The organism is Streptomyces sp. H27-C3 (genome assembly GCF_030063415.1).
GTDB lineage: Bacteria > Actinomycetota > Actinomycetes > Streptomycetales > Streptomycetaceae > Streptomyces.
The window spans coordinates 171387-227319 of the sequence record NZ_JASITA010000001.1; the positions used below are offsets into that span (position 1 = coordinate 171387).

Genomic DNA, 55933 nt, shown 5'->3' on the forward strand with positions numbered 1-55933 from the left:
CGGCGAAGGTGACCGCCGGGGACCTCTCGGAGGGTGCCCCCGTGTCCGTCGATGTGTCCGCCGACGCGTCCGACGCCATACGGGTGATGGGTGAGGCACGCATCCGCAGGCTGCTGATCCTGGACAACGGCAGGCCTGCCGGTGTGGTCACCGAGGCGGACCTGGCCCGGAGCCTGCCCGCCGAGCAGCTCGCCGACTTCGTCAGCCGTGTCTACGCGACGGGCCGAACCCGTACACGCTAAGGAAGCTGAGCGTCGATGGCCGCGCGGCCCTCCTTCTCCAAGCGGCGCCGCGCCCATTCCAGGGTTTCCGGCGTCACGTCGCGCCCCGAGGCGAGCACCAGGTCCTCGGGGGTGACGTCGTCGCTGGCGCCGGTGTGCAGCAAGCTGTCGGGGGTCACTTCCGACGGGTCTCGCTTCGAAACGGATTCCTCGCTCATACCGCCTCCTTGTTTCGTCGATCAGTCAGTCGGCATTCTGGTTGGCGCCTACCCGGCCCGCATCCGGTGAACATCAGGTGACCGCTCGACTTTCACTTCGCCCACCCCCTTCACATCCGGCACTGTCGTATGTTCCGGATGCGAAGGGCGTCCGCCTGCGGCAGCGTGGGGAGCCCAGCCAGGCCGTAACCGAGTACGGAGTGGGACTGATGAGCGAAGACAACACGGAGCTTCCCGAGGATGACGGCGTTCTGGACGCGCAGGACACGCTGATGAGCGACGACCTGGACTCCGACCCGCTCGACGCGGGCATCACCCCGGCCGAGCACTGGTCGCCCGCCGAGTCCTTCGGTACGACGGCCGAGGAGGCGCGGCGCGGCGAATCGCTCGATCAGCTGCTCGCCGAGGAGGAGCCGGACATCGAACCGGCGACCGGCGACGAGGAGGACGACCCGGACGCGCCGAACGAGGACCGGGACGAGGGCCCCGAGGAAGGGCTGACCGAGGAACTGATCGAGGACCTGAACGAGATCTGACCGCGGCGGACCCGGAGGCGGGACGATCCGCCCGCAGGATGATTCGGCCGCGTCAGGACCCGTCGGCGGTCGGGCTGTCCGGCCGCGGGGGGCTCGCCGCCCTGCCCGTCCTGCCCGTCCTGCCCGTCCTGCCCGTAGCGGCGCTCGAACTGCGCGACCCTGCCCTCCGCATCCAGCGTCCTGGCCTTCCCCGTGTAGAAGGGGTGGCTCTCCGAGGAGATCTCGACGTCGACGACGGGGTACGTATTGCCGTCGTCCCATTCGATGGTGTGCTCGCTGGTGGCCGTCGAGCGGGTGAGGAACGCGAACCCCGCGGTCCGGTCCCGGAAGACCACCTGCTGGTAGGAGATGCTGGCGTCCGGCTTCACGGCTGCTCCTTCTGCTGCTCTGCTCTCTCGACCGGACCGCCCGGGTCGGCATCCGTCACCATGGCGCCCCTGAAGGTCGAGCGGTACGCGCTCGGCGAGACCCCCAGCGCGGTATGCAGATGCTGACGCAGCGACACCGCGGTGGAGAAGCCGACCGCCGCCGCCACCCGGTCGACGGGCAGGTCCGACTCCTCGAGCAGCTCGCGGGCCCGGTCGACCCGCCGGGCGGTCAGCCACTGGACCGGGGTCAGGCCGACCTCCTCGCAGAAGCGGCGGGAGAAGGTGCGGGTGCTCATCGAGGCCCGTGCGGCGAGCTCCGCCAGGGTGACGGGGTGCCCCAAGTGGTCAAGGGCCCAGGCGCGGGCCGGCTCGGTGGAGGAGCGGTGGGGCGTGGGGACGGGGCGCCGGACGTACTGGGCCTGGCCACCGTCGCGGTGCGGCGGGACGACCGTGCCGCGGGCCACCTCGTTGGCCACCTGCGCACCGTGGTCGCGGCGGATCATGTGCAGGCACAGGTCGATGCCGGAGGCGACGCCGGCGGCGGTGAGTACCTCACCATCGTCGGTGTAGAGCACATCGGGGTCCACGCGCACCGCCGGGTGGAGCCTTTGCAGGTCGGCGGTGGATCGCCAGTGCGTGGTGGCCCGCCTGCCGTCGAGCAGCCCCGCCGCCGCGAGCACGAACGCGCCGGTGCAGATGGAGGCCGTGCGGACACCGGGGCGAATGCGGCTGAGCGCGTCGGCGAGTTCGGCCGACAGGTGCGGGGCGACGCCGGGCGTGTAGTCCTCGTCGGAGGCCGGGACGATCACGGTGTCGGCCTCGGCGAGAATCTCCGTGCCGTGCACGACATTGATACTGACGTCGGCGTCCGTACGGATCTCGCCGGGCGTCACCGTGCAGGTCAGCACCTCGTACAGGGGATCGCCCGCCGGTGACACGGCCTGCCGGAACAGGCGGTGCACGATGCCGAGTTCCATGGTGAGCAGACCCCCGCGTACGAGAACGGCGATCCGGTGCGGACCCGCCGGGATTCCCGGGCCTGCCGGTTTTCCCGGCTCTGTTGGACTTCCGCGCTCTGTTGGACTTCCTGGGCTCCGGAATGCGGGCATGGCGAGATTCTTTCACACCATGGCCATCCAGCCACTGGTTCGGTGTGGGTGACCGGACCAGGGTCGAGTGCATGCGGCAGAGTCTCCGAAGTCCTCAGCAGCACTGCCCCGCGCGGCGCCAACCCCTACCCGTACGCAACCGGGTGCACCGGGCCTGGCCGGTGGCAGGGGTCGCGGCGCTCGCGGTGATCACCGCGGGGGCCTTCACCACCTTGGCGGGCCTGCTCGTGGGCCCGCTGCACCGGGAGTTCGGCTGGTCGCGCTCCACGATCGGTCTCGCCTCGTCCGTGAACATGGTGCTGTACGGGCTCACCGCCCCCTTCGCCGCCGCCCTGATGGACCGCTTCGGGATGCGCCGGGTGGTGGGGACCGCGCTGGCCCTGGTCGCCTTCGGGGCGCTGTGGACCACCGTGATGACGGCGCCCTGGCAGTTCGTGCTCGCCTGGGGCGTTCTCGTCGGGGCCGGTTGCGGCTCGATGGCGCTGGCCTTCGCCGCGACCGTCACCCAGCGCTGGTTCGTACGGCGCCGCGGTCTGGTCACCGGCGTGCTCACCGCCGCCGGTGTCTTCGGGCAGTTCGCGTTCCTGCCGCTGCTGTCCCGGGTCGTGGAGCGCTTCGCCTGGCGCACCGCGGCCCTGACGCTCGTGGTGGCGGTGACAGTCGTACTCCCGCTGGTTCTCCTGCTGCTCCGCGACCATCCGGCGGACGTGGGCGTACGGGCCTACGGCGCGGGCGAGTTCACCGCACGCCCCGCGTCGGCGCCGGGGGCGGCCAGGCGCACAGTGCGGGCGCTCCTGCGGTCCGCGCGCACCGGGCCCTTCTGGCTGCTGGCGGCGACCTTCGCGATCTGCGGCGCGTCGACCAACGGCGTGATGTGGACCCACTTCACACCGGCCGCGCACGACCACGGAATGCCCGCCACCGTCGCCTCCTCGCTCCTCGCGATGATCGGTGTCTTCAATGTGGTGGGGGCCGTGGCCTCGGGCCGACTGACCGACCGCTTCGATCCGCGGCGCCTGCTCGCCGCGTACTTCGCCCTGCGCGGCCTCACCCTGCTCGCTCTGCCGCTGCTGATGACCGCGACGGCCGGCCCGCCGATGGTCACCTTCGTGGTGCTCTTCGGGCTGCTCGACGTCGCCACGGTGCCGCCGACACTCGCGCTCTGCCGGGAACTGTACGGCGGTGACAGTGCGATCGTCTTCGGCTGGGTCGGCGCGGCGCACCAACTGGGCGCAGGGATCGCGGCCTTCGCGGGCGGTGCGGCGCGGGACGCGTTCGGCTCGTACGACCCGCTGTGGGTCGGTGTCGGCGCGCTGTGCGGGGCCGGGGCGCTGCTCGCCCTCACCGTCGTAAGGCCGTCCCGCACCTGACCCGGGCGCCCTCTTTACCGCGAGACCGGTACCCATACGTCACACTCGCTGGAATTCAGGCAAACGGGTTGGTACATAGGGGAATTGACCGTTACCGACCTGTACGGTGCCCCGCATGGACGGGGTACGAGGCACATGTTCCTTCGGGGAAGAACTGCGGCGGCTGCGCGGTGAGCGCGGCATCTCACTGACCGCGCTGGCCCGTTCGATCCACTACAGCAAGGGCTACCTCAGCAAGATCGAGAACGGTGGCAAGCCGCCGACGCCCGATGTGGCCAGGCGCTGCGACGAGGTCCTGGACGCGGGCGGGGCCTTGGTGCGGCTGGTGCCCGATGTCCCGGCGGCGCGCCAGGCGGTGCCGTCCGGGCCAGTGGATTCGGTGTGCCCCTACCGTGGTCTCGCGGCCTTCGGCCCGGCCGACGCGCAGTGGTTCTTCGGCCGGGAGCGGGCCACCGCGGAGCTGGTGGCGCGGCTCGCGGAACGAGTGGGCCACGGGCCGCTCGCCGTGGTCGCGTCGTCCGGGGCGGGCAAGTCCTCGCTGCTGCGGGCCGGACTGGTGCCGGCGCTGCGGCGCGGGGCGCTGCCGGGCGCCGGCTCGGGCAACTGGCCGGTGGTGGTGTGCACGCCCACCGCAGATCCGCTCAAGGAGCTGCTGCGGGGTGTGTCCGACGCCCTGGGGCGTGGGCTCGGTGTGAGCCCGGAGGCGCTGTGCGGGCAGCCCGTGCTGCTCGCCGAAACCGTACGGCCCCTCCTGGCGGGGGCCCGGCTGATGCTGCTGGTCGACCAGTTCGAGGAGACCTTCACGCTGTGCGCCGACGAGGCGCAGCGGCGCGCCTTCGTCGCGGCGCTCGATGCCCTGGCCACCGCGGACGCGCAGGCGGACGCGCAGGCGGTGGTGGTCCTGGGGGTACGGGCCGACTTCAGCGGCCGGTGCCTGGACCACCCCGAGCTGGCCACCGTCTTCTCGCACGGCCTGTTCGCCCTGGGCCCGATGACCGGCGCCGAGCTGCGCGAATCCATCACGCTGCCCGCGGAGCGCGCCGGGCTCGTCCTGGAGGCCGGGCTGATTGGGCTGTTGCTGCGGGACGTGGGGGTCGGCGGCGCGGGCCCCGGCCGACCGGACGATCTCGCTCCCGCCTCACTGGGCGCCCTGCCGCTGCTCGCGCACGCGCTGCTGGTCACCTGGCAGCAGCGCACCGGCCGCACGCTGACCGTGGCGGGGTACGAGAGAACGGGCGGCATCCACGGGGCCGTGGCGAGGACGGCCGAGGAAGTGTTCAGCCGCCTCCACCCGCCCGAGCAGGAGATGGCCAGGCGGATCCTCATCAGGCTGGTCCAGGTCGGTGACGGCGAGAGCGGCACGGCGACCCGGCGCAGGGCAAGCCGCGAGCTGCTTCTCGACCAACTGCCCGATCGGCGCGGGGTGGAGGCGGCGCTCGACGCGTTCGTACGGGCGCGGCTCATGACCGTCGACCGCGATGCGGTGGAGATCACCCATGAGGCGCTGCTGCGTGCCTGGCCCCGGCTGCGCGGCTGGATCGAGACCGGCAGGGCCGGGCTGCTGATCCACCAGCAGCTCGCCAAGGCCGCCGCCGAGTGGCTGCGCGAGCGGTGCGACCCGGGGCTCCTCTACCGGGGGACGCGGCTGGCCGCGGCCGGGGAGTGGGCCGAGCAGAGCGACGGCAGGGCCGCACTGGGGCCGGCCGAGGCCCGGTTCCTGGACGCGGGCCGGGCGGAGGAGACAGGCAGGCGGCGGGCCGAGCGCCGGCAGGTCCGCACCCGCCGAAGGCTGTTGGTCACTCTGGCGGCGCTACTGGTCGTCGCGGTCGCCACGGGCGCCCTGGCTTTCCAGCAGCGGTCCCGGGCGTTCGACGAGCGCCGCACCGCGATGTCCCAGGCGATGGCGGTACGGTCCGGCGCGCTGGCGTCGGGGCAGCCGGAGGCATCCATACTGCTGGCGGCCGAGGCCTACCGCACCGCGCCGACCACGGAGGCACGCGGCGCGCTCCTCAGCACGCAGGCCCAGTACTTCGCGGGCCGGCTCGGCGCGCACACGGGGCCGGTCAACGCGGTGGCGTTCAGCCCCGGCGGTGGCCTCCTGGCGTCGGCGAGTTCGGACGGCACGGTCCGTCTGTGGGGCGGGGCCGGCCACCGTCGCCCGGTCGACACCCTGACGGGGCACGGCGGTGCGGTGGTCGCGGTGGCGTTCAGCCCGGACGGGCGGCTCCTGGCGTCAGCGGGCTACGACGGGACGGTACGGCTGTGGCGGGTGGCGGACCGTCAGCCCGCCGGAACGCTGGTCGGCCACGTCGGCGTGGTGCGGTCGGTGTCCTTCGGCCTCGGCGGACGGAGCCTGGTGTCGGGCGGCGTGGATCGCACGGTGCGGATCTGGGACGTGGCGAGCCGCCGGCTCCGGGCAACGCTACGAGGACACGGCGACAGCGTCATGGGCGTGTCGTTCGCCCGCGACGGGCAAAGTGTCGCCTCGGGCGGCGCCGACCGTACGGTGAAGGTCTGGGGCGTGGCACGCCGCGAACTCCAGGTGACGCTCAAGGGACACGGCGACGGCGTGCTGGGCGTGGCGTTCAGCCCCGACGGCCGGAGCGTGGCCTCGGGGAGCGCCGACCGTACGGTGCGGGTGTGGGATCTGCCGCGTCACCGGGTCAGGGCCACGCTGACCGGGCACAGCGACGACGTCAACGCGGTGGCGTACGGCGAGGACGGGGCCACCGTCGTCAGCACCAGCGGCGACGGCACGGCGAAGGTGTGGGACACCGCGAGCCACCGGGTGACCGCCACACTGTCGGGGCACACCGACTATGTGCTCGGGGCCGCGGTCAGCGGAAGTGTGGTGGCCACGGCGAGCTTCGACCGGTCCGTGGTGCTGTGGGACCTGGGCAGGGCGGCGCTCACGGCGCGCCCGTTCGCCGAGGCCTGGCAATCGGCGCTCTCGCCGGACGGGCGGCTGCTGGCCTCGGCGAGTGTGGACCGTACGGTCAAGGTGTGGGACGTACGTCGCCGCACGCTGCTCACCACCCTCACCGGCCACGGCAGTTCGGTCTTCGGCGTGGCCTTCTCCCCCGACGGACGACTCCTCGCCTCCGCGAGCGCCGACCGCACCGTCAAGGTCTGGGACGCCCGCCGCCGCACGCTCCTCGCCACCCTCACCGGGCACAGCGGTTCGGTCTTCGGCGTGGCCTTCTCCCCCGACGGACGACTCCTCGCCTCCGCGAGCGCCGACCGCACCGTCAAGGTCTGGGACGCCCGCCGCCGTACCCTCCTCACCACCCTCACCGGGCATCAGGACTTCGCCAACACCGTCGTCTTCAGCCCCGACGGCCGGACACTGGCCTCCGGCGGCGACGATCTGGCCGTGCGGCTGTGGGACGTGCGGGAACGCCGGGTGCGGTCCGTCCTGCGGGGCCATACGGGTTCCGTGCGCGGTCTGGCGTACCGCCCCGACGGCCGCATACTCGCCAGCAGCGGCAACGACGGCACCGTCCGTCTCTGGAACACCACGGGCCGCCGGCCCCTCGCGACGCTCACCGGGCACAGCGGCGCGGTGCGCGCGGTCGCCTTCGATCCGGGCGGGCGGACGCTGGCGAGCAGTGGCAGCGACGGCACGGTGCGGCTCTGGGACACCGCGCGCCGCCGGCTCACCGCCACCCTGTCGGGGCACACCGGTGCGGTCTGGGGCGTGGTCTTCGATCCGCGCACGCGCACGTGGGTGAGCAGCAGCAACGACGGCACGGTGCGTTTGTGGAGCGTCGACGTACGGCGACGCGGTACGCACATCTGCGACCTGACCGGTGACGTGGACGCCGAGTTCTGGAAGCGGCTGATCCCCGACCGGCGCCAGCGGCCGGGGTGTGCCGCTTTCTGACGGTCGTTTCCCTGGGGGTTTCCCGTTTCCTGTCGCCTCAGGAGACACCAGGGTCCTCGACAGCCCATGCCGCGCGGACCAGGCTTCGAGTGCCGGGCCGAACCTGGCATTCCGGACGCGTCCAGCTGTCCGCGACGAGCCGCCGGGCCCGTCCAGCACTTCTGCCGCACCATCTGCACCTCGCTCAAGGAGACCTGATGAACGCACGCAAGAAGTTCGCCACCGCTCTCGCCGCCTTCGCCCTGACTGCGGGTCTGGTCACTGTCACCGCGCCCGCCACGGCGGCGCCCGCCGGGCCCGCGGCCGAGTGCGGGGTCCGCTGGACGGCAGGCTCTACTGCGGCAACCGGCAGGGCGCCAAGGGCTACGCACACCGGTCGTACGGCTCGGCCGTGCGCGGCCAGATGAACTCGACGTTCAGCTGGTTCGCCTGCTGGGGCCGCGGCGACAGCCACGGGGGCGGCAACAACATCTGGTACTGGACCCAGTTGGACAACGGCCAGTGGGGCAACATGCCGGCCGTCGACCTCAGGACCACGGTGGACCCGGCGCCGGGTCTGCGCGAGTGCTGAGCACTCCGGTGGAGTGAACAGGTGCAGTGAAGAGGTGGGCCGCTTCCCGCGCGGGGGCGGCCCACAGCCATGCGCCCGGCCGTGAGCGTGAAGTCCTGACGGGACGACCGGACGGGCCCGAAAGCTGTGCGATCTTCCAGTGTGGCGGCCGGGCCCACCCCCGTGGAACCCGGCCGCCGCCCCAGTGGCCTCGGCCGTGTGGCCAGGGCAGCATATGGCACCTGATCAGCAGAGCAACACTCTGGTGTGACTGGCACTGACTGAAACGTACACCTCAGTTGCGGGCCTGCGTCAACTACAGTTGGGCGGGACCACCACATACCGGGCTCCTCCCACACCAGAGTGGACAGCGCGGCGATCATGGCGAGAAGGATGTACTGGACGTGACAGACGAAGCGGGGCACACCTTCGCGCAGCTGCTGGACCACCTCTTCAGGGAGGTTCATCCGCCCGCCCGCGGGCCGTACACGTACACAGAGGTCGCCGAGGGGATCCAGGAGGCGTCGGGGGGCGAGGGCAAGGGGCTCACCGCGAGCGCGATCCAGCAGCTGCGCACCGGCGCCAAGAAGAACCCGACGCGGCACACCATCAAAGCGCTCGCCGGCTTCTTCGGTGTGCCCGCGGGCTACTTCTTCGACGAGGAGACCGCCGAACGCGCGCGCGCGGAGATCGCCGTCCTGGCCGCCATGCGGGACCAGGGAGTGCGGACCGTGGCGCTGCGGGCCAATGGCCTGAGTACGGAGAGCCTTCAGATGCTGTCCGCGGTGATCGAGCAGGCGCGTCGACTGGAGGGCCTGCCGGGAGACACACCGACGAACAACCTCAAATTCGACGACTAGAGGTCCCCCTTGCCCGGTGTTTCGCCGGGGAGGGCACATTTTTTTGAATCGGTCCGAGCAATCGCCTAAGCTTTCGAGCGATTTGGGGCAAGCTCTTCCGGATCATCCCCCAGCCGCACCCGGGTTGCGCCCACATGGGTCCAGACCCGAGCGACGTCAGGACGATCATGGACCTTGAGCGGCTCCGCACGGAGTGCGAGGAGCGCGTGGGAGCATTGCGGCTGCCCCACCGTTTCAACACCCGGCATCTGTGCGATGCCGTGGCGGAGTTGCGCGGCCGTCCGATCATCCTCAGGCCACTGAGCACACTCGGCGCGATCGACGCACCGTGCGGGATCCGTCTGGAGACGCCGGAGGCCGACCTCCTCTTCTATGAGGAGGCGACGTCGTCGCTGCACCAGAATCACATCCTGGCGCACGAGGTGAGTCACATCCTCTGTGACCACCCGGGCAGCCTGGAGCTGGATGCCGAGGCGTTCCACGCAATCGGTTTCAACCCCACTCTGGTCCAGCGCATGTCGGGCCGGACCAGCTACTCCACCGACGACGAGCGCGAGGCCGAGATGATGGCCACCGTCATCCGCCAGCGGATCTACCGCGGGCGTGAACTCCCGCCCAGCCGGCCCGCCAAGGGCGCCGAGAGCTGGGAAGCCCTGTTCGCCAAACCACCCAGGAAGGGCCGCCGCCGCCCATGATCAGCCTGCTCTTCTCCGGAGTGGCCATCGTGCTGCTCCTCGCAGCCGTCTACTGGGTTCGCGGACGGGGCGGCCACCGGCCGACCGGCACGTGGGCCATGGCCGCGCTGCTCGTCTCCTTCGCCCTCGCCTTCGCGTCGTACACACCGCTCCTGGAGAACGCGGCGGAGAGCGTGGTCCCCCACGTGGGCCGGCTGCTCAGCAACTCCTTCACGCTGGCCGCCGCGACCTCGGTGCTGGCCTTCATGCTCCAGCTCAATCTGGAGCCAGAAGTCGCCCGGCGGAGCATCCGGCTGCGGGTGCTCTTCCTCGGTATCGCCGTCACCGGGATGACCGCGCTGTTCGCCGCCGAGGAGATGAACGACCGCTCGCCGAGGATCTACGCGCTCTACGTCCTGATCTACATCTCGTATCTGGGCATCACCGCGAAGGACTTCCTCGTACAGACCTGGAAGCAGTCCAAGCGCTCCCGGCGCACGAGCCAGCGCGTCGGGCTGCGCATGACGGCCGTCGGCTGCCTGTTCGCGCTGCTGTACTCGGCGTACAAGGTGTTCGTCATGATCTCGCTGGGGCTCGGGCTCGGCCTCGTCGCGGACCATTCCCGGTGCTCGTCGCCCCTCGTCCCCGTGCGCTGCCTGTTCAGTGTGACCTCGCCGGCCCTGGCCGTGCTTCTCATCACCCTCGGCCTCACACTCCCCGCTGTGGCCTGGCCGTTCAGCCAGTTCCTGCGGCGGCGGTGGGAGTCGCGGTCCTTCGCGGCGCTCGGACCGCTCTGGAAGGAGGTCACCGGCGTGACCCCCGAAGTCGTCCTCGACCCCGCCGACTCCCACGAGGACGATCACGCGGACGACTCGGACTTCGTCCTGCACCGCCGGGTCATCGAGATCAACGACGGCGGGCTCGCCCTGCGCCCCCACCGCTCCGTGGCAGTCCAGGAGAGCGCGGTGCGGGCCGTCGCCTCGCTCGGTCTCGCGGACACCGCACAGGGCGACGCGATCGTGGAGGCGGCCGTCCTGTCGGCCGCCGTCCGCGCGAAGGCAGCGGGCGACGAACTGCCCGGCGAGGCCGCCCCGCAGGCTCCCGGCACCGAGTCCCGCGAGGGCAACCTCCGGGCCGAGACCGAGTGGCTGCTGCTCGTCGCCCACGCGTACGCGCACGGCGACATCGTGCGTGACGCCGACGGCGCACCGGCCTCCGCGGAAGCGGGGTCGCGGGCATGAGCGACCCTTTGCAGGACCCGCGGTTCTTCGCCGATCCGTACCCGATGTACGCGAAGCTGCGCGGCGCGGCCCCGGTACAGAGGGTCCCCACCGGCTCCGGGGGGCGGTACAGCTATCTGGTCACCGGCCACGCGGAGGCCCGCGAGGCCTTCGCCGACCCCCGGCTTTCGAAGAACACCGCACGATTCTTCGCCGGTCAGCCGTCGCGGCGCGACATCCATCCGGCCGTCTCCCAGAGCATGCTGGCCACCGACCCGCCGGAACACGCTCGGCTGCGGGGCCTTGTGACGAAGGCGTTTACCACGGGGGCCGTCGCGCGGCTGCGCCCGTACATCACCGGCCTCGTCGACACGATGCTCGACGACTGGCCGCGGAACGGGAGGCCAGTCGATCTCGTGGCGAGCCTCGCGGTGCCGCTGCCGGTGACTGTCATCTGCCAGTTGCTCGGAGTCCCGGAGGCGGACCGGGGGCGCGTGCGCGAGTGGTCGAGCGAACTCTTCGCCGCGGGGGAACCGCAGCGGGCCGACGCGGCCTCGCACGCCATCGCCGACTGTATGACCGATCTGATCGCGGCCAAGCGTGGCAGGCCCGGGGACGGCCTGATCGACGACCTCATCGCCGTGCGGGACGGCGACGACCGGCTGTCCGAGGCGGAGCTCGTCTCGCTCGCCGTGCTCCTCCTGGTGGCCGGTCACGAGACCACCACCAACCTCATCGGCAACGCGGCGCTGGCCCTGGTGCAGCACCCGGACTCGCTCAAGCAGCTGAGCGAGGACCCTGAATTGCTCGGCGGCGCCATCGACGAGTTGCTGCGCTTCGACTCCCCCGTGGGCATCGCCACGTTCCGCTACAGCACCGAGGCACTCACACTCGGCGGCACCGAGATCCCTGCTGGCGTCCCGGTGCTCATCGCGCCCGGTGCGGCCAACCGCGACCCCGCCCGCTTCACCGAGCCCGACCGGCTCGACCTGGACCGGGACAGCAAGGCGCATCTCGCCTTCGGCCACGGCATCCACCGCTGCGTGGGCGCGCCCCTGGCGCGTGCCGAGGCCGAGATCGCGCTCCGGGCGCTCATCACGCGTTTCCCGGAGGCCCGCCCGGCGGTCCCCGCCGAGGAACTCCGTTGGCGTCACACCCGGTTGATGCGGGGCCTGGAGTCCCTGCCACTGCTGGTGTGACGACGGCCGCCCGCGCGTGCGTTGTCGACTTGGTCGTATCCCCGTCTGGCGGGCATGATCATCGGGTTGTTCTCGCAGCCGGAAGGGCCGTTCGTGGACACCCTCTCCTACAAGGGTTTCCGCTACCCGCCGGAGATCATCAGCCACTGCGTGTGGCTGTACCACCGCTTCGCGCTCAGTTTCCGTCAGGTGCGGGAGTTGATGCTGGAGCGCGGCCTCGTCCTGTCGTACGAGACGGTCCGTCAGCGGACCCAGAAGTTCGGTCCCCACTACCCGGCCACCCTGCGCTTCACCACCTGGAAACACATCATCACCGGCGCCGGCCTGCCCGGGGGCGCGGTAGCCGCACTGCAGGGCGTCGCGCGCGAGGAACGCCGCCTGGAGCGGATGCAGTTGTTTCGCCGTCGGCCAGGCCCTCGACGGTGGTGACCGTGGCGCCGTCGTGCGCGACGGCCAGCAGCAGGCAGCTGTTCTGGCGCCGCCCGTCGACGATGGCCGTGCAGGCGCCGCACTGGCCGTGGTCGCAGCCCTATCTTGGCGCCGGTGAGGTCCAGGTGCCCCCGGAGCGCGTCGAGGACGGTCGCGCGGTGATCGAGGTCGATGGTGTGTGCGGTGCCGTTGACATCCAGGGTGACCGGGGGACCGGGTCGTGTCCTCGGTCACCCTCTACGGGCTGGTGTGCTGCACGGTTGTCGCGCCTCTCCGGTGGGGGTGCCGTGGATGCCGTCCGATTGCGGGGGCGTCACCCGCCCGGTTCGGCGGCGTGCCACACGGTGGTGATGTTGCAGAACTCGCGGATGCCGTGGCCCGCGAGTTCACGCCCGTAGCCGGACCGTTTGACACCGCCGAAGGGCAGCGCCGGGTGGGAGGCCGTCATGCCGTTGAAGAAAACACCGCCCGCCTCGATGTCGCGTACGAACCGCTGGACGTCCTCGTCGCTGCGGGTCCACACGTTCGAGCTGAGCCCGAAGGGGGTGTCGTTGGCCAGCGCCACGGCCTCGTCCAGGTCCGCGACCCGGTAGACGGTCGCGACCGGGCCGAACGCCTCTTCGTGATGGATGCGCATGTCGGAGGTGACTCCGGCCAGGACCGTCGGGGTGTAGTACCAGCCGGCGTCCAGGCCCTTGGGCCGTCCGCCGCCGCACAGGGCCCGCGCGCCCCGGTGCACGGCGTCGTCGACGAGCTCCTCCAGGTCGGCCCGGCCCTGTTCGCTGGCCAGTGGGCCGACGTCGGTGGACTCCTCCATGGGGTCGCCCACCGCGAGGGCGGCCATACCGGCGGTGAAGCGCTCGACGAAGGCGTCGTAGACGTCCGTGTGGACGATGAAGCGCTTGGCCGCGATGCACGACTGCCCGTTGTTCTGCACCCGGGCCGTGACCGCGGTCTTCGCGGCCCGCTCGACGTCCGCGGACGCCATCACCACGTACGGGTCGCTGCCGCCCAGCTCCAAGACGGTCTTCTTGACCTCGTCGCCCGCGATGGACGCGACCGAGCGGCCTGCCGGTTCGCTGCCGGTGAGTGTCACGGCGGCGACCCTGCGGTCGCGCAGGATGCCTTCGATCGCGTCGGAGCCGACGAGGAGTGTCTGGAAGCAGCCCTCGGGGAAGCCGGCCCGCTTGAAGAGGTCCGCCAGGTAGAGGGCGGTCTGCGGCACGTTCGACGCGTGCTTGAGCAGGCCGACGTTGCCTGCCATGAGGGCGGGCGCGGCGAAGCGTACGACCTGCCAGAGCGGGAAGTTCCACGGCATCACGGCCAGGACCACGCCGATGGGGCGGTAGTGGACGCTCGCCCTGGAGGCACCGGCGTCCTTGGCCTCGTCGTCCGACGGGTACTCGTCGGCCAGCAGCTCCGCGGCGTTCGCGGCGTACCAGCGCATCGCCTTCGCGCACTTCGCCGCCTCCGCGCGGGCGGCCGCCACGGGCTTGCCCATTTCGGTGGTCATGGTGCGGGCGATGTCCTGCTGATCCTGCTCGAGCAGGTCGGCGGCGCGGCCGAGCAGCCGGGCCCGTTCGGCGAAATCGGTGGTGCGGTACTGCTGGAAGGTCGCAGCGGCGACCGCGAGGCGGCGCTCGATCTCCTCGGCCCCCAGCGCTTCGAACGTTTTGAGTGTCTCGCCGTTCGCGGGATTCACTGTGGCGATGGGCATGGGGGTGTCCTCCTAGAGCTCGCTCCCTCGACCCTGCCGCGCCCCGGGCCGCCCCGCAACGCGGACGCGTCGCGTACCCGGGAACGGCCCCGGTACCCGCCGGACCCGCCGACACGTGCCGCCGAGATGTACTCCCGCTGCCGTAGGCGCCGGGGTGGTGCGTCTCATAGCGTGAGAGCCGTGAAGCGCGTGACAGCTCTTGACCGCCTGCCCGGACGCCTCTCGGAGCGTCTGCGGGCGCTGCCTCCGCGGGCCAAGGATCTGCTGGTGGTGGCGGTGGTCGGCCTGTTCACCGCATCCGACGCCGCGGTGAACGAACCGGCTACCGGCAGGCAGACCCGCTGACCTGGCTGCTGCTCGCGCTGGTGTGGCGGCGAGCCGTCCGGTGCCGGTGGCGCTGGTGGCCGAGTTCTGGGCGGCGGCCGCGATGACCGGAACTCCGCCGATCGAGCCTGCCGTGACAGGAACTCCGCCGATCGACCCTCTCGACGACGATCCGGAGCACCGGGTCGTCACCTTCCTGCGGCGCGGCCGAATGCCTCCCGGTCCGCTCGGCGGACGGGAGGCATTCGGCCGTGAACAGCCGGGTGTGTCACTCGGGGAAGTACTGGTCCTGCCCACCCGTCGAGCCTTCCTGCATGCTCTGATCCTGCAACCGCCGGGCCTTTTCCTGAAGCCTCTGACGGTCCTGCGGGTCGCTGGCACGCTCTGCGGCGTCACTCAGCTGCTTCGCCTTCTCGCGCATCTGCTGCGCTCGGCCACGGGGTTCGTCTGCGACGCTCATGGTCACTCCTCTGACGCTGGGGAGAGTGGGCCCCACCAGCGAACCAGGGCTCAGCCGTCCCTGCACGTCGAACGACTACGGTCCGTCACCGGGCACCCGGCGTGTCGAACAGACGGTTCGCGGGGCGCGGCAGAGCGTAGTGCTCGCGCAGGGTGGCCCCGGTGTACTCGGTTCGGAACAGGCCGCGCCCCTGGAGGATCGGAACGACCCGGTCCACGAAGACGTCCAGGCCCGAGGGGAGCACGGCGGGCATGATGTTGAAGCCATCCGCGGCCCCGCTGTCGTACCAGAACTCGATCGTGTCGGCCACCTGCTCCGCCGTACCGGCGAAGGTCCGGTGGCCGCGCCCACCGCCGAGCCTGCCGATGAGCTGTCGTACGGTCAGCCGCTCGCGTCTGGCCAGCTCGACGATCAGGGTGTAGCGGCTCTTCGCCCCCTGGATCTCGTCCCCGATGGGAATGTCCAGAGGCAGTTCCTCGTCGAGACGCAGAGCCTCGGGCTCGATCTTCAGCTGCTTGGCCAGCTGCCGTCTGGCGTACTCCGGGACGAAGAGACGCTCCAGCTCGGCGTCCTGTTCCAGCGCCTGCGGGCGACCGGGCCGTGATCGAGGATCGCGCCGAGTACGACCCCGGTGGCCGAGGTGCGGAGGGCCGCCGGCGCGGTGGCCGGTATGTCCGAGCTGCGTGCGGGGCGGATGCGGCGGGCGGGATCGGCGTGGCGGACGGGCGCAGGAAGACTCTTCACAGGCGTCTTCCAGATCCTCGGGTGTCGGCGGGCTGTGATATGTGCTCCTCGGCGGTGCGTCACGGCAGAATCGGCGCCGGCGCGGGCCCACGTCAGCCGGGAACGCCGGACGGGGGTCGCTGCGCATCGGTCAGGAGGCGGTCGCCGGCCGGGGGAACACCCGGGTGGCGTGCGCGCTCGGGCGCCGAATTCTCAGGCCCGGCAACACGCGGCGAAGCACACACGCTTGAGGTCGGCATGACCTCGAGCCGTCAGGTGTGCGGATCGCCGCATGGCGCGCAACGTAGCTGGAGCGCCGGAACCCGGTCAAACGCTTGCCCGCATCATGGTCAGTCTGCCCGCATCGTGAACAGCCGAACGCGCGCCGGGTGTTGCGCGGGCATTGCGGCCGTAGGGCGGGAATGTGGCGGCGGAAAGGTGACGGCGGGGCGGCGGTCAGCTCCGCCGGGCCACCACCAGTCGGCAGTTGGGGCTGCCGTCGGGGCGACGGCCGAATTCCTCCAGGGGCAGCAGCTCCACCGTGAAACCGGCCCGGAGGAGGTCCTCCCGTACGCCCCGAAGCGGGAAGGTCCGGTAGTACATGACGAACTTCGGCCGCCACAGCAGGTTGCGCACCCGCATCACGGCGTCGAAGCCGAGCAGCGTCCAGTACAGCGGGGTGTCCAGGGGCGGGGGCGCGCCGATGGGGAAGGCGAACATGCCGCCGGGCCGCAGCGCCCGGTGCACCTCGGCGAACAGCCCCGGACGCTCGGCGGGCAGGAAGTGCCCGAATGCCCCGAAACTCACCGCGAGGTCGAAGGCCCCGGAGAACGGCAGGGCGCGGGCGTCGGCCCGCACCCACTCCACCGCGGGCCGGTCCGATCCCTCGTCGCCCGGCGTCTCGCGTGCGGTGGCCAGCATCCCGGCACTGAAGTCGACCCCGGTGACTCGCTCCCGGCACAGCGGGGTCAGCGCCCGGACGCCGGCGCCGGTCCCGCAGCAGACGTCGAGGCCCGCGTCGAAGGGCCCGAGCGGGCCGAGGGTGCGCGCGACCTCGCCCAGGAAGCGGTCCGGGGTTCGGAAGGGGGTGTGGTCGAACTTCGGGGCCAGCAGGTCGTAGCCGCGCTCGATGGAGGAGAGGGCCTGGACGGTCAGTTCGCGGAAGGTGGGTCCCTGGGAGGTGAACACCGGGCCCAGCGTAATCGCCGGTCCGCGCCGCCGGTGAGTCGATACATGATATTTCATTACTATTTGCCTAGGCTGGCAGTCTCATCGAGGCGAGAAAACCCAGAGCTGGAGTTGAGGAAGTGTCCATCAACCGCTTCAAGTACGTGTCGGTCGTCGGCCTGACCGCCGCCGCCCTGCTGGTGGGCCCGGTCGCGGGCGCCACCGCCACCCCGCAGTTGGCCACGACCACGGCCGTGCGGCCCACACTGACGGCGAAGGTCACCGCGAACCACGTGCGGGCCTGGCAGCAGTTCCGTATCTACGGCGCGAGCAAGCACCTGAAGACGGGAACCCGGGTAACTCTGCAGCAGAAGCAGGGCAAGCGTTGGGTGGCGCTGCCCGTGTCGATGCGTACCAACAACAAGGCCGCCTACAACCTGCGGGTCAAGCTCGGCCTCAAGGGCCGCAACTCACTGCGGATGGTCGGTGGCAGCGCGGTCTCACCGATCGTCTTCGTAACCGTGCGCTGAAAGGCGTACCGGGGAACCCGCCAAGGTGGTGGCACGCCCTGCACTTCCGGCGCTCAAGGAGCATCGGAGACGACATCCGCGCGGCGCACAAGCAGTTGGTGACGGCCAAGGGGTACGACTACAACTGGGCTCTGGACAAGGGCGTCACGGACCGTCCCGAACCGTTCGCGCAGCTGCGCGACGCGGGCTCGGGACGGACCATGAGGATCGCCACCACCGAGCCCGGCGTGTATCTCTGCTCGGGCAACTTCCTGGACGGGACCCTCACCGGCTCGTCGGGGCGGGCCTACCGACAGGGCGACGGTATGTGTCTGGAGACCCAGCACTTCCCGGACTCACCGAACCAACCGCCCTTCCCCTCCACGGTGCTGCGCCCCGGTGACACCTACCGCTCGGCCACCGTGCACAGTTTCTCCGCCCGCTGATGCCGACAGCAGGTCTGTCGACAGTCGGTGTCCGGCGGCACGGGCGCCGCGTCGGTGTCCGTGCCGCCGGGCCGGCCGACCACGTAGCCGATCGGCCCGGTGCGTCCTGGCTGAGCCGGTTCAGGCGCCCAGCGGCGTCGAGGCTGTCACAGCGCTCCGCCCGGTGCTCTCCCGAAGGGTCAACTCCGGTGCCAGCACCACAACTTCGCCCATGCCGCGCCTCTCGATCCTGGCGACCACCTGCTCGACCGCGTGGCGCCCCATTTCCTGGGCCGGGACCGCGACCGAGGTGAGCGGCACCGAGGCGTTGGCAGCGACCTGGTCGGGACAGATGGCGACCACCGAAACGTCCTCGGGCACCGCCAGGCGCCGTTGGCGCAGCAGCGCCAGCAGCGGGTCGGTGGCGGCTTCGTTCTGCACACAGCCGGCCGGCGAGAGCGCCAGGGTGCGAACCGCGCCGCGTACGACACCAGCACCCGGGCGCTGTACGTCACGTACGCCAACACCGCCGGACCCAACAGCCAGACCGACGGTTCCGTCCACAAGCTCGACACCCACCGGCCGGTGGACCGCCATCACCCCCGAACCGGCCAGTGGCGCCTTCGCCTACGGCGGCGTGGCAGTCGACCCGAAGAAGCCCGGCACTGTGTCGCCGGGTGGAACTGCAGCGGTACGGAGTGCGAGTGCTCCGGTCGTGACCGGCTCGCCCCCCAGGAATCCCCACGCACCCCACTGCGAATCACCAGGGAGGGAACACCCATGGCACGCCGTACTCTCGCATGCACCCTCGCCGCACCCGCTCTCGCCCTGGTGGGCCTGATCGGCCTCGCGTAGGCCCCCGCCCAGGCCGCCGTCTGGAACACCTGCGACCAATGGGGCAACACCAGCCTGAACGGCTACGGGGCACCGGCCGGAGCGGGAGCCGGCACGTCCGCCAGGTCCCACCAGCGGGCCTTGTAGAGGCTCGACCCGGCGAATTCCGCCGTGGCGTGCGGGCTGTGGAACTGGATGCGCGAGGTGCACCAAGTACAGGGCGACGCAGGGTCGGGGCTTACGGTGAGGATTCTCCCGGTCAGCCGGTTCTGGCTGACGCTCTTGATCGACAGCCGGTCGAGACGCAACCACCATGAGCCCGGGGTGAACTCGGAGCGGCGTACGGAGAACTGGTGCACCCGGGTGCGGGTCGACAGCCACATCCTCCCCGGCGCGCCGGGCACCGGGGAGAGGTCGTGGCCCCCGGGCTCCGGCAGTGGGAGCGTCCTCACCGGCGTGAGCCGGGGGTGGCGCGCCGAACCCTCCACGGCGAGTGCCATCAGCACCCGGGTGCCCAGCGCCCACAGCAGCCCACCGTTGGCGTCCCAGTGCAGTCCGTGGGCGCCGGGAAGCGGGACCTCACTGTGCGTGTCGGCGCGCGGGCCCTGGGAGGCGGCGTACACGCGCACGAATCCGGCTGTGCTCGCGGCCAGGGCGATGTTTCCGTCGGGCAGCAGTTCCATGCTGTGCAGATTGGCCAGGGGCAGTGAGACGGCCCAGGCCACCCGGCCCGTTTCCACCCGCAGGACGGCCGCGAGTCCCTCCGACGCGCAGGTGAGAATCAGCGAAGCGCCTCCCGCGGAGACGGTTTTGGCCTCGCTGACGTTGCGCCAGAACCGCTGCGGGTCCAGGTCGGCCACCTGCGGGTCGGTCTCGGCGCTCCACGCCCACAGGGGTGACAGGTCGGCTGGGCGCGCCCAGCCACGGGCACTGCGGTTCGTGGCTGCCTCGTCCAGGAGGAGTACGGACCGGGATGCCTGGTCGCATGCCAGGATCAGCCGCCCCGGCCACGGCCGCGCGGCGCCCTGCGCCCGGCCGGCGGATGCCGTTGCGGCCGATGCCCCCAGCGCCGCCGCACCGGCGCGCAGCATGGCCCGACGGGGCAGGAGGGGATGCGGGAGACTTCGGCCGGTAGCACCAAGTTCGGCGAGCATCCGGCCACCTTGGCAGACGCCGGCCGTCCCCCGGCGGAGAAACACCCCCGGCGGAGCCGCGGGCCCGGCCGCCCCCTGCTCGACGGGCACGGTCCGGAGGACGCCGGTCACCCCTTTGATTTCAACCCGTTGAGCAGCGCGCGCAACACCGCGAGCCGGTGCGCGCGCAGTCGGTCGGCGGACTGCGACCCGGCCGACGGGCCGAGCGCCTTGCGGGCCGCATGGGCGGTGAGCACTCCAAGGATCAGCCGGACCAGAGCTCTACTGACGGCGACGGAGGCGAGCAGCCACGCGGCAGCGCCCATGGTGAGGGTGAGCATCATCGGTCACGCACCTTCGGAAGTCGGGAGGCCCCCGGTTTAGCGTGGCCCCGTGCGGTTCCGCTGCCCCGCAGTCGCGCGGTACCCGCCCGCCCGGTACGACTTCCACGCAGCTGCGCCCCTGTCGGCCGGGCGGGCGCCGGGGAAGTATGCGGGCATGGCCAACGTGAACAAACCGCGGACCCCCAAGGGCAAGTCCTGGAAGCGGGAGCTGCCCTTCCCCTACGACCAGGACCTCTCCGAGGTGCTGCGCCATCTCAACCGCCGTACGCGCACCTTCCGCACCCGGCTCTCGAACGATCCGGTGACGGCGTCGTACCTCGCTGCCGGGATGCGGCTGCTCGGACGCCACCTGGGGCCGGGCACCCCGCAGCGCGCCCACGGCGAGCGCCCGTTCCTCAGTTTCCTCTCGCAGCGCGCCGTCGCCGCGGAGGTCACCGGCAATCCCCGCCCGTTCACCCGGCACGGCAGCGTGGCGTCGCTGCGGGACCGCTGGAGCGCGCAGTCGGACTTCGTCGCCGACCTGATCCACTTCGCCGTGTGGCGGGACAACTACCGACCCGGCCATCGGGAGCAGCGGGCCGTCAACACGAAGAAGCTGGTGAGCGGGCAGGACTTCGTGGGCGCGGTGCACGAGACCGCCTTCCAGCACACCACCGAGGGCGTCGACATGCCGTCCGTCCGGCTCGGTCTCGCCCTGATGACGACGGCCGACGGGGACGAGGAGGTGACCACGGCGATCTCCGCGATGTACGAGGACTACCTCGGGTCGTGGAAGGAGCTGTACGCCGCTGTCATGCGTGAGCGCGGCCTGCGGCTGCGTCCGGGCCTCAGCCTCGACGACCTGGCGAACGCGCTGTCGGTGGCCACCGACGGGACGATCCTGCGGGCCATCGGCGACCCCGGAGCCGGTGTGGTCGACCACGACAACCGCCGTTCCCTGATGGGAACGGTCGCGCTCGCGGTGATCCACGCGTTCCTCGAACCGGACGAGGACGCGAGCGGTCTCACCCTGGAGGAGGCGGTCGCGGAGAGATTCGACGGACGGTCGTACTGAGACGCCCCCATGACGCCGGCCTCATTGAGCGACACGCGCCTATTGAGCGACACGCGTCGCGGCCCGCAGACTGCTACGCGCGCCGAGGGCAACGCGTCGGCCATCATCAGTCTGATGCTCGCAGTCCGTCTCACCAGGAGGTACCCATGAGGATGCTCATCAACGTGCCGGAGAGCGTCGTCGACGACGCTCTGCGCGGCATGGCCGCCGCCCACCCCGCGCTCAAGGTCGACGTGGCGAAACGGGTGATCGTACGGCGGGACGCGCCCGTCAACGGAAACGTCGGCCTCGTCTCCGGCGGTGGCAGTGGGCACGAGCCGCTGCACGGCGGGTTCGTCGGGCCCGGCATGCTGTCCGCCGCCTGTCCCGGTGAGGTGTTCACCTCGCCCGTGCCCGACCAGATGGTCCGGGCCGCCGCCGCGGTCGACAGTGGCAAGGGGGTGCTGTTCGTCGTGAAGAACTACACGGGCGACGTACTCAACTTCGAGATGGCCGCCGAGCTCGCCGAGGACGAGGGCATCCAGGTCGCCAGGGTGCTCGTCAATGACGACGTGGCGGTGACCGACAGCCTGTTCACAGCGGGCCGGCGCGGCACGGGTGCGACGCTCTTCGTCGAGAAGCTGGCGGGCGCCGCGGCCGAGGAGGGTGCCTCGCTGGTGCGGGTGGAGTCCGTCGCGCGGCAGGTGAACGAATCGTCGCGCAGTTTCGGGGTGGCCCTCAGCGCCGTCACCACGCCCGCGAAAGGCTCGCCGACCTTCGATCTGCCGCCGGGCGAATTGGAGTTGGGCATCGGTATCCACGGGGAGCCGGGGCGCGAGCGGCGGGCGATGATGACGTCGCGTGAGATCGCCGACTTCGCGGTCGACGCCGTCCTGGAGGACCTGCGGCCCACCGGGCCCGTGATCGCGCTCGTCAACGGAATGGGCGCCACGCCGCTGCTGGAGCTGTACGGCTTCAATGCGGAGGTGCAGCGCGTGCTGTCCGAGCGGGGTGTCTCCGTGGCCCGTACGCTCGTCGGAAACTACGTCACCTCGCTCGACATGGCGGGCTGCTCGGTGACGCTGTGCCAGATCGACGAGGAACTGCTGCGCCTGTGGGACGCGCCGGTCGAGACCGCCGCGCTCCGCTGGGGCCGCTGAGCCGTACGGACCGTACCAAGGAGACTCTGTGCTCGACGCCCAATTCTTCCGCGTTTGGATGACAGCCATGGCGGCCGCCGTGGAACGTGAGGCCGCGCGCCTCACCGATCTCGACTCGGCCATCGGTGACGCCGACCACGGCAGCAATCTCCAGCGGGGCTTCCGTGCCGTGGCCGCCGCGCTGGAGAAGGAGCCGCCGCTCACGCCCGGCGCCGTACTCGCCCTGTCGGGGCGGCAGTTGATCTCGACCGTGGGCGGGGCCTCCGGGCCGTTGTACGGCACGCTGCTGCGGCGCACGGGCAAGGCGCTCGGCGAAGCGGAGCAGGTCACGCCGCAGGAGCTGGCGCAGGCGCTGCGCGCGGGCGTGGACGCCGTGGCGCAGCTGGGCGGGGCCAAGCCCGGGGACAAGACGATGCTCGACGCGCTGGTCCCGGCCGCCGACGCGCTCGGTGAGTCCTTCGAGGCCGCGCGCGCCGCGGCGGACGAGGGTGCGCTCGCGACCGTACCGCTCCAGGCGCGCAAGGGTCGGGCGAGCTATCTCGGTGAGCGGAGCATCGGGCATCAGGACCCCGGGGCGACGTCGGCGGCCCTGCTGATCGACACCCTTGCCGATGTGGCCGGGGACGCCGCGTGAGCGGGGACAAGCTGGTCGGGATCGTGCTCGTCTCGCACAGCGCGTCGGTCGCGACCTCGGTCGCCGAGTTGGCGAAGGGGCTGGCGGGCGGCGGGACGCTCGCGCCGGTGGCTGCCGCGGGTGGTACGCCGGACGGTGGTCTCGGCACCAGCTCGGAGCTGATCGCCGAGGCGGCCAGGTCGGTGGACGGCGGCGCGGGGGTCGCGGTGCTCGTCGATCTGGGCAGCGCGGTGCTCACGGTGAAGGCGCTGCTGGCCGAGGGCGACGAACTGCCGGACGGGACCAGGCTGGTGGACGCGCCGTTCGTGGAGGGCGCGGTGGCGGCGGTGGTCACGGCGTCGGCCGGAGCGGATCTGAACGCGGTGGAGGCGGCGGCCAAGGAGGCGTACGAGTACCGCAAGGTGTGACCTTTCACCGCCTTGAAAGGCGTGACCGTTCACCGCTTTGGTACGCAAGTGGCCCCGCGTCCCCCGAGGACGCGGGGCCACTCCCGTTATGCCGCTCTCTCCCGCATGGCCGTGCCTGCCGCCGCGATCCGGATTTCCGACCGCTGTGTCGTGCCGTTGACCGTCACCGCGAGCGTGACGGTCCCCGGGCGCAGCGCGGTGAGCTTGCCGGTGGCCGGGTCGTAGGACGCCGCGTGGCGGCGGCCGGCGTCGTCCGGGGCGCCGATGTGCAGGTTCGGCGAGCCGGTCCAGTCCGCGCTCATCGGGAAGGCGACCGGGACCAGACGGGCGGCGCCCTGCGTGACGGTCGCCGCCACGGGAGCGCTGCGCCCGGGGGCCAGCTCCACCGGGGCGTCGAGCGTCAGGGCGTCGACATGCGCTCGGGTCTGTACGGACACCCAGTCGGGGCCGCCCGCCCAGGGCCGCAGCCGCGCCGCGGTCTGTTCGGTGCGCGAGACCGTGTCGACGCCGACCAGTGACCAGCCGGTGAAGCCGCCCTCGTCCGCCGGGCCCGCCGGTGACTTGCCGGAGTTTCCGTTGATCAGGTACGGCACGCCGTCCACCTGGGCGGCGTGGAAGACCCCGACGTGGCTGCCGATGAGGCCCGCTCCCTTGCCCGTCGTACGGCGGAACCCGGTGAGCCACTGTTCGATCAGCGCGGCCTCCTTGCGGTCGCCCAGCTGGCTGCCCTTCTGGGCGGTCGGGTCGCGTGGCGGGACGTGCTCGATGAGCATGACCGAGCTGATGGTGCGGTCCCTGGCCGCCGACTCGAGTTGGGCGCGCAGCTGCTGGATCTGTGCGAAGCCCCCGCCGCGCAGGCTCAGACTGGAGGTGTCGAGGGTGATGAAGCGGGTGCCCTCGTGGTCGAACGTGCGCTGCGCCGGGCCGAATTCGGTGACGAAGTTGTCGATCCGGCCGCCCATCACCTCATGGTTGCCCGGCACGTAGTACCAGGGCAGGGCGTCCCCCAGCTCCTCGGTCAGGATGCGGCGGGCGAAGGCGAGGTCCGCGGCGGATCCCTCGTCGACGAGGTCTCCGTTGATGACGAGGAAGTCGGGTTTCGCCGCCTTGATCTCGCGCAGAGTACGGCGTGCCTGCGCCACGATGGCGCTGTCCGGGTCGCGGGCGACGAACTGCGCGTCGGACATCACCGCGAACTGCCAGTCCCTGGACCCGGTTTGCGCCGCGGTGTCGATCAGCGGGTCCCGAGGTGTCGGCTGCTTCGGGAGTTCGACGGTGGGCGGCACCTGCGCGGTCAGGTCGTCGATGACGATCGCGCCGGTGTACTGCTGGGTGGCGGCGGTCTCCGCCAGGTAGAAGCGGTGCACCTTGAGCGACATCGCCGCGCCCGGCGGGACCGCGAAGGTCACCTGACGCCAGCCGGTCCAGGTGATGAACGGTCCGCGCAGCAACTGGTCGGAGCCCGCTGCGTCCTTGATGTGCAGGGTCGGCCAGGCGCCCTTGCCGTCGCCCTTGATCCACACCGTGAAGGATTGCGGCTGCCCCTCGACCACGATGGGCCGGGGCGGGTTGGCGTAGGCGGCGCGCGTCGCGGTCGACTGGGTGAAGTCGTAGCCGAGTTTCAGCCCGGTGCCGGTGTGTCCTTCGGGGGTCGCGGTGACCGAGCCGCTCGCGCGGGCCTGGCTGAAGGTCCAGGAGGCCGCGTCGCCGAAGGCGGAGACGGCCTGTTCGGCGAGGCCGACGCTGACGGCCAGCGCGGTGGTGACGCCCCCGGCCTTGGCTTTGATACGTCCCGCGCCGCTGCCGCTGCGCGAGGTCACGGTGAAGGAGCCCCGGCCGTCGTCCCGGATGTCGAACAGCGCACGGTCGTAGTCGAGCGTCACATCGCGCGGCTCGACGGGCGCGCTGTTGCCGTGGGCGTCGAGCCCCACGATGCCGAAGGTGCCGCTCGCCGTCGCGTCCGCGAGGCCGACGCGCCGGGTGGTCGGTTCGATCCGGGCAAGGTCGTCGAGCACGGTCAGCCGGATGCTGCCGCGGGCGGGACCACGCAGCGCGCGTACGTCCGTGGTGCCGCCGCGGCGCGCGGTGAACAGCCCGCGGTTGTCGACCCGGCCGACCTCGGTACGTACGGCCTGCCAGTGCGGGGTCCCCGCGGCCGGACCGTAGGTCTCGTCGTGCCCCGCCGCGGTGATCTGCCGGGACAGGCCGGGGAAGACCCGCTCGGGGTGGCCGCCCTTCACGGGGTCGACGGTCGGCGCGGAACCGGCGGGCGTGCGGGTCTCGACCCAGAAGCCGCGCAGCCGGCCGGTGCCGTCGGGGGCGGTCAGGGCCAGGCCGTTGGGTACGGTGCGTTCGCTGCCGTCGGAGGGGCTGTTCTCCAGGTGGAGTGCGTCGTTGCCCGGCTCGCGGGCGACGAGGGTCGAGGAGCCGCCGCCGTCGAGATTCAGTGCGCTGTGCGCCCCGGTGCGCTTCATCATGAGGCCGAGTTCGGTGAGGGTGACCCCGCCGCTGTCGGCCTGCCGGCCGTCGACGGTCATCACGTGCATGTCGCGGCCGTCCTTGGAGAAGCCGACGGCGGTGCGGGGCGCGGCGGTGTTGTTGCCCTGGCCGTCGTGGTTCTGCGCGACGCCGTCGACGACAAGCAGTTCGCGTCCGCCGACCGCGGTGCGCGGCACGGGTCCGCTGTCGGCGCGCGGCCGGTATTCCGTGGCCACCGGGTCGCCGGGCCTGAGCGCGCGGAGCACCGCCGCCCCGGCCTCGCGGCCGACGAGGACCGTGGTGCCCTCGGGGACGGGTCCGGCGCCGGGCCGGTCCGCCACCGAGACGACCTTGCCGTCTCGTACGGCGGCCTCGGCGACCGGAGTCGCGTCGTCCACGGTCAACGCCCGATCGGCCTCGCCCCAGCCCGAGGTGTACGCCCCCACTCCCCCGCTCGGAACATTCGCCGCGTTGTAGGCGGCCAGCGGGTGGGTGCCGGCCGGGACGGTGAGCGTACCGTCGAAGTACAGCTCCAGGACGCGCCCGGCGACCCCCGGTCCGATGCCGACGGCGCGGTTGGCGCCCGCGGACGGGGAGTGGACGACCTTGCCGTCCTTGATGCCGGGGCCCTGCGGGGCGCCGGTCTGGTTGATGTCGAAGAAGTCGGCGTTGACGGCGGCGACAGTGCGGCGGCCGGCGCCCGGCCGGTGAGCGGCGGCGAGCTCGGAGACCGTGCGGCGGTCGGCGACCTTGCCGGAGTGCAGATAGTCGGTGCGTACGCCGCGGTCGTCGAGGTCGACGGAAAGCGCGTCGACCCGCAGCCACTTGTCGGATTCGAGCCGGTCGTACGAGTCGAGGCGGACGCCCGGGGCCACCGGGCGGGCGCTGCGCGCGGTCCCGATGCCGTCGCCGTCGGCGACGGATCTGGGGCTGCCGGGGGCGGAGCGGGCCGGTGGTGGTGCGACCGGTCTGAGGATCTCGGCGGAGTTCCGGGGTCGGGGATCGGGGGTGGAGTCGCTGACGGCGGGTGACACGGCTCCCACGGTCAGCGCGGTCACCGTCGCGAGCAGCACGACGGGCCGGCCCACTCGGCCAAGGTCCACAAGTCCTCCTGGAGGAATGCTGGTTGGTCGCGAAAGCACTGTCGGCGGACAGCGTCTCTGCGTTCCTACCCACTCACCAGGGGGTGGGGGCGACCGTGCGGCGAACAGTAGGCACCGTAGCCGGTGGCCGGGTGTATGAACCGTTACGACGCCGGGCCCGCCGGATCGGCGCGTCCGGGTGAACGCCGGGAACTGCTCGGGAGGCGGGGCGGGGAGAATGGGCAGGTGAACTCCTACTACCGCGTGCTCGGCCCCGCCCAGGTGCTGCGTCCGGACGGCACCGGGGTCCCGGTCGGCGGGGCCCGTCTGCGGGCGCTGCGGACCGCGCCGGCCGCGGGCGGCGGGCGGGCGGCGCGGACCCAGGAGCTCGTCGACCGGGTCTGGGGCGAGGAGGAGGCACCGCCCGCCGACGATGCCGCGGCGTTGTTCCAGCGCCTCGTCCAGCAGCGCTGCCGCCTCGGGCCCGGCGGCGTGGGCAGGACCCGCCTGTCACTGGAGGCCGCCGCGACGGCCGCGCGGGCGTGGCCCGACGGGGTGTGGGTGGCCTAGCTCGCGTCCGTACGGGACGGGGCAACCGTGCCTGAGTCGGTGCTGAGCGCGCTCGGCGCACGCGAACCGGTGGCGGTACGCGGCCCGGCCACGCCGGGGCCCAGGATCCGCTGGAGCGGCTGGTGGAGCACTGCGGTGCGCGGCGGATGCTGCTCGCGCTCGACAACTGTGAGCAAGTCGCCGACTCCGTACCCGGGTTGACGCAGGCGGTCCTCACCCGATGTCCGGGGGTGAGTGTGCTGACCGCCAGCCGGGAGCCCCTGGGGGCGACCGGCGAACGGGTGCGGACGGTGGAGCCGCTGCCGCAGGAGGTGGCGCTGCGACTGCTGGCCGAGCGGGGCGCCGCCGCGAGCCCCGGGTTCCACACCGACGACGCCCCGGCCGCCTGCGCGGAGATCTGCCGCAGGCTGGACGGGCTGCCCCTGGCCGTGGAATTGGCCGCGGCCCGGCTGCGCGCGCTCACCCCGCGCCAGATCGCGGACCGTCTCGACGACCGTTTCCGGCTGGTCGATGGTCTGCCGGGTGGCGGACGCAGGACCGCGCTGCCGAGGCAGCAGACGCGGCGCGTACGACCACCACACTTCGATGCCCGAGTGCTTCGGCTTCCACCAGTACCGGCCGGAGGCCGAGGCGGAGATCCGTCGGCGTGCCGGGGACGAGGTGCGGGCGGCGCTCGACGAGCGGAGTTACGAACACGCGTACGCGCGGGGCGCCGACCTCTCCCTCCAGGAGGCCGGCGCGGGCGTGACCCGCACTCCCCCCCCGGGTGACAACGCGGGTACGCCGGGAGTGGGGCTGGGACACGCCTAGCGCCGGCCTTCGTTCCCGGGGTCCTGGGGCCCGTCGTCCCCGTGGAGCGACTCGTCCGGGGTTTGCCAGGAGTCGGACCGGGGCTGCGGCTCCTGCGGGGGCATCGGCCTTTCGGCGGTGCGCCTGCTGCCCCACCAGAAGGCGCCGAGGAGCAGCGCGACAACCACGATGCCGACCAGGGCCCACAGGACTGCGGGGAACGCTCCGGCGGCCAAGTGAACGACCGGCTCACTGCTCAAGGTGCTCATGCCGTGCTCGTACCACATGATCAGGTCCGCATATCGGCCCGGGTGCCGGGCCGCTCGAATGGCGTACGTGGGGCACGATGTTCGGCACGTGTGCTCCCCGACCGAACGGAAGCGGTCTCACCATGTCACCAGGCCCCGCCGACCCCACGGCGCTCCACCCCATGCCGGACCAGCCGCGGGTGGTCCTGCTGAAGCCCCTGGTGAAGTCCCCGCTGATCGACGTCGGGGAGTTCTCGTACTTCGACGACCCGGACGAGCCGACCGCGTTCGAGACCCGCAATGTGCTCTACCACTACGGGCCGGAGAGACTCGTCATCGGGAAGTTCTGCGCGCTGGGCACCGGCGTGCGCTTCCTCATGAACGGCGCCAACCACCGGATGGACGGGCCTTCGACATTCCCGTTCCCCATTATGGGAGGCTCCTGGGCCGAGCACTTCGATCTGATCACGGGGCTGCCCGGCCGCGGCGACACCGTCGTCGGCAACGACGTCTGGTTCGGCCACAGCACCATGGTGATGCCCGGTGTCCACATCGGGCACGGCGCGATCATCGCCTCCGGCTCCGTGGTGGTCGACGACGTGCCCGACTACGGCATCGTGGGCGGCAATCCGGCCAGGCTGATCCGCACCCGCTACGACGAGTCCGACGTAGCCCGCCTACTGGCCGTCGCCTGGTGGGACTGGCCCATGGAACACCTCACGCGGCACATGCGCACCATCATGTCCGGCAGCGTCGACGCCCTGGTGGAGGCAGCTCCGGACCCCCTCTAGCCACTTCGGAGCACTGGTTTCTCCCGTCCTGTGTACGTGATCTCGCCGCGCCCCTTACGGTTGTGACGCACCGTCCAGGACAGGCACGCGCCACCGGGGCCCCGCGGCCCCGGTGGACCGTCGACCCAGTGGAGGAGCGGCCACCGTGACCGCCCATACGCACCGGATGACCGCCCACAAGCACCGTCGCCCCCGGCGGCACCTGACGCACCGTCGCCCCCGGCGCCATCTCCTGCCGGCCACGCTGGCTCTCGTCTCGGTGTCGTTCCTCCTCGCCTGGCTCACCCCCACATCGGGCGCTTCCGTCGCCTCCCAGGACGCCTGCCGCACGACCGGGGACAGCATGCCGGTCGGCGACTGCGGGCCTTTCCGGCAGATCTTCGCCGAGAACTTCAACGGGGACACGGTGCCGCTCGGTTCGTTCAGCGACTGCGACCACTACGCCGACACCCGCGACGCGTACTGCGCGGGCCTCGAAGGCAAGTACCGGGAGGACTGGTGGGCGTACCCGGCGGCCTGGCGGGACACCGCGACGTCCGGGGCCGACGGCAACTCCGTGCGGTCGGTCGGCGGCGCATACCACCCCGAGGACACCCTCAGTGTGGGTCCCGCCGACAATGGCGACGGCCGGATGAACATCCGCATGTGGCGGCCCGAGGACGGCGGCCCGGTGCATGCCGCGGCCGTCGTGCCGAAGAAGCTCATGGAGCAGACGTACGGAAAGTTCAGCGAGCGGTTCCGGGTGGTCGACGCCGCGCCCGGCTACAAGTCGGCGCACCTCTGGTACGGCAACGGCTGCGAGATGGACTTCCCCGAGCAGAACTGGACCGACGAAATCCTCGCGTTCACCCACCCCTGCGACGGCGGGCAGCAGGACGTGTTCACCACCGGCGCCCGGTGGACGGACTGGCACACCACATCCGTGGAGTGGACGCCCGACGAGGTCAGGTACTACCTCGACGGTGAACTCGTCGGCTCCAGTACCCGCGGCACCCCGTCGGAGCCGCTGTCCTGGATCCTGCAGAACGAGAGCGCACTGTACGGTCCGCCCGCCGAGCCCGGCTCCTCGGCGCAGCTCGACATGACCTGGGTCGCCGGGTACGCCTACGAGGGCCCGCGCTGATCCGGCCCGGGGCGTTCGGCCGGGCGCGCGCGTCGAACGGCAGCGCCTCCGGTCGACATTGCGTTGCCTCCCGGTGGCGCACCCCCCTACGGTCCCGATCATGTTGCCTGTGGTGGAGACGGACGAGGAGTGGGACGCGATCGTCCCCGAAGATGGTGATGGGCCCGGGGGCGGCGGACCTCAGTACCCGCTTCGGGCTCGGCGGGGACCGCTGACCCGTTTCCCCGAGGGGTCGCAGCCGGTCTACGCGGTCGGTGACGAGCATGTGCTCAAGCTGTTCCCGGGGCCGCCGCACAGGACGGGACCGCCGAAGGGCGGGTTCTGACGTTCCTTCAGGGACGACTCCGCATCCCCACCCGCGGGCGCGGGACTTCGGCCCGTACGAGAACGGCTGGCAGTACGTCCAGTGACGGGCAGGACGGGTCCTGGCGCGTGGGGGACGCACGGTCCCAGCCCCAGTCCCAGCCCGTGCAGTCCGGGCCCGTACAGTCCCAGTCCGCGCGGGTGGGCCGTCACCTTGTGCATGTCGACTCCACCGGGGCCGGAGCCCATTTCGTCCTGCCCGGCCCCTCGGGCCGGTGACACGGCCGACCGCATCGGGTTCGGGGCCGTCCTCGTGAGGGGTTGTCGGGACCATCGAGCCCCCGAGCATCCGCCGATGCCCGGGGGCTGGTGCGCGTCAGCCGTTGCGGCCGGCGCCGACCTCTCCGACGCCCGGGATTCCGACGCCCTCGATGCCCGCACCCGCGTCATCGGCGTCCCCGGCATCCTCTGCTCCGGCGTTGGCGGCGCCGGCGTCACCCGCCCCGGCGTTTCCGGCGTCCTCGCCACCGGCCCCGGCGTTAGCGGTGCCCGCGTCACCGGCACCAGCGTTAGCGGCGCCCGCGTCACCGGCTTCCCCTGCGTCCCCGTTGCCGCCCGCACCCGCACCGATCTCGGCGCCGACTGCGGCCAGCGCCGTCGTCACGGGCTGGAAGAACGTCTCGCCGCCCGCGGTGCAGTCCCCACTGCCACCCGAGGTGAGACCGAGCGCGCTCCCGTCCTGGGTGAAGAGCGCGCCACCGCTGTCGCCCGGTTCGGCGCAGACATCGGTCTGGACAAGGCCGGTGACGGTGCCTTCGGGGTAGTTCACAGTCGCGTTGAGCCCGGTGACCTCTCCGTCGTTCAGCCCGGTGGTGCTGCCCATGCGGGACACCTGCTGGCCGACCGCCGCGTCGGCCGCCTGGGTGATCTCCACGGTCTGTCCCCCGCCCACATCGACCGCGCTCGGCGCCTCGACGGCCGGGTCGTCGTACGTCACGAGCGCGAAGTCGCCGTCGCCCGGGAAGGTGGCGGCCTGGACCGTACCGATGGGCGCGCCGTCCTGGGCGTCCGACCACTGGTCGGCGGCGACACCGCAGTGACCCGCGGTCAGGAAGCCGGGCCGACCGTCCTGAGTGGTGACATTGAATCCGAGGGAGCAGCGTGCGCCGCCGCCGAAAATGGCGTCCCCGCCTTCCAGGAAGGGCTTGAACTCCCCCGTGGACTTCTGGATTCGGGCCGTGTCGGCGCCCAGTGATTCGACGGCCGACTCAAGTCTGTTCCACCGGTCGCCGGTAACCGTGCGGTCCGCCGTGACCAGGACCTGATTGGTCCTGGGGTCGACGGCCCAGGCCGTTCCCGGGATGGTGGCCCGGCTGGTCAGGGTGCGGGTGGCGGATGTCAGGCGGTCGGTGCTGTTCTGCACGCTCCGCGCGACCGCCCCGGCCTTCTTCACCTCGACGTTCACCTCGTTGTCGTTGCCCACGACGTTGACGATGACCTGCTGCTTCTCGGCGTCGTAGTACGCCCCGCCATAGGCCTCGCCGAGCTGCGGGGCCAGCTTCTCGATGAGCCCAGCCACCGATGCGGCGCTCATCACCCTGGGCGCCGGGTCCGACGCCGCGTCGTCCTCGGTCTGCGAGGCGTTGGCGTTGGGCAGCAGGATGGCCGCTGCCGCGACGCCCACCGCCCCGGCTCCTGCGAGAATGGCCTTCCGCTTGGGTATTCGCCTGTGACTCAACTCGTCGCCTCCTACAGGGGACATGGAGCCCGGTTGCCGACGGAAACCGGGGGGACGCGTCCGCCCCCTGGTACGGGCGGTGCGAGAGTTGTGTTCACCGTTTGCGCGCACGAAAATCCCTGACCTGGCGTCAGGAGGTGTCGGGGCCGGTACCGGCCCGGCCTCACCGCTCGGGCACGTACGCCTTCGCCGTGTTCTCCGCCGCCGCGGTCGCCACCGGTGCCAAGGCGCCCGACGCCTCGTGGGCAACGCCCCAGGCGCGGCTGCTGAGGGTCATGAATTCCCCGGCCTGCGGGGTCGACTGCCAGTCGGGGCCGAAGGACTCGCCGCGCAGATGCGCGTACAGGCCGCGCAGTGCGAGGTCCCAACCGAACCCGACGGCTCCGGGTCCGAACTCGCCCCACATCTTGGGGCCGACGGTCGCGACGTGGTCCGAGCTCGAAGACTGTCCGGTCATCGCTCTCCGGATCCGGGGACAGCCGCACCTCGACCTCGCTGATGTCGCTCTCCGCGACCTCGCCGTACAACCAGCTCACCTTCAGCAGCCGGGGCGGTTCGCCGCGCAGCACCGTCCCGCCGGCGTTGCCCTCCAGCCGGTACGTGCCGCCGACGCTCAGCTCACCGGTGACCGGCAGCAGCCAGCTCCCAATGCGCCCGGCGTCGGTGCAGGCGTCCCGCACCTCGGTGGCCGGGGCATCGTGCGTACGCCGTAGCAGTACGCTCCTGACCTCGCCCGCCTCCGTCCGCCGGTCCCTCACCTCTCGGTGGACGAGCTGGATCCGGTCGTTGAAGTCGGCCACCTTCGCCTCCTCCTCTTCGCTCTTGTGGTCGCGGAACCCGGTCGGCGCAATGAGGCACAGTTTCCGGGGCGGTCGGTCCGGGCCCCAGTCAGCACGGCAGAACGTAGTGCCGGGGCCCGTCACTGCCCGGCTCTCTGCGATGGCGTCGTGCTTTCCCCGCGCGCAGACTTGACGGCATGTCGGGCAAGCGAAGCGCGGGACTCCTCCTCTTCCGGATGTCGGAGGCGGGGACCGAGGTGCTCATCGGTCACATGGGCGGTCCGTTCTGGGCCGGCCGCGATGCCGGGGCCTGGTCAATTCCCAAGGGCGAGTACGGGCCCGGGGAGCAGCCCGAGGCGGCTGCCCGTCGGGAGTTCACGGAGGAACTCGGTCTGCCGGTGCCCGACGGGGAGCGGATTCCGCTCGGCGAGTCCCTTCAGGCGGGCGGCAAGACCGTCACCATCTGGGCGATGGAGGCGGATCTCGACATTGGCCGGGCCGTCTTCGGGACGTTCGGCATGGAGTGGCCGCGGGGATCGGGGGTGCTGCGTGAGTTCCCGGAGCTCGACCGGGTCGCCTGGTGCACACCGAGCAGCGCCCAGGACCGGCTCGTCACCGGCCAGCGCGTATTCCTCGACCGACTCGCCTCCCGTATACAGGACAACCGTCCCCCGCCACCGCCCCCATGAACCGCGCCCGGAAGGAACCTTGAGTGCACCACCGGACACAGCTCCTCGCTGTCCTCGGCGCCACATTGCTCGCCACCGCCGCACTGCCCGCCACCGCACTGCCCCCTGTCACCCGGCCCGCCGAGGCAGGGTCCACCCGGCCCGCCGAGGCGGGGTCCACCCGGCCCGCCGAGGCGGGGTCCGTCGGTGCGGACGCGCTGCTCGCCAAGGTCAGGAGCTGCTCTCAGATCTCGAAGGGCAGATACCGGTCCGACGAGGGTTCCAAGGCCGATGTCCCCGTGTGCGGCAAGAACGGCGCGGTGTTCTTCAAGGCCGACATGGACATCGACTGCGACGGCCAGGTCACCGCGCGGTGCAACAAGAAGACCGACCGCTGGTTCCAGGGCGCGACCGCCTTCCAGCAGTCCGACGGCAAACCGCTGAACTCGGAGAAGCTGCCGTTCGTCGTCGTGCCGGGAGCAAGCGGCATCTGGAATCACCGGGCGTCGGGCATCCGCGGCGGCGCCGTCGCCGCCGTCGTCTACCGCGGCCGGGTGCGGTACGCCGTCGTCGGCGACACCGGCCCCAGCCGCATCATCGGTGAGGCGTCGTACGCGGCGGCACGGTCCCTGGGCATCGCCCCCCACCCGACGAACGGCGGCACCGCGTCGGGGGTCACGTACATCCTCTTCAAGAACTCGAAGGTCTCCCCCATCGAGAGCAACAGCGCCGCGACCGCGCGCGGCGAGGCGCTGGCGAAACAGTTCATCCGGAACAACTAAGGGCTGTCCCGCAATCCCTGGCAGGCGCACGACGACAGCTACGGCACCTCGCCGCGTTGTCGGAACGCCCGAATACGTCCAGTATGCGAACGTCCCTCCGCCTTGCGATGCACCGCATCTGACGCCGTGCGCTGATCCACCAGGGATTACGGGACAGCCCTTAGCCGACGGATTCCGGATTCAGGAGCCTTTCAGTTGCGTGGGCTTTCAAGAGACCGGATGCCGATCCTGTCCGTGAGGCTGGCCGCCGAGCGCGGCGGCGGCCTTCGCGGTCAACAGCACCATGCTGACGGCCGAACTCGCCCCGCCCGTCGACGTCACCCTGAAGTGGACGGGCGAGGCCCGGGGCGAGGCCGGCCGCATCGTCGAGTTCGCGACGGATCCGGCAGGCCCGTACACGATTCTGGAGTACCTGGCTCCGGGCACCCGGACTTACCGGCACCCCGATCTCATGCCCCTGACGCCGTTCCACTATCGCCTTCGCCCCTACTACGGGCCGGCCTCGCCACCGGTCGAAGTCGCGCTGCCCCCAGGGGAACTGACGGGGATGGACCAGCAGGACGACCACGAGTGGGCGCCTCCGCGCACGGTCCGGGGCAAGAACGTGTCCGCGCATCCCGTGCGGAGCGCGGGCTCCGCACCGAGCGGCCTCAAAGCGACCGTCGAGCACGTTAACGGCCTCAAGTTCACCTGGACCGACCACGCCTCCGACGAGGCGGGCTATCTGCTGGAGACCAAACCGGCGGGCAGCCGGACATTCCGGCCGACCGGCGTCCTGGACCCGGATATCAATTCCTTCGGGCTGATCACTCTGCCGAACGAAAAGAATGCTTCCTACCGGGTCCGCGCAATCACCTACGGAAAGCAGTCCAACGTGGTCCACCTGAAAACCGGAAAGGACCAGTAACAGCCTTTATGACCCGGCGAGTTCGCGTGCCGTCGCCATGTCGCTGAACGGGATCAGCTGCTCCCCGACGATCTGGTACGGCTCGCTGCCCTTGCCCGCGATCAGCACGGTGTCCTCGGGCCCGGCCGCGGACAGCGCGAAGGCGATCGCCTCACGGCGGTCGGCGAACCGCTCGAAGCGGGTGCCGGTCGCCGTGAGGCCCGGGACGATCTGATCCAGGATCGCCTCGGGGTCCTCGTCCCGGGGGTTGTCCGAGGTGAGCACGCACAGGTCGGAGTGGGTACCGGCGATCTCGCCCATCTGGGCGCGCTTGGTTACGTCCCGGTCCCCACCGCAGCCGAAGACGGTGACGACCCGGCCCTTGGCGAAGCCGCGGATCGCGGTCAGGACCTTCTCCAGCGAGTCCGGGGAGTGCGCGTAGTCCACGATCACCGAGGTGCCCGCCGGGGTCTCGTAGCGCTCCAGGCGCCCCGGGACCGGCGGCATCCGGTCGAGCGCGGCGACGAGTCCCACGAGGTCGTGTCCCAGGAGGTGGCAGGCCGCCACGGTGGCCAGCGCGTTGGAGACCGAGAAGCGGCCGGGTACCGGAATCGCCGCCGGGTATTTGCGACCGTCGTGGTGGAGGGTGAAGCGCGTGCCGAAGCCGTCCATGTCGAGGTCGGTCGCGCGGTAGTCGGCGGGTGAGTCGACGCCGTAGGTGGTCACCCGGCCGGGCATCGTCGCGACGATCCCGGCGCCCACCGAGTCGTCGGCGTTGACCACGGCACGCTCGCAAAGGCCCTCGAACAGGCGCAGTTTGGCGTCCCGGTAGTTCTCCATGGTGCCGTGGTCGTCCAGGTGGTCCTGGGTCAGGTTGGTGAAGATTCCGACATCGATGAACGAGTGGTCGATGCGGTGGTTCAGCAGGCCCATCGAGGTGGCTTCGAGCACGACGGTGCTCGCCCTGCGGTCGCGCATGTGCCCCAACAGGTACTGGAAGTCGGGTGATTCGGGGGTGCTCAGCACCGACCTCGGCATCGGGATCACATCGTCCCCGATCCGGCTGCCGGCCGTGCCGATGACGCCGACCACGGCGGACTCGGCGATCCGCAGGACCGACTCGACCATGTAGGACACGGAGGTCTTCCCGTTGGTGCCGGTGACGGCCACCATGTCCAACTGCCGTCCGGGCTCGCCGTAGTAGCGAGAGGCGACGGCCGCGGCCGCTGTCCTGGTGTTCGGGACCCGGACGACACAGACGCCGGTGTCCGACGCCCACGACGGCGCGGGGTGGTCCGAAGCGCCTTCGACGAGTACGGCCGCCGCGCCACGTGCGAGAGCGGGCCCGACAGCCTCCGGGCCTCCCTCGCGGTGTCCGGGGACGGCGACGAACAGGGATCCCGGCGACACCCGGTGGGCGTCGAAACAGGTTCCCGCGGTGATCATCGTCTCCGGATCCCCCTGGAGCACCTCGTGGTCGTGGCCGGCCAGCAACTCGCTCAACTTCACAGGGGTCCTCTCGGAGGGAACGGACGACAGCCGGCCGTCCGGCGGTCGTCAAGGGCGGCGCCCGGGGGCGCCGAAGAAGGTCGTGCAAGGGGTGCGCGGTCGTGCGTACGGGGCCGGGACACAGCGGATCGGCCCGGAGGCAGAGATATTGCGGACGTTACTACGGCGCCCCGGGAAGAGGAGCGGACCGTGCGGAAAGGAGTGTCAACGAACGGGGCGGGAACCGCCGGGGGCCTCTGAGGGGCGGGCGAGGATCGCTAGCCGTGGCCGTGCAGGGCCCGGCAGCCGCACTGCGGCTCATTCGCCGGGCCGTGGGCCGTCGCGCCGGGCGCGATCGGGCACAGGGCATGGGAGACCTGCGGCAGGCACTCCCTTACTCCACATGTGCGACCCATAAGTGGAGTGTACGGCCAGCCGGGCGGCCCCGGTTCCGCTGTCGCGCACCGGGCTCCCCGGGCGACCGTGCGCCGATGCCAGGAGAGAAAACCTGTCGTGCGGGGCGCGAGGGTCAGGGAAGGATCGAGTCGACGTATCCGCCGTCCACGCGGACGGCGCCACCGCTGGTGGCCGAAGCGAGCGTCGAGCTGAGGTGGACCACCATGTTGGCGATCTCCTCGGGTTCGATCAGGCGCTGGATCAGTGACTGGGGGCGGTGCAACCGCATAAACTCGCGCTGGGCCTCGTCCCACGGAAGCGCGCTGTCCACCAGCTCGTACACGAAGTCCTCGACTTCGCCGGTGTGCGTCGGTCCGGCGATCACCGAGTTGACGGTGACCCCGGTGCCGGCCGCTTCCTTCGCGAAGCCTCGGAAAACCGCGAGAAGTGCGGTCTTGGACATGCCGTAATGGATTCGGCGGGGATGACGACCGCGGAGTCGCTGGCGATGTTCAGAATGCGCCCCCAGGACCTCGTCGTCATGCCGGGCAGGTACCCGCGGGTCATCCGCACGGCTGTCAGCACGTTCACGTCGAAGTAGCGCCGCCGCTCCTCGTCGCTCATGTCGAGGGGGGCTTGGCACCGAAGGTGCCGAGGTTGTTGACGAGGATGTCCGCCTACCGGAGCGCTTCGATGACCTGCCGGGCGCCGTCGTAGGTGGAGATGTCGCCCGGCGCGGCCAGGAACTCGACCTCGGGCGACTCGCCGCCCAGCCGCTCGAGCGCCGCGTCGACGGATTTCTCCGTACGTCCGTTGGCGGCGACCCGGGCCCCGGCGCGCGCCAGACCGGTCGCTATGGCCGCTCCAATGCCCTGGTCGATCCGGTGACCAGAGCGTTCTTTCCCATGAGATCAATCAGCACGATACGCACCCTTCCAGCAGCAGTTCTCCGGCGATGACGCCGTCCTCCTCATGCAGTAGATCATCGAATTCGACCCCCCCGGAAGAAGCTGCCGAAGCCGACGGACCGGGGGCGGATAAGTGATCCATAAAGGTCTCCGTGTCATTCCCCTTCATTGACATCGGCGGGTAAACAGGGGACAAATGAAAGGTAAGGGCCTCCGGCCCATGCAACGAAGGACCGGCATCCGCGATCTCCTTGATCGACTCCGCACCATCGAGACCCGACAGAAGGAGCTTCGCGAGGAGCAGGCGGCGGTGGTCCGCGCGATAGTGGCGCAAGCCGGCGGGGTCAGTCAGGCCGCTGCTCTGCTGGGTCTGGACCCCAAGACCGTCCGGGCCCGTGAGCGCGCAGCGGGCATGGTCATGGTGGTCTATCGCGGAACGCACACCGAGAAGATCGATACGGACGGGCGTCTCTACGGCGAGACCGGGCAGGGCGAGGACAGTCCGGCCCAGCGGGACGCCGACCGGATGTGGTTTACCGTGGCCAAGGGCAAGCGCCCCCTCCTGCGTGCCGTCGCCTATGTGGCCGACGGCAAAGTGACCCGGGTCCGTGAGATCGAGGAAGGCCCCTGGCAGGAGAATCCGCAGGGCAAGGTCGCGCTGCCACTCGGTCGGCCGCTCAGCCCCGACGCCCTGGCCGAACGATTTCCCGCCTTTCCGCTGAACATCGGCGCCCCAAGACCCATGGTGCGGGGCAAGATCCGCGAGTACATCGCGCTGTAGACCGGGCACGCCCGCCCGCGCCCCACTCCCGTCCGGCGGCCCCGCCGCTGAGCCCTGCCCCACCACGGCACGTTGTCACGACGCCTCCTGTGCCCCACCAGAGAAGGGTCCAACCTCATGACCGTGCAGACTTCCGTCCGTCCTCCGCCTCCGCCGCCGAGTCAGACCGGCAGTGACTTCGCCCGGCTCTCGAAGAAGGTCATCGCGACCGGGCTGATGAGCCGCCGCCCCGGCTACTACGCGGCCCGCATCGCCGCGGTCGCCACGCTCTACGTCGGTGGCTGGGCCGCCTTCGTCCTCGTCGGCGACAGCTGGTGGACTCTGGCGATCGCCGGCTTCCTCGCCGTGGTCTTCGGCCAGGTCGCGCTGCTCACCCATGACATGGCCCACCGCCAGGTCTTCCGGCTGCGCAAGGCAAGCGAGCGGTCGGGGTGGATCGCCGGGAACGCCGGCATCGGGATGGGCTACGGCTGGTGGCAGGACAAGCACACTCGTCACCACGCCAACCCCAACCACGAGGATCTGGACCCGGACGTCCTCCCCGACGTGCTGGTCTGGTCGCAGGACCAGGCCCGCGCCGCCAAGGGCCTGCCCAGGCTGCTGGGCCGCTCGCAGGCCTTCCTCTTCTTCCCGCTGCTCACGCTGGAAGGCTTCAGCCTGCATGTGGCGGGCGTGCGGGGACTGGCCAACCCGGCTCTGAAGAACCGCAAGATCGAAGGCGCGCTGCTCTTCGGTCATTTCGCGGTGTACCTGGCCGCGCTGTTCCTGGTGCTGCCGCCCGGCATGGCGATCGCCTTCCTGGCCGTCCACCAGTGCCTCTTCGGCGTCTACCTCGGCTCCATCTTCGCCCCGAACCACAAGGGCATGCCGATCCTGACCGGCAAGGACCGCCCGGACTTCCTGCGCCGCCAGGTACTCACCTCACGCAATGTGCGCGGCGGCTGGTTCACCGACGTCGCGCTCGGCGGGCTGAACTACCAGATCGAGCACCACCTGTTCCCCAGCATGCCCAGTGTGCATCTGCGCAAGGCCCAGGTCATCGTGCGGCAGCACTGTGAGGAGCTGGGCATCAGCTACCTGGAGACCAGCCTGCTCACCTCGTACAAGCAGGCGCTGGCCAGTCTCCATCACGCCGGAGCCCCGATCCGGGAGTCCCGCGCCGCCGCCTGACCGGCCGAAACCGGTCAGCCCGCCCGGCCCGGGGGCCGCCCGGCCCGGGGCACTTCCTCGGCCGCGGGCACCGGGCCCGGCGGCGTACCGTCGCCGAACGGGCGCCCGCCCAACTCCTCGCGGTGGTGCGGGCTCAGCCAGTTGGCCAAGTCGGGGCCCAGCGGCACGATGCCGGTCGGGTTGATGCCGGAGTGCACCTGGTAGTAGTGCCGCTTGATGTGATCGAAGTCGACGGTGTCGCCGAAGCCGGGGGTCTGGTACAGGTCCCTGGTGTACGCCCACAGCACCGGGTCCTCCGCGAGCTTCGACCGGTTGCACTTGAAGTGGCCGTGGTAGACGGGGTCGAAGCGCACCAGTGTGGTGAACAGCCGGATGTCGGCCTCGGTGATGCTCTCCCCCACCAGATACCGCCGGTCGGCGAGCCGCTCGGACACCAGGTCGAGCCGCCGGAACACATCGTGCCAGGCCTCCTCGTACTCGCTCTGGCCCGTCGCGAAACCGGCCCGGTACACGCCGTTGTTGACGTCGCGGTAGACGCCGTCCATCACCTCGTCGATCTCCTCGCGCAGTGGCTCGGGGTAGAGGTCGGGCGCGCCTGTCCTGTGCAGGTCCGTCCACTCGGTCGCGAGGTCCAGGGTCATCTGCTGGAAGTCGTTGGTGACCAGCCTGCCGCTGGGTACGTCCACGATCGCGGGCACGCTGACGCCGCCGGTGTAGCCCTTTTCCCGTGTGTCGTAGGCCTCGGCGAGGTGGCGGATGCCCAGTACGGGGTCGCGGTCGTCGGGGTCGAGGGTGAAGCGCCAGCTGCGGTCGTCCTGGATGGGGTCGGTCACGGCCAGCGAGAGCGCGCCCTCCAGGCCGAGGAGGCGTCGCGAGACGAGAGCGCGGCTCGCCCACGGGCAGGCGCGGCTGACCACCAGCCGGTAGCGGCCTGCCTCGACGGGCCAGCTGTCCCGGCCGTCGGCCGTGATGCGGTCCGCGAAGTGGCTCTTGGAGCGCTTGAAGGGCGCCTTTCCGTAGCCCTTGGTGTCCTTGGTGTCCGTGCTGCCGTTGGTGTCTTCGCTGCTCGTCTTGGTGCCGTCCGTGTTGGTGCCGTCCGTGTCGGTGCCGGTGGGGCGGTTCATCGCCGGTGTCCTTCCCTGGGTTTTTGTGGGTGTACAGGTCCGGTGTGCAGGTCCGGTGTGCTGTCCCTTCGAGCCTTCCCCCATCGCCGGGATTGTCCCCGCCTGTCAGCCGCCCGGTCGCAGGCACGGACGCGCCCGCCCGCTCAGGCCATTGCCGTGAGCGGGCGGGGCGGTCTTCGGGTCGGGCTCAGGACCGGTAGGCCTCCACCTCACTGAGCTGGACCGCGGGCCAGCCGGTGTTGGCCGTGCCCGTCAGGCGCAGATGCCGGATCTGGATGCCGACCGGCAGCGTGATGCTGACGGTGTTGCCCGTCGCCGGGTCGAAGCGGTAGCCCTTCGCCGCGACGATCGTCCTGAACGCGGAGCCGTCCGGGCTGCCCAGGACGGTCAGGGTCTGGGTCCTGGCGGCCCAGGCGGCGGCCGGCGGCAGCTTGAGCACCACGCGGCCGACGGCCTGAGAGGCCCCGAGGTCGACGGACAGCGACTGGGGGAAGGCGTGATTGGCGCTCTCCCAGTACGAGCCGGCGTCGCCCGTCGACGGCCTTGGCCGCCGGGTAGCCGTCCACCTGGCCGGACGCGGTGGCGGGACGGCCCTTGGCGAGGTTGCGGTCCGGGTCGGGCGGCGTGGGCGTCGGGTCGGGGCCCGGACCGCCGTCGTAGTCCGGCTCCGGCCAGGGGCCGCAGTACGTGGCGGGCAGCTTCTCGTTCCAGCCGGAGTTGCCCGCGCCCTGCGTGAGGCCGAGCTGGCTGCCCAGGCAGCTGTAGACGGGGTCGGTGAATCCGATGTTCTTCGCCGTGACGTCGCTGAACGTGGTGACGGCGGGGTCGTTGAACTGTAGGGCGAACGTGCCGGTGCCGTCGATGTTGACGCGGTTGAAGTGGACGCCCTTCATGGTGCCGGAGACGAAGTGGATCGCGGCGTACGAACTGTCGAGGATGTCGGTGTCGGTTACGTTGATCGTCGCCTTGTCCATCGTGCTGTTGCGGGAGTCGAACCAGGTCGCGCCGATCGGGAACGGCCAGCCGCAGTCGCCGTTGCCCGCCCTGATGGTGGTGTTCCGGGCCAGAGTGAAGGTGCCCGACACATCGGCGCCCTGGCCGGGGGTGACGCCCGGGTAGCGGTTGCCGACGTGCAGTCCGCCGCCGTTGGTCAGCGAGTCGGCGACCACATTGCCGGTGACCGAGATGTCCTTGCCTCCGTAGATCGCGATGCTGTTCGCGAGGATGGGCAGCACCACGGTGTTGCCGGTGAACGCGTTGCCAACGTTGTTCTTCGTGTCGGCCCACATCGCGAGGCCGTCGTCCCCGGAGTTGCGCACGAAGGTGTTGTCCACCGAGGAGTTGGTGACGCCCCAGTGGAAGTTGACGCCGTCAGCGGTCTGGTCGAGGATCCGGCTGCGCCTTGGCCGGTTCCGCCTTGCCAGGCACCGGCTGGTCCATGAAGGGCTTGAAGTTCTCGACGGGCATGGTCGCGTTCGAGGCCCGTTCCGCGGCGTCCTTGGTCTTGGTCTCGCCGGTCCAGAAGTTCGGCTGGGGCAGTCCCACGGGGAGCTTGTCCGCCTTGGAGCGCGCCCAGTCGAACTGGCCCTTGCCCGGGGTGAGCGTCTTGAAGTCCACCCAGGCGATGGCGGCCTTGAGCTCGTCGGGCGAGCTGCCCTTCTTGAACATGTAATCGTTGCCGCCGAACAGCGTGGCCTTACCGCCGGGGATCGGGCCCATGCCGAAGCCCGCGGTGCCCCCGCCGAGCTTCGCGATGGACTTGGCGGCCGTGCGGACCTCTTCCCAGGTGATGGGCGGCGCGTTCGGGTCGAGTCCGGCCTCTTCGAAGAGCTTGCGGTTGATCAGCAGACCCATGGTGTAGTTGCTGGTGGGCAGACCGTAGAGCTTGCCGTCCTTCTTCAGGACGTTCAGCACATCCGGGTCGATGGTGCCCAGCGCGGGCACGGTCTTCTCGTTCACGTAGGCCGTGATGTCCGCGGCGCCGTCGTTGTCCAGCACCTGCTGCAGGTCGGTGAAGTAGGTGTAGAAGACGTCCGGTTGCGACTTGCCCTTGAGGGCCGCGGTGAAGCGCGCGGGCTCCTCGCACTGGCCGGGGGTCGACTTACCGTCGATCTTGACGTTCGGATACTTCTGGTTGAAAGGCGTTCTGCACATCCTGGTGGGTGAAGCCGGCCGGCACCGTGGAGGTCGCCGGGTCCGGGTTGGCGACCTGCCCGACCTGCTCCAGGTTCACGAAGTCGATCGCGTACTTGGTGAACGGCGATCGCCGGGCCGGCCTGTTTCCAGACCGGCCCGGCGATCGAGTACCGCGCGCTATCGGGACGTCGCGTCGCCCCATTGCGCCCGCGCCCCATCGAGCGCGGAGCGGTACGCCGCGTAGCCGTCCTCGTACACGGCGCGTGAGGCCACGCGCGGCTCCACCGTGCGGAACAACTGCGCCTTCGTCTCCGGCGGTTCACCGAGGAAGCGACGCGCCACCCGCACCGCGCCGAGCGCCCCCACCTCGCTCTCCTGCGGGATGCGCACCGGGCGCCCCAGGATGTCGGCGAACAGCTGCGACCACGGCCCGGAGCGAGTTCCACCACCACAGGCGGCCAGCGTCCCGGTGAGACCGGCGGTCTCCAGGCAGTGGCGGGCGGCGTAGCCGATGGCCTCGCACATGGCGCGTACCGCGTCGGCGCGGGTGTGGGCCAGGTTGAGTCCGTCGAGGCGGCCCCGGGCGGCCGGGTCGACGAAGGGCGCGCGCTCCCCCGCGTCGGACAGGAAGGGCAGCGCGGTGACGCCGTTCGCGCCCGGCGGGCTGTCGGCGAGCAGTTGATCGAGGTCGCCCGTGGTCGTACCGGTGAGGGCCAGCACCCATTCGAGGGCGGCGGTGCCGACCATGGCGGGCATCGAGCGCAGCCACCGGCCGGGATCGGGAGTGCACAGCCACATGCCGGCCGGTTCGGCTGAGGGATCGCCGCTGACCTCGTCGGTGAGGACCTGGCAGGCCAGGGTGGTGCCGACGATCAGCAGTCCGTCACCCACCTCGCGTACACCGCTGCCCACGGCGCAGGCAGGCAAGTCGTACGGGCCCGCGGTGAGCGGCAGCCCTTCGGGCAGGCCGAGGAGCCCGGCGCCGATGGCATCGAGCGGCAGGAGCGCTCCGGGCTCGGCGGGGGCAGGCAGCAGATGGGCGAGGTCCTCGATCCCGCAGGCGGCGAGCGCCTCGCGGGAGTACGTGCGGCTCACCGGGTCGAGGAAGGGCAGGGTCGCGTCGGAGGCGTCCACGCTGACCCGGCCGGTGAGGCGCTGCGCGACGGCGTCCACGCAGTAGCCCGCGGTGACCGCCCGCCGCAGGCTCTGTGGTTCGTGTTCCTGGAGGTGGGCGAGGAGCGGCGCATGGCAGCCGGGGAACATGCCGGAGCCCGTGTGCCCGTACACCTCCTGGACAGTGCCGCCGCGCAGCCAGGCCGCGACACGGTCGGAGGCCCGGCCGTCCATCCAGGAGATGGCCGGGCGGACCGCGCGGCCGTCCGCGTCGCGCAGCCACAGGCCGTCGCCCTGACCGGTCAGGGCGAGTGCGGCGGGCGGTTCGGACAGTGCGGCGGTGGTCTCCCGCACGACCTCGACGACCGTACGGACGACGTTGTCGATGTCCTGCTCGACGCGGCTGCCGGACAGCCGGTCCAGCCTGCTGCGGCGGGAGGCCGAGGCCAGTGGGATCCCTTCGCTGTCGAAGGCGACGGCCTTGGTGACGGAGGTGCCGATGTCGACGCCGATGATCACGCTCATGGCCGTGAGGCCTCCTGGACCTCGGGGTTGGCGGGGTGTGCGAGCTTTTCCCCGCGTACGAAGCGGCCCGCCTCGGCGGCGGTGATGGCGGCGGCGCGGTGCGCGGTCTGCTGGGTGGCGCCGGCCAGGTGCGGTGCGGTGACCACGTTCGGGGCGTGGTGCAACGGCCAGTCGGCGGGCGGCGGTTCGATGTCGTACACGTCGAGGGCGAGCGCTCCAAGGCATCCGCTGCGCAGCAGTTCGGGCAGCGGGGCGTAGTCGAGGAGTCCGCCGCGGGCGGAGTTGACCAGCACCGCGCCCTTGGGGAGCAGCGCCAGTTTCCCGGCGTCGATGAGGTGGTGGGTCTCGGGGGTGAGGCGTGCGTGCAGGCTCACCACGCTACTGCGGCGCAGAAGTTCATCGAGAGCGACCGGCTCCACCCCGTCGGCGCGCGCGGCCTCGGCGTCGGTGTAGGGGTCGGCGACCAGGACATGTGCGCCGAAGGCGCGCAGGACGCGGGCGACGATGCGGCCGATGGCCCCGTAGCCCACGAGTCCGACGGTGGCGCCGTCGAGTTCGATGCCGCCCTCCTCGTAGGCGTAGAAGTCACCGCGCCAGTTGCCACGCTTGAGCTCGGCGTCGGCGGTGGTGATGCGGCGCATCGCGGTGAGCATCAGGCCGATGGCGAACTCGGCGGCGGCCGGGGCATTGCGGCCGGGTGCGAAGGAGACGGCGACGCCGTGCCGGGTGGCGGCTGCGAGGTCCACGTTGACCGGGCCGCCCCGGGAGACGGCGACCATGCGCAGGTCCGGGCAGGCCGCGAAGACCTTCTCGGTGAAGGGCGCCATCTGGGTCACACAGATCTCGGCGCCGTCAAGCGCCGCGATGATCTCGTCCTCCGAACCGCTGGCCTCGTGGACGTCGCCGACCGGGCCGAATGGCTCGTGCGGCCAGGGCAGGGTGAGTTCGGTGATCTCGGGGGCGGTGCCGAGCTCCTCGCGCACGGCTGCGCGCAGGAGATCGGGGCGGACAAAGTGATCGCCGGCGGCGAGGATGCGCATGGAGCGGGTGCCTTTCTTCGGGTCGCATGGCGCTGCGCGGGGCGTTACCGCAGCACCACTATCACTGGCGCTGATAGATTTAACATCATTGTTTTGAAGAATCAATGAGAGTCGATCGGGCGGAGAGAGTTTTGATGGCATCGCGGCTGCTGCTGGTTCGGCACGGCGAGACCCAATGGCATGCGGAGAACCGGTACGCGGGGGTCTCCGACGTACCGCTGACCGTGAAGGGGCTGCGGCAGGCCGACGAGCTCGCGGCCTGGGCGAAGCAGCGTGGCGTGGACGCGGTGGCCTGCTCCCCGGTCAGCCGGGCCCGGCTGACGGCCGCGCCCGCGGCCCGCGCCCTGGACCTGGAGCCCGAGGTCGTGGAGGCGCTGCGCGAGGTCGACTTCGGCTGGGGCGAGGGCCGTACCGTCGCGGAGATGACCGCCGAGGACCCCGGGGCCGTACGGCGCTTCCGTGCGGACGCGGAGAGCGGCGCCTTCCCCAGCTCGGAGCCGCCGTCCGCCGCGGCGGCCCGGTCTACGGCGGCGCTGCGCCGCCTGGCGGAGGATCACCATGGGGCCACGGTCCTGGTGGTGGCGCACAACACGCTGCTGCGCATCGCACTGTGCGCGATGCTCGGCATCCCGGTGGGCCGCTACCGGCTGGTGTTCCCCCGGCTGGACAACGCGGCCGTGACCGAGATCGAGGTGGCCGGCGACCACACCGCCCTGCGCTCCCTCAACGTCCCCACCTGGGCGTCCGCCCAGGGCAGTGCGCGAAACTTGGGCGCATGACGACGAACGGCGCGCAGGCCCGCAGACAGATCATCACCGAGCGTGTCCTGGAGCACGGGACGGCGACCGGCGCCGAGCTCGCGGAGCTCACCGGGGTGAGCCTGATGACGGTGCACCGGGATCTGGACGAGCTGGCCAGGCGGGGGGTGCTGCGCCGCTTCCGGGGCGGGGTCTCCGCCCTGCCTTCGACCGTCTTCGAGTCCAATCTCGACTACCGACTGGGGGTCAACACCGTCGAGAAGGAGGCCATCGCGAAGGCCGCGGCCGACCTGATCGAGCCGGGCATGTCGGTGATGCTGGACGACTCCACGACGGCGCTCGCGCTGGCCAGGCTGCTGGTCGACCAGGTCCCGCTGACAGTGGTGACCAATGCCCGGCGGGTGATGGACCTGTTCGTCGGCCGGGACGGCATTCGCCTCATCTCGCTGGGCGGCGAGTACTCGCAGCCCCACGACTCCTTCCTCGGTGTCCCCTGCCTGGAGGCCATCGAGGCCCTCTCGGTGGACATGGTGCTGGTCTCCACCTCGGCGATGGACGCCCGAATGACGTACCACCAGGAGCAGGACGTGGTGCTGGTAAAACGGGCGATGCTGGCGTCCGGCACTCGCAAGGTACTGCTGATGGACCGCACCAAGACGGCCAGGACGGCGCTCCACCGGCTGGGCCCGGTCGAGGACTTCGACCACCTCGTGGTGGACGACCGGGTGGGCGGGGAACTGCTCGCGGCACTCAAGGAGTGCACGGATGTCCGAGTGGCGACCACCGGCTGACAACAAGATTTCTTAAACTCTTGCGTGTTAATTTCACAGAGACCATGATGCGTTCTCGTCGCGGCTGTACGTCCGCGGGCCCATGGCACCTCACTGTGGAGGCACGAGCATGAGCAGCACCGCCGCACCCGCCGCGCACACGGGAACGGAGACAGGAACGGCGACGGTCTGGGACCGTCTGGGCATTCCCCGACCGCTCCTCTTCGGCTTCATCGGCGTCCTGATCTTCATGATCGGCGACGGGGTCGAATCCGGCTTCATCGCACCGTTCATCGAGGGCAACGGTGCCGGCAGCGAGGTCCGGGCGAGCTATGTGATCACGGCGTACGGCGTCACGGTCATGCTCGCGTCCTGGCTGTCGGGCGCGCTGTCCGAGCTGTGGGGACCGCGTCGGGTGATGCAGATCGGCCTCGCCGTCTGGATCGTCTTCGACATCCTGTTCCTCACCCTGGGCGCCGCCCAGGACAACTACACGCTCATGCTGCTCTTCTACGGCCTGCGCGGTTTCGGCTACCCCCTCTTCGCCTTCTCCTTCCTCGTGTGGGTCACCGCGACCGCACCGGTGGCCAGGCTCGGCGCGGCGGTCGGCTGGTTCTACTTCGCCTTCACCGGCGGCCTGCCCACCCTCGGCTCACTCACCGCCTCCGTCACGAACCCGCTGTTCGGCAAGTTCGGCACACTCTGGGTCGCCCTCGCCCTGATCGCGATCGGCGGCGCCTTCTGTCTGCTTGGCGTGCGCGAGCGCACCGGGTTCTCACGGCTCGCTCCGCCCGGCGTCAAGCCGGTCCAGTCGCTGACCCGCAGTCTGTCCATCGCGTGGACCAACCCGAAGGTCGCGATCGGCTGCGTCGTACGGATCATCAATACCGCTCCGCAGTTCGGCCTGTGGGTGATCCTCCCGGCCTTCTTCACCGACGAGATGGGCTTCACCGACGGCGACTGGCTGCGGCTGCTGTCGATCATGTTCGCCACCAATATCTTCTTCAACCTGCTCTTCGGTGTGGTCAGCGACCGGGTCGGCTGGCGGACGACCATTGGCTGGTTCGGCGCGGTCGGCTGCGCGGTGAGCGTGCTCGCCCTGTACTTCGTGCCCAAGCTGATGACCGACAACTACTGGGTGGCCGTCGGTGTCGGCATGATCTACGGCGCCACGCTCGCGGGGTTCGTCCCGATCTCCGCGCTGATGCCGTCACTGGCCCCCGAGAACAAGGGCGGCGCGATGGCGCTGCTCAACCTGGGCGCGGGCGGCGCGGCCTTCGTCGGCCCCGCCATTGTCTCGGTCTTCCTCGGCCCGCTGGGCCGCGACGGCGTCGTCATCATCTTCGCTTGCCTGTATGTCGTCGCCGCCGTGCTCACGCTCTTCCTGAAGCTGCCGCGGGCGTCGGAGGAAGCCATCGAGCAGGGCAAGTCCCTCCACGAGGCGGCCGAACCGCTCACTGTCCGCGCCACCTGACCGCCCCGAGAATGATCCGTACGCGAAAGGACCCGTCCCGCGCATGAGCACCACCGACGTCCCCCGCTCCCCCGTCCCCGTCGTGGCCGGAATCGATGTGGCCACCGCCGCGGTGAGAGTGGTGTGCGCCGACGCCCGCGGACGGGTTCTCACGCAGGGGCAGGCGCCGCTCCCCCAGCCGGTGCGTGGCGCCGGCGGCCACAGCGAGCAGGACGCCGGTGCCTGGTGGCCCGCCGCGGCCGCCGCGCTGCGGCGAGCCACCGCAGAACTGCCCGGCGGCGGCCGGGAGGTGGTGGCGGTCGCCGTCTCCGCCACCTCCGGGACCCTGGTGCTGGCGGACCCGAACGGTGCGCCCGCGGGCCCGGCGCTGATGTACGACGACCGGCGGGCGGCCGACCTCAACGCCAAGGCGCAGGAACTGGGCGCGCGCCGCTGGCGGGCACTGGGCCTGACCGTCGGCCCGACGGCGGCCCTGGGCAAACTTGTCGGGTGCGCGACCCTTGCCCTTCCCGGTCAGCTCGTCCTGCACACCCCGGATCTGCTCGGCCTGCGGCTCACCGGACACCCGGTGGCCACCGACTGGAGCCACGCGCTGAAGACCGGCTACGACCCGCTCGCGGGCGAGTGGGCCACCGAGGTCTTCGACGCCTTCGATGTCCCCTCCCGCCTGCTGCCCGCCGTGCAGGCCCCCGGGACGGAGGTCGGCACCGTGTCGGCGGCGGCCTCGGCCGAGACCGGGCTGCCCGTCGGCTGCCGGGTCCGGCTCGGGATGACGGACGGGTGCGCGGGCCAGATCGCCACCGGGGCCGTGCGGCCGGGCCAGTTCGTCGGCGTGCTGGGAACGACGTACGTCCTCAAGGGTGTCACCCGCGAGCTGGTCACCGACCCGGCCGGCGCCCTCTACAGCCATCGCCACCCCGACGGCTGGTGGCTGCCCGGCGGCGCGTCCAACACTGGCGGCGAGGCGCTCGCCGCCGTCGATCCGGCGCGTCTACCAGGCCTGGACGCGGCGGCCGACGCCCGCGGTCCGGCCTCGTACCTGAACTATCCGCTGCGTCGCGAGGGCGAGCGGTTCCCCTTCGTCCGTGGCGACGCGCGCGGCTTCGTCGCCGGTGCGCCGCAGGACGAGGCCGACGAGCACCGGGCCGCGCTGGAAGGCGTGGCGTTCCTGGAGCGCCTCGCGCTGGAACGCGTGCAGGCGCTCGGCGTCGAAGTGACGGGCCCCCTGCACGCGGCGGGTGGCGGCAGCCGCAGCGCCCTGTGGACCCGTATCCGCGCCACCGTCCTTGGCCGGCAGCTGCAAGTCGCCGAACGGGCCGAGACGGCGTTCGGCGCGGCCCTGCTGGCGGCGGCCGGCACCTTGCACGCCGACCTGTCCGCGAGCGCGGCGGCGATGACGGGCCCGGGGCGCGTGGTGGACCCGGTGGAAGGGGAACGGGCGGCGCTGGACGAGTCGTACGAGGGATTCGTCGCGCAGCTGCGCGCTCGGGGCTGGCTGGACGGCTAGACGCGATCCGGGAGGGACTAGGCCCTGATCTGACCTACTGGGGATCTAGCGTGGTCACTCCACTGAGGTTCCCCCCGAAGGCGGTAGCCATGACCGACCAGCCGACTCCCCAGATCATCCATTTCGAGGACGCCTCCGCGCTGGAGGCCTGGCTGGCCGACCACTACGGAGTGCAGTGCGGCATCTGGGTGAAGATCGCCAAGAAGAACTCGGGGGTCGCCTCGGTGACCCATCCGGAAGCACTGGATGTCGCCCTGTGCCACGGCTGGATCGATGGTCAGCGCAAGGCCTGCGACGAGACGTACTACCTGCAGAAATTCACGCCCCGGCGTGCGCGGAGCCTCTGGTCGCAGGTGAACATCCGCAAGGTAGAAGGGCTGGTGGCCGCCGGTCGTATGCGGGAGCCCGGCTTCTCGAAAATCCTCGCCGCCAAGGCGGACGGCCGGTGGGACGCGGCGTACGAGTCGCAGCGCGACTCCACCGCGCCCCCCGATCTCGCTGCCGCGCTGGAACAGAACCAAGTGGCGCGGGACTCCTTCGAGCAGCTCGGCAGAACGGAGAAATACACGGTGATCCTGCACCTGCTGAGGGCGCGGACTCCGGGCGCCAGGGCCGCACAGCTCCAGCGGATGATCACCCTGATGGAGGCTGGACAGCAGGTCCGGTAGCGCCGCCCGGATGCGGATCCCGCGAGGTGCGCGGACCCTGTAGGTGCGGGGGCGAAGCGGCGAGGAGGAACACCCATGTCCATGATGGACAAGCTCAAGGGAATGCTGAAGGGCCACGAGGCCCAGGCAGGGCAAGGCATCGACAAGACCGGTGACTTCGTCGACGGGAGGACCCAGGGCAAGCACAGCGGCCAGGTCGACACCGCCCAGGACAAGCTCAGGGAGCAGTTCGGCACGAACCCGGACCAGGACAAGCCGCCCACGCCCCCTTCCTGACCACGCGCGGGCCGAGGGCCCGGAAACCGCAGGTGTCACTTCCGGTCATTCCTGTTGACGCCCCCGCCGCACCCACATCTGCCCTCCCCACTCGGCGAACTCGCCTTCGCCGCCAAAAGGGCCAGCTCAGCCCCTATGCACAGGCCCCGAGAGCGGGCAAGGTCAGAGGGGCTGATTTCCGCTCAACCTCGCGCATCCCGAGCAACTCGGTGGGTTCCCCCTGTGTCCTGCCCGACAACACCATCCGGACACAGGGGAGTTCACATGTCGGTACGCAGAATCCGGACCGGGCTGACCGGAACGGTGGTGGCGGCAGCGGTCGTCGCCACCGCTTTCGTGACGCCCGCAGCGGCCCGGGAGACCACGGGACACGACCGCACCCAGGAGGCGATCGAGGCCGCGGTGAAGGCCGGGGTGCCCGGGGTGGTGGCCCAGGCCCGGGACGAAGACGGCAGCTGGACCGGGACCGCCGGCGTCGCGAACCTCAAGACCGGGCAGGAGCGGGAGGCGCCGGACCGCTACCGCGTCGGCTCGATCACCAAGACCTTTGTCGCCACCGTCCTGTTGCAGCTCCAGGCCGAGGGCAGACTGGACCTGGACGACACCGTGGACCAGTGGCTGCCCGGGCTCATACGCGGGAACGGCAACGACGGCCGCCGGATCACCGTCCGTCAGCTGCTCAACCACACCAGCGGGATCTACAGCTACACCGAGGACCCCGACTTCGTGAAGAGCGTCTTCGGCGACGGCTTCTTCAAGCACCGCTACGACACGTGGATACCTCGGCAGCTGGTGAAGACGGCCATGGGGCACAAGCCCGACTTCGCCCCCGGCACGAGCTGGAACTACTCCAACACCAACTTCACCGTCGCCGGAATGGTCATCGAGAAGGTGACGGGCCGCTCGTACGGGAAAGAGATCGAGCGGCGCATCCTCAAGCCGCTCGAACTGCGGGCGACATCGGTCCCCGGTACCGACGCACGGATGCCCCGGCCGAGCGGGCGGGCCTATTCGACGCTGTCCGTCGACCCAAATGCCAAGGTCCACGATGTCACCGAACTGAACCCGTCCGCAGCCGGGGCCGCCGGCGAGATGATCTCCAACTCCTCAGATCTGCAGCGCTTCTACCGTGCCCTGCTCAAGGGCAGGCTCCTCCCCAAGCAGCAGCTCAAAGAAATGATGACCACGGTGGCCGTCGGTGACCAGATGCCCGAGGGCGGGTACGGGCTGGAGCTGATGCAGCTCAAGCTGAAGTGCGGCAAGGAGGTGTGGGGCCATGGTGGCGGCATCCACGGCTCATTGTCGGAGGCCCTCGTCACCCGGAACGCCGACCACTCCCTCGCCTTCAACTTCAACGGCGACTGGTCCGGTGACTCCGGAGCGGTGATCGAGGCCGAGTTCTGCAAGTAGCAAACGCTCACGCACGACACCGTGCCGCCGTCGGCCGCGACCCCACGTCCGGCGGCGGCACAGCGCGGGGTCCGCTTCTTCCCGTGTCCGCCCGGCGCTCATCTACGGTGGGCCCATGACCGACACCTGGGAGCCCACCGCCACCGGCGTCCTGAGGCTCCCCTCCGGCCGCCTGATCAGAGGACGCGCACTCCGCCGGACACGGCCGACCGGTCCGGTGCCCGAGTTCGCCGTCCACCTGCTGGGCAAGCGGCCCCCTGACGTCCCCTGGGAGGCGCGGTGGTTGCGCTGGCCCGACTTCCGGCTGCCCAGCAGCCACGCCGAGGCACGCGCCGTGCTCGGCGAGGCGTGGGAGCGGTCCAAGTCCGGACGCGTCGAGATGGCCTGCGGTGGTGGCCGTGGACGCACCGGCACGGCCCTGGCCTGCGTCGCGGTGCTCGACGGCGTACCGGCCGACCAAGCGGTCGACTTCGTACGCCGCAACTACGACCCGCGCGCCGTCGAGACCCCCTGGCAGCGCCGCTTCGTTCTGCGCTTCACCCAGTTGTAGCGCCACCTCCCCGACCTCAGCGCGATTGCCTCACGTCGCCCGGCAGCAGCACGACCACCAGGGCCACACCCGCGACGACGAAGTTGCGGGCGGCGGCATCGAGTCCGTTCCAGGTCTCCGACTGCCACATGGCGAACCACTCGCCGCCGATGGCGATGAATCCCGCGCCGAAGAGCAGCAGGACCATGAGCAGGCCGTACGTCCCCAACCGCCTGGCGCGCCCCAGGTCGCCCCCACGGAGAGCCTTCACCCAGTGGACCTCCGCCACAATCAGCACGAGTGCGGTGACCGTCTCCCACGCGATGACGGCGATGTACGCGATGTTCTGCACCACGGTCGATTCGATGGACCGCCACATGAGGTCCTCGTCCTTGAACGTGCTGTCCATCGCCAGGACGTGCCGGACGAACTCCTGGTTCGTACCGAAGTCGGTGATGTTACCGAAGGCGACGAGCGCCATGTAGAGAGCGACCGTGGCGACGAGCACGGTGGCGGCGACGGCGAGTGGCTGCTCCGCGTGTGAGTTCCTGACAGTCATGCGCCCATGTGTCCTGGATCCATTGCCTGTTCAGCCATTTCCATTCGGCGCGGTCCCGCCCGGGCCCGCATCGGCCGCGCCCTACCGAACGTGATCTGTCCACGTCATACTGCGGGGCCGATGACCGACCGAGGGGACACGTGCATGAGCATGGACCGGCGGAGCTTCTCGCAGGTGCGGGTGCGATGGCCCTTTCCGCGACCGCACTGCTCGGAGCACCGAGCGCGCTCGCGGCGCCACGAGTCCTCTTTATACAGGACTGGATGACGGGCATTGGTGACGCCACACCCTTGCAGCGACTGACGATCCCGGGCACCCACGACTCGGGCGCACGTGTCGGCGGCCCCTGGGTGGCATGTCAGAACACATCTGTGGCCGAGCAGTTGAACAGTGGTGTCCGCTTTCTGGATGTGCGCTGCCGGGCCACCGGCGACTCCTTCGCCATCCACCACAACGCGTACTACCAGAACCTGATGTTCGGCGACGTCCTCATCGCCTGCCAGGACTTCCTGCGGGCGCACCCCTCGGAGACGGTCCTGATGCGCGTCAAGCAGGAGTATTCGGAGGTGGCCGACGCGGAGTTCCGCCGGGTCTTCGACCTCTACCTCGACCAGAAGGGCTGGCGGCCGCTCTTCCGGATCGACTCCGGCCTGCCGTCGCTGGGACAGGCCAGGGGGAAGATCGTGCTGCTCGCCGACAACGGCGGGCTCCCCGGCGTCCGGTACGGCGACTCGGCCCTCTTCGACGTCCAGGGCGACTACATGGCCGAGCCCGGCGCCAAATACCCAAAGATCGAGGCACAGCTCCGCCGGGCCGCGCAGCAGCCCGGGAAACTGTTCCTCAACTACGTGAGCACGTCCGTCCTGTTGCCGCCCCGCTGGAACTCCGACCGGCTCAACCCCAGGGTGCACAGCTTTATCAACGGGCCCGAGGCCGGGGACTGGAGGGGGCTCGGGGTGGTTCCGATGGACTTCCCCAACACCCGCTCGGGCCTGGTGGAATCCCTCCTGCGGCACAACCCGGGGCCGGGCATCGGCCGCCGTCCCTCGGTGTGACCCGGCCGGACGGCGGCGAGCAGTCTCCCGGCCGGGACGGACCGCCCCTCGGTCAGTACGGCCGGTCGCCCGAGATGGCGACGCGCTCGGCGACCCGGCGGTGCGGGCTGTAGTCGTTGACCGCGTAGTGCTGAGTGGCGCGGTTGTCCCAGAAGGCGATGTCGCCCGCCTGCCAGTGGAACCGCACCTGGAACTCGGGCACATGGGCCTGCTGGAACAGCAGCCGAAGCAGCCGGTCGCTCTCCGCCTGCTCGAACCCGACGATCCGGGTGGTGAAGGAGGCGTTGACGAATAGCATCCGGCGCCCCGTCTCCGGGTGACGTCGCACCACGGGGTGCTCGACCGGCGGAAACAGGTCCTGGAACACAGCGAGTTGAGCGGCCGACAGGAAGCGGGCGAAGCCCGGGAGGAAGTCGTGGACGGCGCGGGCGCCGTCGATGCGCTCCTTCACCTCCTGCGGCAGGTTGTCGTACGCCGCCGCCATGTCGGCCCACATCGTGTC

Annotated in this window: 52 protein-coding genes and 9 pseudogenes (2 of these 61 only partly in view); 36 read left to right on the forward strand and 25 right to left on the reverse strand. The window is 70.9% G+C overall.

What is annotated here, in order from left to right; translation table 11 throughout:
• Positions 1-242: the 3' portion of a CBS domain-containing protein gene (locus QMK30_RS00520; RefSeq protein WP_283515081.1), read on the forward strand. 193 nt of this gene lie to the left of the window's left edge; the window shows 242 of its 435 coding nt (coding positions 194-435); its start codon lies off the left edge, out of view; its stop codon occupies positions 240-242.
• Here QMK30_RS00520 and QMK30_RS00525 read toward each other — a convergent pair.
• Positions 239-439: a hypothetical protein gene (locus QMK30_RS00525; protein ID WP_283515082.1), complete on the reverse strand. Its 201-nt coding sequence runs from the start codon at positions 437-439 to the stop codon at positions 239-241. The two genes, QMK30_RS00520 and QMK30_RS00525, sit on opposite strands and share 4 nt — an antisense overlap.
• Before the next feature lie 209 nt (positions 440-648).
• Between QMK30_RS00525 and QMK30_RS00530 the strand changes: the two genes are divergently transcribed.
• Positions 649-975: a hypothetical protein gene (locus QMK30_RS00530; protein ID WP_283515083.1), complete on the forward strand. Its 327-nt coding sequence runs from the start codon at positions 649-651 to the stop codon at positions 973-975.
• A 104-nt stretch (positions 976-1079) separates the two neighbouring features.
• On the opposite strand, the pseudogene QMK30_RS00535 reads toward QMK30_RS00530, so the two are convergent.
• Positions 1080-1343 (reverse strand): annotated as a pseudogene (locus tag QMK30_RS00535) (type B 50S ribosomal protein L31); the annotation flags it as partial.
• The gene (locus QMK30_RS00540; RefSeq protein ID WP_502963027.1) at positions 1340-2452 is read right to left on the reverse strand and encodes a GlxA family transcriptional regulator; all 1113 of its coding nucleotides are present in this window, start codon (positions 2450-2452) and stop codon (positions 1340-1342) included. The pseudogene QMK30_RS00535 and the gene QMK30_RS00540, both read right to left, overlap by 4 nt.
• Before the next feature lie 71 nt (positions 2453-2523).
• Between QMK30_RS00540 and QMK30_RS00545 the strand changes: the two genes are divergently transcribed.
• The 8 genes and pseudogenes from QMK30_RS00545 to QMK30_RS00580 all read left to right on the forward strand — a co-directional run.
• Complete coding sequence (locus QMK30_RS00545; RefSeq protein WP_283515084.1) at positions 2524-3822, forward strand: MFS transporter; 1299 nt, start codon at positions 2524-2526, stop codon at positions 3820-3822.
• Positions 3823-3937: 115 nt separating this feature from the next.
• Positions 3938-7705 (forward strand): nSTAND1 domain-containing NTPase, encoded by a 3768-nt coding sequence (locus tag QMK30_RS00550; RefSeq protein ID WP_283515085.1) that lies wholly within the window; start codon positions 3938-3940, stop codon positions 7703-7705.
• A gap of 307 nt (positions 7706-8012) precedes the next feature.
• The gene (locus QMK30_RS00555) at positions 8013-8276 is read left to right on the forward strand and encodes a hypothetical protein (protein WP_283515086.1); all 264 of its coding nucleotides are present in this window, start codon (positions 8013-8015) and stop codon (positions 8274-8276) included.
• Between the two features lie 383 nt (positions 8277-8659).
• Positions 8660-9115 carry a helix-turn-helix domain-containing protein gene (locus tag QMK30_RS00560; RefSeq protein WP_283515087.1) on the forward strand — a complete coding sequence of 152 codons (456 nt, stop codon included), beginning with the start codon at positions 8660-8662 and terminating at the stop codon, positions 9113-9115.
• A 134-nt stretch (positions 9116-9249) separates the two neighbouring features.
• The gene (locus tag QMK30_RS00565; RefSeq protein WP_283515088.1) at positions 9250-9810 is read left to right on the forward strand and encodes a regulator component; all 561 of its coding nucleotides are present in this window, start codon (positions 9250-9252) and stop codon (positions 9808-9810) included.
• The gene (locus QMK30_RS00570; protein WP_283515089.1) at positions 9807-11030 is read left to right on the forward strand and encodes an MAB_1171c family putative transporter; all 1224 of its coding nucleotides are present in this window, start codon (positions 9807-9809) and stop codon (positions 11028-11030) included. Before QMK30_RS00565 ends, QMK30_RS00570 begins: the two co-directional genes overlap by 4 nt.
• Positions 11027-12208, forward strand: coding sequence for a cytochrome P450 family protein (locus QMK30_RS00575; RefSeq protein ID WP_283515090.1), 1182 nt, complete (start codon positions 11027-11029; stop codon positions 12206-12208). Before QMK30_RS00570 ends, QMK30_RS00575 begins: the two co-directional genes overlap by 4 nt.
• Positions 12209-12262: 54 nt before the next feature.
• Positions 12263-12496 (forward strand): annotated as a pseudogene (locus QMK30_RS00580) (hypothetical protein); the annotation flags it as partial.
• Between the two features lie 36 nt (positions 12497-12532).
• Here the strand turns inward: QMK30_RS00580 and QMK30_RS00585 are convergent.
• Both QMK30_RS00585 and QMK30_RS00590 read right to left on the reverse strand, forming a co-directional pair.
• Positions 12533-12837 (reverse strand): annotated as a pseudogene (locus QMK30_RS00585) ((2Fe-2S)-binding protein); the annotation flags it as partial.
• A 113-nt stretch (positions 12838-12950) separates the two neighbouring features.
• Positions 12951-14354 carry an NADP-dependent succinic semialdehyde dehydrogenase gene (locus QMK30_RS00590; RefSeq protein WP_283515091.1) on the reverse strand — a complete coding sequence of 468 codons (1404 nt, stop codon included), beginning with the start codon at positions 14352-14354 and terminating at the stop codon, positions 12951-12953.
• A 180-nt stretch (positions 14355-14534) separates the two neighbouring features.
• Here QMK30_RS00590 and QMK30_RS00595 point away from each other — a divergent pair, with 180 nt between their 5' ends.
• Positions 14535-14699, forward strand: coding sequence for a hypothetical protein (locus tag QMK30_RS00595; RefSeq protein WP_283515092.1), 165 nt, complete (start codon positions 14535-14537; stop codon positions 14697-14699).
• 247 nt (positions 14700-14946) lie between these two features.
• Here QMK30_RS00595 and QMK30_RS00600 read toward each other — a convergent pair whose 3' ends face one another.
• The 3 genes and pseudogenes from QMK30_RS00600 to QMK30_RS00610 all read right to left on the reverse strand — a co-directional run bounded on the left by QMK30_RS00600 (position 14947) and on the right by QMK30_RS00610 (position 17049).
• Positions 14947-15138 (reverse strand): DUF6381 family protein, encoded by a 192-nt coding sequence (locus QMK30_RS00600; RefSeq protein ID WP_283515093.1) that lies wholly within the window; start codon positions 15136-15138, stop codon positions 14947-14949.
• 85 nt (positions 15139-15223) lie between these two features.
• A pseudogene (locus QMK30_RS00605) lies at positions 15224-15724 on the reverse strand (LLM class flavin-dependent oxidoreductase); the annotation flags it as partial.
• Between the two features lie 593 nt (positions 15725-16317).
• Positions 16318-17049: a class I SAM-dependent methyltransferase gene (locus tag QMK30_RS00610; protein WP_283515094.1), complete on the reverse strand. Its 732-nt coding sequence runs from the start codon at positions 17047-17049 to the stop codon at positions 16318-16320.
• Positions 17050-17168: 119 nt separating this feature from the next.
• On the opposite strand from QMK30_RS00610, the gene QMK30_RS00615 reads away from it, so the two are divergent.
• Both QMK30_RS00615 and QMK30_RS00620 read left to right on the forward strand, forming a co-directional pair.
• Positions 17169-17558, forward strand: a complete 390-nt coding sequence (locus QMK30_RS00615) for a hypothetical protein (RefSeq protein ID WP_283515095.1) — start codon at positions 17169-17171, stop codon at positions 17556-17558.
• Positions 17559-17565: 7 nt separating this feature from the next.
• A pseudogene (locus QMK30_RS00620) lies at positions 17566-17983 on the forward strand (aldose epimerase family protein); the annotation flags it as partial.
• Between the two features lie 120 nt (positions 17984-18103).
• On the opposite strand, the gene QMK30_RS00625 reads toward QMK30_RS00620, so the two are convergent.
• The 3 genes from QMK30_RS00625 to QMK30_RS00635 all read right to left on the reverse strand — a co-directional run bounded on the left by QMK30_RS00625 (position 18104) and on the right by QMK30_RS00635 (position 20273).
• Positions 18104-18526 carry a substrate-binding domain-containing protein gene (locus tag QMK30_RS00625; RefSeq protein ID WP_502963028.1) on the reverse strand — a complete coding sequence of 141 codons (423 nt, stop codon included), beginning with the start codon at positions 18524-18526 and terminating at the stop codon, positions 18104-18106.
• 353 nt (positions 18527-18879) lie between these two features.
• Positions 18880-19950 carry a DUF6528 family protein gene (locus QMK30_RS00630; protein ID WP_349362025.1) on the reverse strand — a complete coding sequence of 357 codons (1071 nt, stop codon included), beginning with the start codon at positions 19948-19950 and terminating at the stop codon, positions 18880-18882.
• 107 nt (positions 19951-20057) lie between these two features.
• Positions 20058-20273 (reverse strand): hypothetical protein, encoded by a 216-nt coding sequence (locus QMK30_RS00635; protein WP_283515097.1) that lies wholly within the window; start codon positions 20271-20273, stop codon positions 20058-20060.
• A gap of 154 nt (positions 20274-20427) precedes the next feature.
• On the opposite strand from QMK30_RS00635, the gene QMK30_RS00640 reads away from it, so the two are divergent.
• From QMK30_RS00640 to QMK30_RS00655, 4 genes are all read left to right on the forward strand, one after another.
• The gene (locus tag QMK30_RS00640; RefSeq protein WP_283515098.1) at positions 20428-21327 is read left to right on the forward strand and encodes a hypothetical protein; all 900 of its coding nucleotides are present in this window, start codon (positions 20428-20430) and stop codon (positions 21325-21327) included.
• A 146-nt stretch (positions 21328-21473) separates the two neighbouring features.
• Complete coding sequence (gene dhaK, locus QMK30_RS00645) at positions 21474-22466, forward strand: dihydroxyacetone kinase subunit DhaK (protein ID WP_283515099.1); 993 nt, start codon at positions 21474-21476, stop codon at positions 22464-22466.
• A gap of 28 nt (positions 22467-22494) precedes the next feature.
• Positions 22495-23100 carry a dihydroxyacetone kinase subunit DhaL gene (dhaL, locus tag QMK30_RS00650; RefSeq protein ID WP_283515100.1) on the forward strand — a complete coding sequence of 202 codons (606 nt, stop codon included), beginning with the start codon at positions 22495-22497 and terminating at the stop codon, positions 23098-23100.
• Entirely contained in the window at positions 23097-23507 is a 411-nt protein-coding gene (locus QMK30_RS00655; protein WP_283515101.1) for a PTS-dependent dihydroxyacetone kinase phosphotransferase subunit DhaM, read from the forward strand. The genes dhaL and QMK30_RS00655 overlap by 4 nt, the downstream gene beginning before the upstream one ends.
• 86 nt (positions 23508-23593) lie before the next feature.
• Here QMK30_RS00655 and QMK30_RS00660 read toward each other — a convergent pair whose 3' ends face one another.
• Entirely contained in the window at positions 23594-27088 is a 3495-nt protein-coding gene (locus QMK30_RS00660) for a phosphodiester glycosidase family protein (protein WP_283515102.1), read from the reverse strand.
• A gap of 192 nt (positions 27089-27280) precedes the next feature.
• On the opposite strand from QMK30_RS00660, the pseudogene QMK30_RS00665 reads away from it, so the two are divergent.
• A pseudogene (locus QMK30_RS00665) lies at positions 27281-28203 on the forward strand (ATP-binding protein); the annotation flags it as partial.
• Positions 28160-28447: a hypothetical protein gene (locus QMK30_RS00670; RefSeq protein WP_283515234.1), complete on the forward strand. Its 288-nt coding sequence runs from the start codon at positions 28160-28162 to the stop codon at positions 28445-28447. The pseudogene QMK30_RS00665 and the gene QMK30_RS00670, both read left to right, overlap by 44 nt.
• On the opposite strand, the gene QMK30_RS00675 is transcribed toward QMK30_RS00670, so the two are convergent.
• Positions 28444-28695 (reverse strand): DUF6479 family protein, encoded by a 252-nt coding sequence (locus QMK30_RS00675; protein WP_283515103.1) that lies wholly within the window; start codon positions 28693-28695, stop codon positions 28444-28446. The genes QMK30_RS00670 and QMK30_RS00675 overlap by 4 nt on opposite strands.
• A gap of 122 nt (positions 28696-28817) precedes the next feature.
• Between QMK30_RS00675 and QMK30_RS00680 the strand changes: the two genes are divergently transcribed.
• From QMK30_RS00680 to QMK30_RS00690, 3 genes are all read left to right on the forward strand, one after another.
• The gene (locus QMK30_RS00680) at positions 28818-29465 is read left to right on the forward strand and encodes a CatB-related O-acetyltransferase (protein WP_283515104.1); all 648 of its coding nucleotides are present in this window, start codon (positions 28818-28820) and stop codon (positions 29463-29465) included.
• A gap of 145 nt (positions 29466-29610) precedes the next feature.
• Positions 29611-30588 carry a glycoside hydrolase family 16 protein gene (locus QMK30_RS00685; protein ID WP_283515105.1) on the forward strand — a complete coding sequence of 326 codons (978 nt, stop codon included), beginning with the start codon at positions 29611-29613 and terminating at the stop codon, positions 30586-30588.
• Between the two features lie 100 nt (positions 30589-30688).
• The gene (locus QMK30_RS00690) at positions 30689-30913 is read left to right on the forward strand and encodes a hypothetical protein (RefSeq protein WP_283515106.1); all 225 of its coding nucleotides are present in this window, start codon (positions 30689-30691) and stop codon (positions 30911-30913) included.
• A gap of 354 nt (positions 30914-31267) precedes the next feature.
• Here QMK30_RS00690 and QMK30_RS00695 read toward each other — a convergent pair whose 3' ends face one another.
• Together QMK30_RS00695 and QMK30_RS00700 are read right to left on the reverse strand one after the other, a co-directional pair.
• Positions 31268-32629, reverse strand: coding sequence for a S1 family peptidase (locus QMK30_RS00695; protein ID WP_283515107.1), 1362 nt, complete (start codon positions 32627-32629; stop codon positions 31268-31270).
• Positions 32630-32792: 163 nt separating this feature from the next.
• Entirely contained in the window at positions 32793-33086 is a 294-nt protein-coding gene (locus QMK30_RS00700; RefSeq protein ID WP_283515108.1) for an SRPBCC family protein, read from the reverse strand.
• A 519-nt stretch (positions 33087-33605) separates the two neighbouring features.
• Between QMK30_RS00700 and QMK30_RS00705 the strand changes: the two genes are divergently transcribed.
• From QMK30_RS00705 to QMK30_RS00715, 3 genes are all read left to right on the forward strand, one after another.
• The gene (locus tag QMK30_RS00705; RefSeq protein ID WP_283515109.1) at positions 33606-34097 is read left to right on the forward strand and encodes an NUDIX hydrolase; all 492 of its coding nucleotides are present in this window, start codon (positions 33606-33608) and stop codon (positions 34095-34097) included.
• Between the two features lie 23 nt (positions 34098-34120).
• A complete protein-coding gene (locus tag QMK30_RS00710; RefSeq protein WP_283515110.1) occupies positions 34121-34858 on the forward strand; it encodes a glycoside hydrolase family 75 protein in 738 nt (245 codons plus the stop codon).
• A gap of 283 nt (positions 34859-35141) precedes the next feature.
• A complete protein-coding gene (locus QMK30_RS00715; protein WP_283515111.1) occupies positions 35142-35765 on the forward strand; it encodes a fibronectin type III domain-containing protein in 624 nt (207 codons plus the stop codon).
• Between the two features lie 6 nt (positions 35766-35771).
• On the opposite strand, the gene QMK30_RS00720 is transcribed toward QMK30_RS00715, so the two are convergent.
• Together QMK30_RS00720 and QMK30_RS00725 are read right to left on the reverse strand one after the other, a co-directional pair.
• Positions 35772-37253: a UDP-N-acetylmuramoyl-L-alanyl-D-glutamate--2,6-diaminopimelate ligase gene (locus QMK30_RS00720; protein ID WP_283515112.1), complete on the reverse strand. Its 1482-nt coding sequence runs from the start codon at positions 37251-37253 to the stop codon at positions 35772-35774.
• A gap of 508 nt (positions 37254-37761) precedes the next feature.
• Positions 37762-38550: pseudogene (locus QMK30_RS00725) on the reverse strand (SDR family NAD(P)-dependent oxidoreductase).
• Positions 38551-38756: 206 nt separating this feature from the next.
• On the opposite strand from QMK30_RS00725, the gene QMK30_RS00730 reads away from it, so the two are divergent.
• Positions 38757-39317, forward strand: coding sequence for a hypothetical protein (locus QMK30_RS00730; protein WP_283515113.1), 561 nt, complete (start codon positions 38757-38759; stop codon positions 39315-39317).
• Positions 39318-39434: 117 nt separating this feature from the next.
• Positions 39435-40487 carry a fatty acid desaturase family protein gene (locus QMK30_RS00735; RefSeq protein WP_283515114.1) on the forward strand — a complete coding sequence of 351 codons (1053 nt, stop codon included), beginning with the start codon at positions 39435-39437 and terminating at the stop codon, positions 40485-40487.
• Positions 40488-40501: 14 nt separating this feature from the next.
• Here the strand turns inward: QMK30_RS00735 and QMK30_RS00740 are convergent, their stop codons facing one another.
• From QMK30_RS00740 to QMK30_RS00760, 6 genes and pseudogenes are all read right to left on the reverse strand, one after another.
• The gene (locus tag QMK30_RS00740) at positions 40502-41611 is read right to left on the reverse strand and encodes a glutathione S-transferase family protein (protein WP_283515115.1); all 1110 of its coding nucleotides are present in this window, start codon (positions 41609-41611) and stop codon (positions 40502-40504) included.
• 187 nt (positions 41612-41798) lie between these two features.
• On the reverse strand, positions 41799-42092 hold the full coding sequence (locus QMK30_RS00745) for a discoidin domain-containing protein (RefSeq protein WP_349362030.1): 294 nt from the start codon (positions 42090-42092) through the stop codon (positions 41799-41801).
• 409 nt (positions 42093-42501) lie between these two features.
• Positions 42502-43035 (reverse strand): annotated as a pseudogene (locus QMK30_RS38655) (discoidin domain-containing protein); the annotation flags it as partial.
• A pseudogene (locus QMK30_RS00750) lies at positions 43007-43750 on the reverse strand (extracellular solute-binding protein); the annotation flags it as partial. The pseudogenes QMK30_RS00750 and QMK30_RS38655, both read right to left, overlap by 29 nt.
• A 174-nt stretch (positions 43751-43924) precedes the next feature.
• Entirely contained in the window at positions 43925-45385 is a 1461-nt protein-coding gene (locus tag QMK30_RS00755) for an FGGY family carbohydrate kinase (RefSeq protein ID WP_283515116.1), read from the reverse strand.
• Positions 45382-46425 carry a 2-hydroxyacid dehydrogenase gene (locus QMK30_RS00760; protein ID WP_283515117.1) on the reverse strand — a complete coding sequence of 348 codons (1044 nt, stop codon included), beginning with the start codon at positions 46423-46425 and terminating at the stop codon, positions 45382-45384. Before QMK30_RS00760 ends, QMK30_RS00755 begins: the two co-directional genes overlap by 4 nt.
• Positions 46426-46559: 134 nt before the next feature.
• Here QMK30_RS00760 and QMK30_RS00765 point away from each other — a divergent pair, with 134 nt between their 5' ends.
• The 8 genes from QMK30_RS00765 to QMK30_RS00800 all read left to right on the forward strand — a co-directional run bounded on the left by QMK30_RS00765 (position 46560) and on the right by QMK30_RS00800 (position 53838).
• Positions 46560-47204: a histidine phosphatase family protein gene (locus QMK30_RS00765; protein WP_283515118.1), complete on the forward strand. Its 645-nt coding sequence runs from the start codon at positions 46560-46562 to the stop codon at positions 47202-47204.
• Positions 47201-47974, forward strand: coding sequence for a DeoR/GlpR family DNA-binding transcription regulator (locus QMK30_RS00770; protein ID WP_283515119.1), 774 nt, complete (start codon positions 47201-47203; stop codon positions 47972-47974). Before QMK30_RS00765 ends, QMK30_RS00770 begins: the two co-directional genes overlap by 4 nt.
• A 109-nt stretch (positions 47975-48083) precedes the next feature.
• Positions 48084-49427, forward strand: a complete 1344-nt coding sequence (locus QMK30_RS00775; RefSeq protein WP_283515120.1) for an MFS transporter — start codon at positions 48084-48086, stop codon at positions 49425-49427.
• Between the two features lie 43 nt (positions 49428-49470).
• On the forward strand, positions 49471-50934 hold the full coding sequence (locus QMK30_RS00780; RefSeq protein ID WP_283515121.1) for an FGGY-family carbohydrate kinase: 1464 nt from the start codon (positions 49471-49473) through the stop codon (positions 50932-50934).
• An 89-nt stretch (positions 50935-51023) separates the two neighbouring features.
• Positions 51024-51602 (forward strand): YdeI/OmpD-associated family protein, encoded by a 579-nt coding sequence (locus tag QMK30_RS00785; protein ID WP_283515122.1) that lies wholly within the window; start codon positions 51024-51026, stop codon positions 51600-51602.
• 75 nt (positions 51603-51677) lie between these two features.
• Positions 51678-51878 (forward strand): antitoxin, encoded by a 201-nt coding sequence (locus tag QMK30_RS00790; protein ID WP_283515123.1) that lies wholly within the window; start codon positions 51678-51680, stop codon positions 51876-51878.
• 264 nt (positions 51879-52142) lie between these two features.
• Positions 52143-53288, forward strand: a complete 1146-nt coding sequence (locus QMK30_RS00795) for a serine hydrolase domain-containing protein (protein WP_283515124.1) — start codon at positions 52143-52145, stop codon at positions 53286-53288.
• 115 nt (positions 53289-53403) lie between these two features.
• Positions 53404-53838 carry a protein-tyrosine phosphatase family protein gene (locus QMK30_RS00800; RefSeq protein WP_283515125.1) on the forward strand — a complete coding sequence of 145 codons (435 nt, stop codon included), beginning with the start codon at positions 53404-53406 and terminating at the stop codon, positions 53836-53838.
• Positions 53839-53854: 16 nt separating this feature from the next.
• Here QMK30_RS00800 and QMK30_RS00805 read toward each other — a convergent pair whose 3' ends face one another.
• Positions 53855-54376: a DUF2165 domain-containing protein gene (locus tag QMK30_RS00805; RefSeq protein WP_283515126.1), complete on the reverse strand. Its 522-nt coding sequence runs from the start codon at positions 54374-54376 to the stop codon at positions 53855-53857.
• Between the two features lie 185 nt (positions 54377-54561).
• Here QMK30_RS00805 and QMK30_RS00810 point away from each other — a divergent pair, with 185 nt between their 5' ends.
• The gene (locus tag QMK30_RS00810; protein WP_283515127.1) at positions 54562-55431 is read left to right on the forward strand and encodes a phosphatidylinositol-specific phospholipase C; all 870 of its coding nucleotides are present in this window, start codon (positions 54562-54564) and stop codon (positions 55429-55431) included.
• A 52-nt stretch (positions 55432-55483) separates the two neighbouring features.
• On the opposite strand, the gene QMK30_RS00815 is transcribed toward QMK30_RS00810, so the two are convergent.
• A protein-coding gene (locus QMK30_RS00815) for a TauD/TfdA dioxygenase family protein (protein WP_283515128.1) crosses the window boundary here: on the reverse strand, positions 55484-55933 show its 3' portion. The gene runs 507 nt beyond the window's last position; 450 of the gene's 957 nt are visible here — the last part of the coding sequence; its start codon lies beyond the right edge, outside the window — the gene reads right to left on this strand; it ends in the stop codon at positions 55484-55486.

Coding starts and splice junctions, on each gene's coding strand:
- QMK30_RS00525 (WP_283515082.1), bottom strand. CDS start 439: ATGAGCGAGGAATCCGTTTCGAAGCGAGACCCGTCGGAAGTGACCCCC.
- QMK30_RS00530 (WP_283515083.1), top strand. CDS start 649: ATGAGCGAAGACAACACGGAGCTTCCCGAGGATGACGGCGTTCTGGAC.
- QMK30_RS00540 (WP_502963027.1), bottom strand. CDS start 2,452: ATGCCCGCATTCCGGAGCCCAGGAAGTCCAACAGAGCGCGGAAGTCCA.
- QMK30_RS00545 (WP_283515084.1), top strand. CDS start 2,524: ATGCGGCAGAGTCTCCGAAGTCCTCAGCAGCACTGCCCCGCGCGGCGC.
- QMK30_RS00550 (WP_283515085.1), top strand. CDS start 3,938: ATGGACGGGGTACGAGGCACATGTTCCTTCGGGGAAGAACTGCGGCGG.
- QMK30_RS00565 (WP_283515088.1), top strand. CDS start 9,250: ATGGGTCCAGACCCGAGCGACGTCAGGACGATCATGGACCTTGAGCGG.
- QMK30_RS00570 (WP_283515089.1), top strand. CDS start 9,807: ATGATCAGCCTGCTCTTCTCCGGAGTGGCCATCGTGCTGCTCCTCGCA.
- QMK30_RS00575 (WP_283515090.1), top strand. CDS start 11,027: ATGAGCGACCCTTTGCAGGACCCGCGGTTCTTCGCCGATCCGTACCCG.
- QMK30_RS00590 (WP_283515091.1), bottom strand. CDS start 14,354: ATGCCCATCGCCACAGTGAATCCCGCGAACGGCGAGACACTCAAAACG.
- QMK30_RS00600 (WP_283515093.1), bottom strand. CDS start 15,138: ATGAGCGTCGCAGACGAACCCCGTGGCCGAGCGCAGCAGATGCGCGAG.
- QMK30_RS00630 (WP_349362025.1), bottom strand. CDS start 19,950: ATGCTCGCCGAACTTGGTGCTACCGGCCGAAGTCTCCCGCATCCCCTC.
- QMK30_RS00635 (WP_283515097.1), bottom strand. CDS start 20,273: ATGATGCTCACCCTCACCATGGGCGCTGCCGCGTGGCTGCTCGCCTCC.
- QMK30_RS00640 (WP_283515098.1), top strand. CDS start 20,428: ATGGCCAACGTGAACAAACCGCGGACCCCCAAGGGCAAGTCCTGGAAG.
- dhaK (WP_283515099.1), top strand. CDS start 21,474: ATGAGGATGCTCATCAACGTGCCGGAGAGCGTCGTCGACGACGCTCTG.
- QMK30_RS00675 (WP_283515103.1), bottom strand. CDS start 28,695: ATGAGCACCTTGAGCAGTGAGCCGGTCGTTCACTTGGCCGCCGGAGCG.
- QMK30_RS00680 (WP_283515104.1), top strand. CDS start 28,818: ATGTCACCAGGCCCCGCCGACCCCACGGCGCTCCACCCCATGCCGGAC.
- QMK30_RS00690 (WP_283515106.1), top strand. CDS start 30,689: ATGTTGCCTGTGGTGGAGACGGACGAGGAGTGGGACGCGATCGTCCCC.
- QMK30_RS00700 (WP_283515108.1), bottom strand. CDS start 33,086: ATGACCGGACAGTCTTCGAGCTCGGACCACGTCGCGACCGTCGGCCCC.
- QMK30_RS00705 (WP_283515109.1), top strand. CDS start 33,606: ATGTCGGGCAAGCGAAGCGCGGGACTCCTCCTCTTCCGGATGTCGGAG.
- QMK30_RS00715 (WP_283515111.1), top strand. CDS start 35,142: ATGCTGACGGCCGAACTCGCCCCGCCCGTCGACGTCACCCTGAAGTGG.
- QMK30_RS00730 (WP_283515113.1), top strand. CDS start 38,757: ATGCAACGAAGGACCGGCATCCGCGATCTCCTTGATCGACTCCGCACC.
- QMK30_RS00735 (WP_283515114.1), top strand. CDS start 39,435: ATGACCGTGCAGACTTCCGTCCGTCCTCCGCCTCCGCCGCCGAGTCAG.
- QMK30_RS00740 (WP_283515115.1), bottom strand. CDS start 41,611: ATGAACCGCCCCACCGGCACCGACACGGACGGCACCAACACGGACGGC.
- QMK30_RS00755 (WP_283515116.1), bottom strand. CDS start 45,385: ATGAGCGTGATCATCGGCGTCGACATCGGCACCTCCGTCACCAAGGCC.
- QMK30_RS00760 (WP_283515117.1), bottom strand. CDS start 46,425: ATGCGCATCCTCGCCGCCGGCGATCACTTTGTCCGCCCCGATCTCCTG.
- QMK30_RS00765 (WP_283515118.1), top strand. CDS start 46,560: ATGGCATCGCGGCTGCTGCTGGTTCGGCACGGCGAGACCCAATGGCAT.
- QMK30_RS00770 (WP_283515119.1), top strand. CDS start 47,201: ATGACGACGAACGGCGCGCAGGCCCGCAGACAGATCATCACCGAGCGT.
- QMK30_RS00775 (WP_283515120.1), top strand. CDS start 48,084: ATGAGCAGCACCGCCGCACCCGCCGCGCACACGGGAACGGAGACAGGA.
- QMK30_RS00780 (WP_283515121.1), top strand. CDS start 49,471: ATGAGCACCACCGACGTCCCCCGCTCCCCCGTCCCCGTCGTGGCCGGA.
- QMK30_RS00785 (WP_283515122.1), top strand. CDS start 51,024: ATGACCGACCAGCCGACTCCCCAGATCATCCATTTCGAGGACGCCTCC.
- QMK30_RS00790 (WP_283515123.1), top strand. CDS start 51,678: ATGTCCATGATGGACAAGCTCAAGGGAATGCTGAAGGGCCACGAGGCC.
- QMK30_RS00795 (WP_283515124.1), top strand. CDS start 52,143: ATGTCGGTACGCAGAATCCGGACCGGGCTGACCGGAACGGTGGTGGCG.
- QMK30_RS00800 (WP_283515125.1), top strand. CDS start 53,404: ATGACCGACACCTGGGAGCCCACCGCCACCGGCGTCCTGAGGCTCCCC.
- QMK30_RS00805 (WP_283515126.1), bottom strand. CDS start 54,376: ATGACTGTCAGGAACTCACACGCGGAGCAGCCACTCGCCGTCGCCGCC.
- QMK30_RS00810 (WP_283515127.1), top strand. CDS start 54,562: ATGGCCCTTTCCGCGACCGCACTGCTCGGAGCACCGAGCGCGCTCGCG.